Genomic DNA, 56,960 nt, shown 5'->3' with positions numbered 1-56,960 from the left:
CATGGATACGGGCGAAACCGATCCCCAGGTCATCTTTGGGACGTGCATCGAACGGCCCTTTGTACACAAACATCAGCGACTGGTAGTTGTCGACGATGTTGGTGTCCTTGTCGTGGAAAGTGGCGTTGGCGGCAATGTTCAGACCGCGGGTGGCGTCACCGTTATGGCTGGTGAGTTGTTGTTGTGCAACGAACCAGTAGCCGTGCTTGCTGCTGTGGCTGCGATAGGCGTTGCCGCTGGTGGCCGCATCATTGCCGTTGTCGTCTTCAATGACGTCATCGGCGCTGGCGGTGCTTTTGTAGTAACCGACACGGTATTCGCCCGGCAGGTTGCCAGGGTTAGGCAACCACACCAGTTCGACCGGCAGGACGGTGCCTTCGGTACCGCTACCACTGAGTTTGAAGCCGTTGCCGTGCTCCAGTTGCGAGGGGTTCTGGTTGTACGCGCCGATCTGCGCATACCACTCAGGCGAGATGTTGTACTTCACGCGGATCGCCGCCTGGCTGACCGGCCAGTTGTACCAGATGTTGGTGGCCCAGTTGCCCACCTGGGAGCCACAGAACGCCAGGTTCTGGAATTCGCACGGGAAGCTGTTGAAGTCTTCACCTTCACCGAAGTAACCGGCCTTGATGTCGAGTTTATTGTCGAGGAACTGATGCTTGATCCACAGTTGGGTCAGCCGGACCATATGCCCACGACCGTAGACTTCCTGGGAGGAACTCAAGGTGCCGGCACGCGGGTCGCCGATACGGTCATTGGAGATGTTTTCACCGTTACGGTTGGTGAGCTGGATCTTGGCCTGGGTGTTGTCCCAGCCGAACAGTTTCTCCAGGTCCAGCGCCGCGCCCAAGCCAAACTGGTCGCTGTAGCGTGCGGTCTTGTCATCGTTGAACCCGCCGTGGAGGTTGCCGCCCACTTCACCGACGTAGTCCATCTTGATGTCGATGCCTTGCTCGATCAGCTTGGTTCGTTCGCCACCCCAGTCGCCGGTCATCCATTCGGAATCGGCGCTAAACGCATCAGCCGCGTGCACGCTACCGGCCAGCATCATCGCCGCAACGGCTGACAACTGGCAGATAAGCTGAGCGTTGTTGTTCTTCTTCATCCCTACATCCTCGTCTTATTGTTATTAACTGTTGGGTAACGCAGTTACATCCCCTGTGGGAGCGGCTTTTGTGGTGAGGGGATTTAGCGAAACGTCGCACCGCCCCGTTGGACTGCGCAGCAGTCCCATTTTTTAGGGCCGCTTCGCGCCCCAGCGGGGATAAATCCCCTCGCCACAAAAGCCAGCGCCTACAGTTTTTGATCTTCAGCGGCCTTTGAATTGGGTCACGTTTGCAGGTCGGATTTCGGTTTGTGGTTGGCCGGCAGCCCCCAGGCGTTCGCCGGTCTTGGCATCGAACAGCAGCACTTTCGCCGGATCGAATTGCAACGTCAGGGTCTCGCCCACAGCCGGTGCGACATCGGGCGCCAGGCGACAGCAGACCTTGGTGTCGTTGAGATTGACGAACACCAGTGTGTCGGGACCGGTCGGTTCGGTGACCTGGACTTCGGCGCGAATGGTCGGCAAACCGTTCGCTTCACCGTTGGCCAGAACGATCTGCTCCGGGCGCATGCCGAGGATCACTTCGCGGTCTTCCAGACCTGCGTCCTGCATGCCCAGCGGCAACTCGCAACGGGCCTGGCCGCTGTCGAGCAATGCCAGCAGACGACCGTCCTTGCGCTGCAAGCGCAGGGGGATGAAGTTCATCGGCGGCGAGCCGATGAAGCTCGCCACGAACAGGTTGGCCGGGTTGTTGTAGATGTCTTTCGGCGTGCCGAACTGTTGGATGATCCCGTCCTTCATCACCGCCACCTTGTCGCCCAGGGTCATGGCTTCGATCTGGTCGTGGGTCACGTACACCGTGGTGGTTTTCAGGCGTTGGTGCATCAGTTTCATTTCGGTGCGCATCTCGACCCGCAGCTTGGCGTCGAGGTTGGACAGCGGTTCGTCGAACAGATAAATCTTCGGCCGCCGCGCCAACGCACGGCCCATCGCCACGCGCTGTTGCTGGCCACCGGACAGTTGGCCCGGTTTGCGGCTGAGCAGGTGTTCGATCTGCAGCAGCTTGGAAACCCGAGCGACTTCTTCGTCGATTTCCGCGGTCGGCATTTTGCGGATCTTCAGGCCGAAAGCGATGTTGTCGCGCACGCTCATCGTCGGGTACAGCGCGTAGGACTGGAACACCATGGCGATGTCGCGATCTTTCGGGCTCATGCCGCTGATGTCGGCATCGTCCACCAGGATCGCGCCGCCGCTGATGGTTTCCAGCCCGGCAATGCAGTTCATCAAGGTGGATTTGCCGCAGCCGGACGGGCCGACCAGGATCAGGAATTCCCCGTCATCGATCTTCAGTTCGATGTTTTTCAGGGTGTCCGGCAAACCGGCGCCGTAGGTCTTGTTGACGTTGCGTAATTCGAGAGTTGCCATCTTCTACCCCTTGACCGCGCCGGACGTCAGCCCACGCAGGAAATACTTGCCAGCGAATATGTAGACCAGCAGTGTCGGCAGCCCGGCGATCATCGCGGCGGCCATATCAACGTTGTATTCCTTGGCCCCGGTGCTGGTGTTGACCAGGTTGTTCAGGGCCACGGTAATTGGCTGGGCATCGCCACTGGCGAAGACCACGCCGAACAGGAAGTCATTCCAGATCTGGGTGAACTGCCAGATCAGGCAGACCATCACGATCGGGATCGACATCGGCAGCAGGATCTTCCAGAAGATCGTGAAGAAGCCCGCGCCGTCGAGCCGCGCGGCCTTGACCAGCGCATCCGGAATGCTCACGTAGTAGTTGCGGAAGAACAGCGTGGTGAACGCCAGGCCGTAGACCACGTGCACCAGCACCAGCCCCGTCGTGGTGTTGGCCAGGCCGAACTTGCCGAGGGTGAACGACGCCGGCAGCAGCACGGTCTGGAACGGCAGGAAGCAGCCGAACAGCAGCAGACCGAAGAACAACTGCGAACCACGGAAGCGCCACATCGACAGCACGTAGCCGTTCATCGCGCCGATAAAGGTCGAAATCAGAACCGCCGGCACGGTGATTTTCACCGAGTTCCAGAAGTAGCCGCCGACCACATCCCAGGCCTTGATCCAGCCGATGCCGTCGATCACGGTTGGCCAACTCAGCAGGTTGCCGGTGCGGATGTCTTCCGGGGATTTGAAGCTGGTCAGCAGCATCACGATCAGCGGAATCAGGTACACCGCAGCGGCCAACAGCAGCGTGGCGTAGATCGCGATGCGACTGAAGCTCAGGGTTGGTTTGCCGAGTTGATTAGTCATGGCGTTTGCCTCGCAGCTCGGAGTACAGGTACGGCACGAGGATGGTCAGCACGGCACCGAGCATCAGCATGGCGCTGGCCGAACCGATGCCCATCTGGCCACGGCTGAAGGTGAAGGAGTACATGAACATCGCCGGCAGGTCGGACGAGTAGCCGGGACCACCCGCAGTCATCGCCGCCACCAGGTCGAAGCTTTTGATCGCAATGTGCGCAAGGATCATGAAGGCGCTGAAGAACACCGGGCGCAGGCTCGGCAGCACGATCTTCAGGTAGATGGTCGGCAGGCTCGCACCGTCGACTTGCGCGGCACGGATGATCGATTGATCGACACCGCGCAGGCCGGCGAGGAACATCGCCATCACGAAGCCGGAGGCTTGCCACACAGCGGCGATCACCAGGCAGTAGACCACGCGATCCTGATCCACCAGCCAGTCCAGACGGAAGCCTTCCCAGCCCCAGTCACGCAGCATCTTGTCCAGGCCGAGCCCTGGGTTGAGCAGCCATTTCCACGCGGTACCGGTGACGATCATCGACAGCGCCATCGGGTACAGGTAGATGGTGCGGATGAAGCCTTCCTTGCGAATGCGCTGGTCCAGCAGCACGGCGAGAAACACGCCCAGCACCAGGCTGATGCCGATGAACATGCCGCCGAACAGCGCCAGGTTCTTGCTCGCGACCCACCAGCGGTCGTTGTCCATCAGGCGCATGTATTGCTGCAGGCCGACCCACTTGTAACTCGGCATGAAGCTGGAGTTGGTGAAGGACAGTATGAATGTCCAGATGATGTAACCGTAGAAGCCAACCAACACGATCAGCATGCTCGGCGCGAGTACCAACTTGGGTAACCAGCGTTGCAGCGCATCGAACGGTGAGGCTTTGCTGAAAACCGCCACAGAGCTCATCGGGATAATCCTGGTGGAGAAGTGAAATCCGGACAGAGTTCACCCTGTGGGAGCGAGCTTGCTCGCGATAGCTGACTGACATTCAACATCGATGTCGCCTGTTACACCGCTATCGCGAGCAAGCTCGCTCCCACAATGGGATGGAGCTCTCTCTGGGGTGTGCCGCAGGATCACCTGCGGCGATTACCAACTACTGGGCAGCTTTGACAGCCGACGCCAGTTGGGCGCTGGCCTTGGCCGGGTCGGCGTCCTTGTCGTTCATGAAGTTGGTGACCACGTCGAAGATCGCGCCTTGTACGGCCAGGGAGGTGGCCATGTTGTGCGCCATACTCGGCTGCAGGCCGCCGGTCTTCTCGTCCGCCAGGAAGTCCTTGGCCGCCGCTTGGGCGCAGGAATCGAAGCCCTGGCCGGCCATGTCGTTCAACATATCGGTACGCACCGGGATCGAACCCTTGTTGATGCTGAAGACCTTCTGGAAGTCGGTGCCCAGCGCGACCTTGGCCAGATCTTGCTGCGCGGCGATGTCGCCCTTGCGATCAGCCTTGAGCTTGAACACGGCCAGCGAATCGATGTTGTAGGTGAAGGCCTTGTCGGTGCCAGGGAACGCCACGCACTGATAGTCCTTGCCCGCAACTTTCTTCGCCGCGGTCCACTCACTTTTCGCCCAGTCGCCCATCATCTGCATGCCGGCCTTGCCGTTGATCACGTCGGCAGCGGCGATGTTCCAGTCACGACCGGCACGGTTCGGGTCCATGTAGGTGGTGATTTTTTTCAGCTCGGTAAAGACCTTGGTCATCTCGGCGCCCGAGAGGGTCTTCTGATCCAGGTCTACCAGGGCTTTCTTGTAACCGTCGGCGCCCATGACCGAGAGCACCACGTCTTCGAATACGGTGCTGTCCTGCCAAGGCTGGCCTCCGTGGGCGAGCGCAATGAAGCCGGCGGCTTTCAGCTTGTCACCGGCGGCATAGAATTCTTCGAGGGTGGTCGGGGCTTTGTCGATCCCGGCTTTCTTGAACACTTGCGGGTTGATCCACAGCCAGTTGACGCGGTGAATGTTCACCGGCACGGCCACGTAGTCGCCTTCATACTTAACGGTGTCGGAGACTTTCGCAGGCAGCAGGCCATCCCAGTTTTCCGACTTGGCGACTTCTGTCAGCGTGTCGGTGGCGAGCAGGCCAGTGCTGCCCCACTCCTGGATGTCCGGCCCTTTGATTTGCGCAACGCCCGGCGGGTTACCCGCTACGGCGCGGCTCTTGAGAACGGTCATGGCCGTGGAACCGCCACCACCGGCGACTGCGCCGTCCTTCCAGGTGAAGCCGTCTTTTTCGACTTGAGCCTTGAGGACATCAACCGCTGCTTTTTCACCACCCGACGTCCACCAATGCACGACTTCCACGGAACCTTTGGATTCGGCGGCAAGCACACTGAGAGGGAGCGCAGACAGGGAGGCGAGAGAAATGACAGTAGCGAGGCGAGAAATCGCATTCATCTGGAAGTACCTTTCTTGTTGTTATGCATGCAAGTCTGGTGCTTGCGCTGCAGAGGATTTTAAACAGGAGACGCCCCTTCGCAGGTAACGAAGGGACGCGCGAATGTCACCGCATGGTTACATAGAACCGCTCTGGGACAACTGTGCCAGCGCACTGGCCATGCTCGGCGCCAGCGGCAGGCGCGGGATCAGGACGGCTTGCCAGGCATGATAGAGATCGGGTTTACCGGCCCAGATATCGCCGCTTGGGCGGTTCAATGGGTCGAGCTCGTGGTGCCAGCTGCCGCCTTCGCGGTCGATGAAATGACGGTCGCAGAATTCCCAGAACAGTCGGTACCAGTGTTCGTATTGCTCATCGCCCGTGCGCTTGAGCAAGGCACTGGCAGCGGCGCTGGCTTCGCAATGGGTCCAGTGCAAGCGATGGCGAACCACCGCCTTGTTGTCCCAGTCGAGGGTGTAGACCATCCCCGGCGCACCGTCGATGTCCCAGCCGTGGCGGCAGTTCTGCTCGAATAGTTTTTGCGCGTCAGTGACCAACCAGCCCGGCGTAAGCATCCCCGCCCGCACCCGCGCTGCTTCGAGATGCAATAGCAATCGGGCCCATTCGAAACCGTGACCCGGCGTGGTGCCGTAGGGACGGAAACCGTCGGCCGGGTTGTCGTGGTTGTACTCGCGCAGTGGCTGCCAGTCGCGGTCGAAATGCTCGATCACCAGATAGTCATTGGCGGCGGCGTGACCATGGATCACCCGCTCGACGATGCGCTGGGCGCGGCACAACCAGCGCTTGTCGTCGGTGACATCGGCCAGGGCGAGGAAGGCTTCGGTGGTGTGCATGTTGCTGTTGGCGCCGCGATAGGCTTCCTCGCAGCTGAAGTCGCGGCTGAAGGATTCGCGCATGGCGCCTTCTTCTTCCCTCCAGAAACAGCTGTCGATGATGTCGATCGCGTCATCGAGCAAGGCCTGCGCGCCGGGCCGGCGTGCGACCACCGCGGAACTGGCGGCCAGGGCCACGAAGGCATGCAGATAAGCATTTTTGTCGGTGTTGCCGTCGCGGTGTCCGGCAACCGCGAACCAGCCACCGTGCACGGCATCGCGCAACGGCCCGCGCAGGGCCTGGATGCCGTGATCCACCAGCTCGGCAAAACCCGGCAGGCCCTGGATGTGCGCCATGGCGAAGCTGTGGGTCATGCGCGCGGTGTTCATGGTTTGTGCTTGCGCATTGGCCGGCAAGCGTCCCTTTTCATCAAGGTTGCCGAAGCCTTCAGGAAGCTTCGAAGCCCTGGCAAACGACAGCAGGCGCAGGCCTTCGGCGGCGAGCCATTGCTGATGGGCCGGTGCGTTCAGCCAACTGCTGAAGGCGGGTTGAGTGGTGTCCATGGGGTGCCTTTTTTGTTGTTATGACTGCACGGCAGTCTAAACAACGGGCGATGGCGGGCTTGTAACGAAGGGGGCGAGTTATGTCACCAATCTGTGACAATTCTGAGGAAAATGGTGAGTGGTCTGACGCCTTCGCGAGCAGGCTCGCTCCCACAGTGGTTCTGTGTCGCACACAAATCCAATGTGGGAGCGAGCCTGCTCGCGAAGAACGATAACGCGGTATCCCTAATCAACATTGCGCGGCAATTGAAGAGTCACCCTTAAACCACCTTCACGCAGGTTTTGCAGGCTGACTTCACCCCCATGACTATGGGCAATATTGCGCGCAATCCCCAACCCCAACCCATACCCCTGCTGCTGCCCGGCCAAACGAAAGTGCGGCTCGAACACCTGTTCCAGCCGCTGCTCGGGAACCCCCGGCCCTTCATCATCGACATGCAGGACGAACGCACTGTCGTCATCGTCGATGTGCAGGTGGGCGTTCTGGCCGTACTTCAGGGCGTTGTCGATCAGGTTGCCGATGCAACGCTTGAGCGCCAGCGGTTTGCCCGGATAGGCCGCCAGGGCACGTCCTTGCTGGGTCACGCGACCATTTCCGGTGGGTGACAGGTACGGTTCCACCAGACACTCGAGCACATGATTGAGATCCACCTGCTCGATGTTTTCGTGGATGTCGGTGTCTTTCACACATTGCAGTGCACCCTTGACCAGCAACTCCAGCTCATCCAGATCGCGACCGAACTTGGCCTGCAGCTTTTCGTCTTCCAACAACTCGACGCGCAGACGCAAGCGGGTGATGGGGGTGCGCAAGTCGTGGGAAATCGCGCTGAACAACTGGCTGCGTTCGGTCAGGTAACGGCTGATGCGTTCGCGCATGGTATTGAAGGCGCGGCCGACTTCGACCACTTCACTGCCGCCGCCTTCGGCCACCGGCTCGACGTGGGCACCCAGCGACAGGTCCCGCGCCGCCCGCGCCAGGCGCTTGAGCGGCCGGCTTTGCCAGTGCACCAGCAGACCGATGAACAACAGCAAAAAGCCGCTGGTGAGAACGATGAACCACACCTGCTGCGCCGGCAGGCCTTGTTCTTCGAGACTGGTGTAGGGTTCGGGCAACAGCGAGGCGATGTACAGCCATTCTCCCGGCGCCATCTGGATCTGCGTGACCAGCACCGGCGGGTTCACCGGCTCCAGGGTCAGCGCGTAGTGGGCCCAGGAACGCGGCAGTTCGTCGAGCTTGAGACCGCCATTGAAGATCCGCAGGTCTTCGGGGCTGACAAAGGTCACCGAGATGTCGGTGTCCTGCCCGAGGGACTGGCGCAGCACCTGATCCACCGCCTCGATCACCGCCTCTTTGCGTGGTGTGATCGGCAGCACTTCCATTCCCAGGGGTTTGTCATTGAGCGTCACCACGAATCGCGTGCCGCCCATGCTGCGCAGCTGGTCGAGCACCAACGGGCGATACGCCACCGGCAACGAGCGCAGGTAACTGACACTGGCGTTCATCGAGTGAGCGAGGCTGCGCGCGCTGGTGACCAGGCCTTCAAGCTGGGTCGCGCGTAATTGAGAGACCCAGATCACGCTCGACAATGCCTGGGCGAACAACACCGCGAGCAACGTCAGCAACAGCATGCGCCCGAGCAGCGAGCGTGGCACCGGCACGCGGCCGGCAAGCGTGCGCAAAAAATCAGTGACCATTGGAGGCAACCACATTGGCTGCCAACTGATAGCCGCTGCCCCGTACGGTGCGAATCAGTCGCGGGGGTTTTTCCGTATCGCGCAGGCGCTGGCGCAAACGACTGACCGCCATGTCGACGATGCGGTCAAGCGGCATCAGATCCCGGCCACGGGTGGCGTTGCCGATCGTATCGCGGTCGAGGATTTCCTGCGGGTGATCGAGAAACAGCTTCAACAGGGCGAAATCGGCACCGGACAGAATCACCTCTTCGCCATCAATGTGAAACAGGCGATGACTGACCATATCCAGGCGCCAGTCATCGAAGGCCAGCACTTCGCTACCGGAGCGCTCCTGACCGAACTGCGCCCGGCGCAGCAAGGCCTTGATGCGCGCCTGCAATTCGCGGGGGCTGAAGGGTTTGCCAAGGTAGTCGTCGGCCCCCAGTTCCAGGCCGATGACCCTGTCGGCCTCGTCGGAGCTGGCGGTGAGCATGATGATCGGCACCTGCGACTGACGCGGGTGCTGGCGAATCCAGCGACACAGGCTGAAACCGTCTTCGTCCGGCAGCATCACGTCGAGGATCACCAGGTCGCTGGGGGCCTCGTTGAGGGCCTGGCGAAAGCCTGCGCCATCGGGCGTGGTACGCACCTGGAAACCGGCGCGGGTCAGGTAGGTGTCCAGCAACTCGCGTATCTCTTGATCGTCATCGACCAACAAAATCGACTTGTTGACTGAGCTCACGGGCGGCGTCCTTGTTGTTTGAATTGGGCGGATTATGCCTGATCGAGCGTAAATCTTTGGTGTCTGTGCGGGCCTCTTCGCGAGCAGGCTCGCTCCCACAAGGTTGTCGATAATCCTGTGGGAGCGAGCCTGCTCGCGAATGGGGCGACTCGGTGTCAGGTCTGCTCCAGCGCTACCCCCGCACCAACCAACCCGGAATACGGCGCCGTCACCAGCCACACCGGGATCCCCTTGAAGTAATCGCTCATGCAACCCTTGTCGGCAAAGCACCGGGCGAAACCGCTTTCGAGGAAGAAATCGGCGAAGCGCGGAACCACCCCGCCGACGATGTACACACCACCGCGCGCACCGGTGGTCAGCACGTTGTTGCCCGCCACGCGACCAAGCCAGCAACAGAATTGTTCAAGCACTTCCAGGGCAATCGGGTCGCCCGCCAAACCGGCAGCCGTAATCGCCTCCGGGGTTTCAAGCACCGGCGAGTGCCCGTCAACCGCACAAATCGCCCGATAGACACGCGGCAAGCCGCTGCCGCTCAACGCCGTTTCGGCGCTGACATGCCCGATCTCATTGAAGATGTGCTGCCACAGTTGAGTCTCGCGCGGACTGCTCAGCGGCAGATCGACGTGACCGCCCTCCCCCGGCAGCGCGGCAAAACGCCCCTCACCGAGATCAAGCAAAGTGCCGACACCCAAACCCGTGCCCGGGCCAATCACCACCGCCGGGCGCAACGGCTCCGGCGTGCCTTCGCAAACCACGCGAAACTCGCCGGGTTGCAAACGGGTCATGCCCAAGGCCATGGCCGAAAAATCGTTGACCAGCAACAGCTGATCCACCTGCAAGGCCTGGCAGAAACCCCGGCGGCTCAGGCGCCAGTGATTGTTGGTGAACTTGAATTCGTCGCCGCTCACGGGGCCTGCCACCGACAGGCACACCGAGCCGATCGAACCCGGCGCCAGGCCAAGCGCGCTCAGGTAGAGGGCAATCGCCTCCTCCGGGCTGGCGTGGTCGGCCGTCGCCAGCACCTGGACCGATTCCAGCTGCTGGTTTTTCCACAACGCGAACCGTGCGTTGGTGCCACCGATGTCACCGACCAAAGCCAGTTTCAATTAAGCGTCTCCAGGGCAGAAGTGAAGGCGCTGGCCCCCTGCTCTGCCGAGCTGAAGGCCATGCGCATGAAACCAAACAGTTCGCGACCGGTGCCGATGTTGTTGCCCAACAGGCCTTTGGCCGGCGTGCGCGCTGCGAATTCTTCGGCGTCCACCTTAAGCTCCAGGGTGCCTTTGACGCCATCGACGCGGATGATATCGCCCTCTTGCACCCGCGCCAAAGGTCCGCCCACGTAAGCTTCAGGGCTGACGTGGATGGCCGCCGGGATTTTCCCCGACGCACCGGACATGCGCCCGTCAGTGACCAGGGCAACCTTGAAGCCGCGATCCTGCAGCACGCCGAGGAACGGCGTCATCTTGTGCAGTTCCGGCATGCCGTTGGAACGCGGCCCCTGGAAGCGCATCACCGCGACAAAATCCTTCTCCAGCAAACCGGCCTTGAACGCATCGGCCAGGTCCTGCTGATCCTGGAACACCATGGCCGGCGCTTCGACGATCTGGTTTTCCAATGCCACGGCCGAAACTTTCATCACGCCGCGACCGAGGTTGCCTTCCATCACACGCAAACCGCCCTCTGGCGAGAACGCCCGGGCGACCGGACGCAGGATGCTTTCATCGAGACTTTCGGTGATGCCTTCGCGCCAGACCAGTTCGCCGTTATCGAGGAACGGCTCCATGGTGTAGCGGCGCAGCCCGTGGCCCAGCACGGTGTTGACGTTTTCGTGGAGCAAGCCGGCATCCAGCAGTTCGCGGATCAGGAACGACATGCCGCCCGCGGCCTGGAAGTGGTTGATGTCAGCTTTGCCGTTCGGGTAGACGTGGCTCAGGGTCGGCACCACCTCGGAGAGGTCGGCCATGTCCTGCCAGGTCAGCTGGATGCCCGCCGCCATGGCGATCGCCGGCATGTGCAAGGTGTGGTTGGTCGAGCCGCCGGTGGCGTGCAGGGCGACGATGGAGTTGACCAGCGAACGCTCGTCGACGATTTCGCCGATCGGCATGAAGTCGCCGTTCTGCTTGGTCAGGCGGGTCACCTGATGCGCCGCTTCCCGGGTCAGGGCGTCGCGCAATGGTGTGTTCGGGTTGACGAAGGAAGCGCCCGGCAAATGCAGGCCCATGACTTCCATCAGCAACTGGTTGGTGTTGGCGGTGCCGTAGAAGGTGCAGGTGCCGGGGCTGTGGTAGGAGTTCATTTCCGACTCCAGCAGCTCTTCGCGGCTGGCCTTGCCTTCGGCGTAACGCTGGCGCACGTCGGCTTTCTGCTTGTTGGAAATGCCCGACACCATTGGCCCGCCCGGGACGAAGATCATCGGCAGATGGCCGAACCGCAGCGCGCCCATCATCAGCCCCGGGACGATCTTGTCGCAGATGCCGAGCATCAGCGCGCCATCGAACATGTTGTGGGAAAGCGCCACAGCGGTGGACAGCGCGATCACTTCACGGCTCGGCAGGCTCAGTTCCATGCCCGGCTCGCCCTGGGTCACGCCATCGCACATGGCCGGGGTGCCGCCGGCGAACTGGCCGACGGAGCCGATTTCGCGCAGGGCCTTTTTGATCAGCTCAGGAAAGACTTCATACGGCTGGTGCGCCGAGAGCATGTCGTTATATGACGAAACAATTGCAATGTTGGCGGAGTTCATCATCCGCAGGCTGTTCTTGTCGTCGCTGCCACAACCGGCCACGCCGTGGGCGAAGTTGGCGCATTGCAGCTTGCCGCGCATCGGACCGTCGCTGGCGGCATCGCGAATCAGTGCAAGGTAAGCCTCACGCGTGGCGCGACTGCGGGCGATAAGCCGTTCGGTGACCTCAAGGACGCGGGGATGCATGTGTAGAACTCCAGGCTAACGGATGTGGCGACCTGATTGTCTATGCTGATCAAATGCCGGTGTCGATGGGATGACAGACGGTTTTCTTGATCGGTTGGACCAGTTGATTCAGGTCACTCGTTGTAGATTGAACAAAATATTGCCACTAAAAAGGCTTGTTTTCTATTTTTTTGCGAATAATCTTGTAATTCCAACAACAAATCGACGGCGGCGCTGATAAATGACTCTACGAATCGCAATCAATGGTTTTGGCCGTATTGGTCGTAACGTCCTCCGAGCACTCTATACCCAAGGCTATCGCCAGGATTTGCAGATCGTCGCCATCAACGACCTCGGTGACAGCGCAATCAATGCGCACTTGCTCAAGTACGACACGGTTCACGGCACGTTCGAAGCCGATGTCCAGCATGATCAGGAAAGCCTGACCGTCAACGGCGATCGCATTTCGGTCAGCGCCATTCGCAATCCGGCCGACCTGCCCTGGGCCGCGGAAAAGATTGATGTGGTGTTCGAATGCACCGGTCTGTTCACCGACCGCGCCAAAGCCGCTGCGCATATTACGGCCGGCGCACGCAAAGTGATTATCTCGGCCCCGGCCACAGGCGCCGACGCCACCGTGGTGTACGGGGTCAACCACGACATTCTGCGCCAGTCGCACCAGATTATTTCAAACGCCTCGTGCACCACCAACTGCCTGGCCCCGGTGGCCCAGGTGTTGCATCGCGAACTGGGCATCGAAAGCGGCCTGATGACCACCATCCATGCCTACACCAATGACCAGCACCTGACCGACGTCTACCACAGCGACCCGTACCGCGCCCGTTCGGCCACCCAGAACATGATCCCGAGCAAGACCGGTGCTGCTGAAGCGGTCGGCCTGGTGCTGCCGGAACTGGCGGGCAAACTGACCGGCATGGCGGTGCGCGTGCCGGTGATCAACGTATCCCTGGTCGACCTGACCGTGCAGCTTAAGCGCGAAGCATCGAGGGAAGAAGTCAACGAACTGCTCAAGCAAGCCGCCCAGCACTCGAAGATCCTCGGCTACAACACCTTGCCGCTGGTCTCCAGCGACTTCAACCACAACCCGCTCTCATCGATCTTCGACGCCAACCACACCAAGTCCAGCGGCAAGCTGCTCAAGGTGCTGGCCTGGTACGACAACGAATGGGGCTTTTCCAACCGCATGCTCGATAACTGCCTGGCGCTTTGCAACGCCGAATAAAGCGCTGTGATATGCGTTAACCCGCCCCTGTAGGAGCTGCCGCAGGCTGCTCCTACAGGTATTTGCGACACCCCACGGGCGTCTGGAGCAGCATGCAATGATCGGTATCAGCTTTACGCAAAAGACCATGGCAGCGCGCAAGCGCATCGCCCTGGTCGCCCATGACCACTGCAAGGTCTTTCTGCTGGACTGGGCCGAGCGGCACAAAGACCAATTGGCCCAACATGAACTGGTCGCCACCGGCACCACGGGATTGTTGTTGCAACAACGCCTGGACCTGCCCGTCGAGAGCATGATCAGCGGCCCACTAGGCGGTGACCAACAGCTCGGCGCGCGAATCGCCGAGCAACGGGTCGACATGCTGGTGTTCTTCTGGGACCCGTTCGAACCACAGCCACACGACCCCGACATCAAGGCATTGCTACGGGTCGCAGCGGTCTGGAACATCCCGGTGGCGTGCAACGAATGCAGCGCCGACTACCTGCTCAGCAGCCCGCTGATGGATCAGGCGCACGGACATCGGATTCCGGATTACGCAACGTATTTGCAGGGTCGGGCATAAACCTTCACAAATCAATACTTGACCCCTCGAGCGGATGATAAGCATTATCATTCGCTCGAAATGGATCAGGTCCTCCCGTGAGTCAATCACGCTTCAACGACGTATTCATCACCCAGCGAATCTCTCTGCTGCGCACGCTGGAGCGGATGGTCAACAATCACAGCACCGCCGAAGACCTCTTGCAGGAGACCTACCTGCGCGTGACCCGTGCGCTCGGCGAGCGGGCCATCGATCACCTGGAACCCTTTGTCTTCCAGACCGCCCGCAACCTGGCACTGGACCATTTGCGCGCGCGGCGCATCCACTCGCGCACCATGGTCGATGACGTGCCACTGGAGGTTGTGGAAAGCGTCGCCGCCCCCGCCAGCAGTGCCGAGGACGCCGCCCATGCCGAACAATTGCTCGAGCGTTTGAACGTGCGCCTCAGTCAACTCAGCTCCCGCCAGCAACAGATTTTCATCCTCAGCCGCCTGCACGGCCACAGCTATCTGGAGATCGCCGAGAAGCTCGGCGTCTCGCTCAGTACCGTGCAGAAGGAGCTGAAGCTGATCATGACCATCTGCATCGGAGTGGCAGAGAGGCAGCTGCAAGCTTCAAGCTGCAAGCCGCAAGCCGCAAGCTAAGAACGGCAAGCCGAACGCCTAACCGAACTTGCAGCTTGTAGCTTGAAGCTTGAAACTGCTTCTAAACCTCCGAGGAAACACCGTGACGGACACCCACCGCTCCCCTTCGCCCTCACCGGCGCAGGCCACTGCACACGCGATGGACCAGGCCCTGGACTGGCTGATCGTGCTGGACAGCCCGAGCGAAGAACAGACCCGCCAGTTCCACCAATGGCTCGCGGTCGACCCGGCCCATGCAGAGGCGTTCGCCAAGGCCCAGGCGATCTGGAACGGTGCGCAAGTCACGCAATGCGCGCAAAGCCTGGCGGCGCGGCCAGCCAAAGTCACAGTGCTGTCGCGCCTGCGCCCGCACTGGAAACCCTTGGCCACTGCCGCCGTGCTGATCCTCGGTTTGTTCAATTTCAGCAATCTGCCGATGCGCCTGCAGGCCGACCACCTGACCGTGGTCGGTGAACGCCAGCGCCTGCAATTGGAGGACGGCTCGAAGGTCCTGCTCAATACCAACTCGGCGTTTTCCAGCATCATCAACGATCAGAAGCGCGTGGCCCGCTTGTATCAGGGCGAGGCGTTTTTCGAGGTGCAGCCTCATCGCGGTCTGCCGCTGGAAATCGATGCCGGGCTGGTCACCGCCAGCGTTCGCGATACCGCATTCGCCGTGCGCTACCTGGATGGCGTGACCCAGGTTCGGGTGCAGCGCGGGGATGTCGAATTGCGCGCCACCCGCGATGATGCGCAGGTGCGTCTGACAGCCGGGGAAAGCATCCGCATCGGCCCCAACGGTTTCGACCACTCGGCCAAGCTCGATGCCGCCACCGATCTGGCCTGGGTACAGGGTCGGCTGGTGTTCGAAAACTGCCCCCTGAACCAGGTGTTGGCGGAGCTGCGTCGCTACTATCCAGGCTGGATCATCAACAACAACGAGCAGTTGGCGAATGTTGCCGTGACCGGAAATTATCGCCTCGACCAGCCGCTGGACGTGGTCCGTTCGCTGGCGCACATCACTTCGGCACGGCTGCAGGAATACCCTGCGCTGGTCATCTTGAACTAAATGAGAATTATTTTTACTCGATAGCCAAAGCTTGTACGTCTCGTTATAGCCAATGCAATTGATTCGCATCTCTGAATGCCAATCAGCACCTATAAAGATTCGTGCGACACGGAGCGCTATCGATGTCCTCTCGCCTTACCCGCCCAGCCACTTCACCTTCCCGCGTACTGTCGCTGCTGACCGCCGCCATCCTGATGGCCGGTACTGCGCCGGCCATGGCCGCCACGGCCTCCGAGCAGCCGGCGCGCAAAATGGGCGATTACGCGTTCGCCATCGCGCCACAGTCGCTGGTGTCGGCACTCAATGCCTTTACCGCCGTGACAGGCTGGCAGGTCGGTTTTTCAGCCGAACTGGCGCAAGGCATGGACTCACCTGGCGTGCGCGGATCGCTGCCGCCGGAAAAAGCCCTCGAGCGCCTGTTGGTGGGGACCAGCCTGAGCTATCGCATCCTGAGCACCAACAACATCATTCTGGAGCCGCGCATTAATGCCGGCACGCTCAACCTGCAACAGGTGACCATCAGCGCCACGCGCCAGGAACAGGACGTGAGCAGCGTGCCCAGCACCGTCACCGTCCACACCCGCGAAGAGCTCGACCGCAACAACGTCAACAGCATCAAGGATCTGGTGCGCTACGAACCGGGCGTTTCGGTAGGCGGCACCGGTACCCGCGCGGGCCTTTCCGGCTACAACATCCGCGGCATCGACGGTGACCGCGTGCTGACCCAGGTCGACGGTGTTCAAGTGCCCGACGGCTTTTTCAATGGTCCGTACGCCCAGACCAACCGCAACTATGTCGACCCGGAAATCGTCAAGCGCGTGGAAATCCTGCGCGGTCCGGCTTCGGTGCTGTACGGCAGCAGCGCCATTGGTGGCGCGGTCAGCTACTACACGCTGGACCCGGACGACATCATCAAGCCAGGCCAGGACGTCGGTGCACGCCTCAAGACCGGCTACAGCTCGGCCGACGATAGCTGGCTCACCTCCGGCACCGTGGCCGGGCGCACCGGCGACTTCGACGGGCTGTTGCACCTCAGCCAGCGCAATGGCCAGGAAACGGAGTCCTACGGCGAGACCGGGGGAACCGGCCTGAGCCGCACCGAAGCCAACCCCGAGGACGTGCGCACCACCAACGTGCTGGCCAAACTGGGCTGGAACTACGCCGACGATGCGCGCTTCGGCTTGACTTACGAGCACTACAAGGACGATCGCGACACCAATCAGCTGAGCGCCGTGGGTGGCCCGTTCAACGCAGGACAGGGCTTGGGCTTCTACCAATCGCGCACCGGCAACGACACCATCACCCGCGAGCGCTTCGGCCTGGATCACCGCTTCGCTGTGGACAGCCTCCTGGCTGACAACATCAAGTGGACGTTGAACTATCAGATCGCCAAGACCGACCAGCGCACCGTAGAAATCTATGCACCGGCGCGCACGGTGCTGCGTCACCGCGATACCACCTACAAGGACCGCCAATGGGTATTCGATGCCCAGGCGGACAAGGCGTTTGCCATTGCCGACACGGATCATGTCGTTACTTACGGCACCACCATCAAGCAGGACAAAGTCACCGGCCTGCGTACCGGTAGCGGCACCTGCCTGACCGTGGCCGGTGCTTGCCGTGTCATCGGCGCTGTCAGCCCTGCCGACACCTTGACCCCGGCCAGCGACTTCCCGGATCCGACCATCAACACCTACAGCCTGTTCGCCCAGGACCAGATCGCCTGGAACGACTGGACCTTCGTGCCGGGCCTGCGCTACGACTACACCCAACTCAAGCCGCACCTGACCGATGAGTTCCTGGCCACGGCCGACCAGAGCGGTAACGGCGAGGTCAACGAGGACACCAAGACCTGGCATCGCCTGTCGCCGAAATTCGGCACCACTTACCGCTTCAATGACCACTACACCTGGTATGGCCAGTACGCCGAAGGCTTCCGCACGCCGAGTGCCAAGGCCCTTTATGGCCGCTTCGAAAACCTGACTGGCGGCTATCAGGTCGCGCCCAATCCCGACCTCGAACCGGAAAAGAGCAAGAGTTATGAAACCGGCCTACGCGGGCAGTTGGAGGCCGGCACTTTCGATGTCGCGGTGTTCTACAACAAATATCGCGACTTCATCGACGAGAACGCCATTACCCCCGGTTACGACGAAACCACGTTCAGGAGCAACAACATCAAGCACGCCACCATCAAGGGCCTGGAGATCAAGGGGCGCTTGAACCTGGATACCTTCGGCGCGCCAAGTGGCCTCTACACCCAGGGCTTGGTGGCCTACCTGTATGGTCGCAACGATGACAGCGGCGAGCCGCTCAACAGCATCAACCCGCTGACCGGCGTATTCGGCCTGGGCTATGACCAGGACAAGTACGGCGCGTTGCTGAGCTGGACCCTGGTCAAACGCAAGACCCGCGTCGACAGCACCAGCTTCAATACCCCGGACGGCACCAGCACCCAGTTCAAGACCCCGGGTTACGGCGTGCTCGATCTGGCGGGCTTCTACAAGGTGACCGACGACCTGACCGTCAACGCCGGCCTGTACAACCTGACCGACAAGAAGTACTGGCAGTGGGATGACGTACGCGGCTACGACAGCGTCGGCGAAGCCTCGGTCACACAGCCAGCCAACCTCGATCGCCTGACTCAGCCTGGACGCAACTTCGCGATCAACCTGGTCTGGGACATCTGAACCCGTGTGCCTCACCGCGCGGCGCTGTAACAGCCGCCCGGTGAGGATTTTTTACTGTCATGCACCTGCTCATTCGTCTCGTTACCAAGCGCCTCTTCTTTCCCAAGGATTTGCCATGACCACCCAGGACACCGCTCAACGCCCCACCCTGCGTTCACAACGCTTGAACCAGGTCACCAACGAGCCGCACAGCAAGCTCGATGCACTGGTCAAAGCCCATGCCCCCTTTGAAACCCAGGCCAGTTTCGCCCGTTTCGTGGTGGCGCAATACCTGTTCCAGTCGGAACTGGTGGCGCTGTACAACGATGCCGAACTGACAGCCATTGTCCCGGACCTGCCGGCTCGTTGCCGTGCCGATGCGGCCAAGGCTGACCTGGCGGACCTCGACACCGAAGTGCCGACGCCGGTTGCCGGTGCGCTGCAAAACCCAAGCAAGGCCCAGGCCCTTGGCTGGATCTTCGTCTCCGAAGGCTCGAAGCTGGGCGCAGCGTTTCTGATCAAGCGTGCCGTGGGCCTTGGCCTGAGCGAAACCTTCGGTGCCCGCCACCTTGGCGAACCAGCCGGTGGCCGCGCTGAAGGCTGGAAGCGCTTCGTCAAGACCCTGGACGGACTCGAGCTCAGTGCGCAGGAAGAAGCCGAGCTGGACAAAGGCGCCATCGATGCCTTCAACCGCTTCACGGTATTGCTGGAACAGGCTTACGCCAGCACCCCGGAAATCGCCTGACACCCCACCTTTCCCCTGTGGGAGCGGGCTTTGTGGCGAGGGGATTTATCCCCGCTGGGTCGCGAAGCGGCCCCAAAAAATGGGACTGCTGCGCAGTCCAGCGGGGCGGTGCGACGTTTCGCTAAATCCCCTCGCCACAAAGCTCACTCCCACAGGGGATCGAGTCAGCCTGCAAGATCTTCATCAAGCCTCACATGCATCCTCAGAGCCCATGCCTGCCTCCTCCAAACTCGCCCGCCTCCTCTTCGCCCTGCTGGCCTACGTCAGCCTCGGAATCGGCCTGGTCGCCATCGTCATACCCGGCCTGCCGACCACAGAATTCATCCTGCTGGCCGCCTGGGCTGCCACCAGAAGCTCGCCGCGCTTGAGTGCCTGGCTGGAAAACCATCGGCTATTCGGCCCTCTTCTCTACAACTGGCGTAACGGCAAGATCATCGCGCGCCGGGCAAAAATCAGCGCCACGGTCAGCATGCTGTCATGTGCCGGTCTCATGTTGGTGATGCTCGACCCTGGCTGGCCGATCTACCTGGCGATTGCCGGCATGGGCCTGGGCAATCTGTGGATCTGGTCGCGACCGGAATCACTGGCGCAACACCGGGAAACCTCGCCGTGATTTTCCCCGTTTTTAATCCCCTTTTCGGCACATTTTTCCGCGCAAACGTTCAACCACGACCGTTCGTCGGCATCCCCCTCATGCAATCTCGGCACCACGCCGATGTGCATTGAATGGCGCTGAATGGATTTGGCGTGTCGAGCCGCAAAGGCTCACAGCCAACCCTTCATCCATTCGCGAGCTCGCCCTATGTTCGACTCACTGTCCATCCGCCTGAAAATCGTCCTGCTGTCCGGTCTGTGCCTGCTTGGCGTGGTCGCATCGATAGTGGGCATGAACCTCTACCAGTCCAATCAGAACGATGAACTGGTCAGCGCTTCCAGCAGCAGAATGCTCACCGATAGTGTGCAGAACCTGCTCCAGGCCAAAGCCGCAGAGCAAGCGGTGCGGGTGCAGAAGACGTTCGGTGAAACCCTGACGGTGGCGACCGCCCTGGCTGACCAGATCAAGGACATGCGCAACATGGCCGCCAAGCGTTCGCTTGAGCCCGGCGCCCTGCGTGAAGAGTTGAACCAGAGCCTGAAAAGCGCCTTCGAACGCAACGGCAAAGTGCTGGGCATCTGGCTGGCTTTCGAACCCAACGGCCTGGACGGCAAAGACAGCGAGTTCATCAGTGACGCCGCCCGCCAGTCCAACGAGATCGGCCGCTTCGCGACCTATTGGAGCCGTGCCGGGGGGGAAGCGCTGAACACGATCATGGTCGAAGAGGACATGACCAAAACCACCCTGAACCTCAGCGGCACGCCCTACAACGTCTGGTACACCTGCCCTCGGGACAGTAAGCGCACCTGCCTGCTCGACCCTTATGCCGATACTGTTGGCGGCAAGGAAGTGTTGATGACCACCATTTCCGTGCCGCTGCTGGCGGATGGCAAGGCCATCGGCGTGGTCGGTATCGACATCGCCCTCGATGCGCTGCAAGCGGCGGCGGTCGACTCCCAGCGTGAGTTGTTCAACAGCGCCGGCCACATGCTGATCGTTTCCGGCACCGGTGTGATGGCGGCGTTCAGCGTCGACCCGACGAAAGTGGGCAAGAGCATCGGTGACACCCTGGGTGCGGACGGCAAGGACATCCTGCAATTGCTCGCCAGCGGTGCGCCGAAGATTCTCGAACAGGGTGACCTGATTCGGGCGGTGTACCCGGTCAGTCCGATTGCCGACGCCAAGGCATGGGCCGTGGTGATCGACCTGCCCAAGCAAGTGCTGCTGGCCGATTCGGTAAAGCTGCAAGCGGTACTCGACGACGCCCAGCAGAGCGGCACGATTAAAGCGGTGGGCGTGGCGATCATTGCCGGCCTGATCGGCCTGGTGCTGATGTGGCTGACCGCGTCGGGCGTGGCCCGGCCGATCGACAGCGTGGCCCGGATGCTCAAGGCAATCGCCAGCGGCGACGGCGACCTGACACAGCGCCTGCACTACAGCAAGCGCGATGAACTGGGTGAACTGGTCAGCTGGTTCAACCGTTTCCTCGACAAGCTGCAGCCGACCATCGCGCAGATCAAGCAGAGCATTACCGATGCGCGCGGCACCGCCGACCAGTCTTCGGAAATCGCCCGCCAGACCAGCGAAGGCATGCAGGTGCAATTTCGCGAAATCGACCAGGTCGCCACCGCGTCCAATGAAATGAGTGCCACCGCCCACGACGTCGCCAACAGCGCGTCGAACGCCGCCAGCGCGGCCAAGGGTGCCGATCAGTCGGCCCGCGATGGCATGCAGATCATCGAGCGCAGCACGCGCGACATCAATCAACTGGCCGACGAAGTCAGCAAGGCCGTGACTGAAGTCGAGGCATTGGCGGTCAACAGCGAGCAGATCGGCTCGGTATTGGAAGTCATCCGCAGCATCGCCGAACAGACCAACCTGCTGGCGCTCAACGCGGCGATTGAAGCCGCCCGTGCCGGCGAGAGCGGTCGCGGTTTTGCGGTGGTCGCCGACGAAGTGCGCAACCTGGCCAAACGCACCCAGGACTCGGTGGAAGAAATTCGCCTGGTGATCGAACGCATCCAGAGCGGCACCCGTGGCGTGGTCGCCACCATGCACTCGAGCCAGACCCAGGCCCACAGCAACGCCGGGCAGATCCAGCAAGCGGTCCAGGCCTTGAGCAAAATCAGCGACGCGGTCACGGTGATCAGCGACATGAACCTGCAGATCGCCAGCGCCGCCGAACAGCAAAGCGCCGTCGCCGAAGAGGTCAACCGCAACGTTTCGGCAATCCGTACCGTCACCGAAACCCTGACCGGACAAGCCACCGAATCGGCGCAGATCAGCAGCCAGCTCAATGCCCTGACCACCCAGCAGATGAAACTGATGGATCAGTTCCGGGTATGACCGTTTTTTGATTTATGCTCGGGCTCTCGTTCCGGAGGGCCCTTCGATGACTGATTTACTCACGTCCATTCAAGCCGTACTCGGCATGCCGCACACCCGTATTGCGTTCACCTCCAGCGGCGCCCTGCCCTCGGCGTTTGCCGTCACCGACCTGGCTTGCGCCAGCATCGCCGCCGCCGGCCAGGCTGTCAGCGAATTGCTGCACCAGCAAACCGGACGCTTGCCCGACCTTGAAGTCGACCGGCGCCTGGCCTCCTTCTGGTTTTCCAGTTCGATCCGCCCGGTAGGCTGGAACGTCCCGCCGCTGTGGGACCCGATCGCCGGTGACTACGCCGCCAAGGATGGCTGGATCCGCCTGCACACCAATGCGCCCCATCACCGCGCCGCCGCTGAATCCGTGCTGGGCGCTTGCGTCGACCGTAAGGCGATGGCAAGCAAAGTGGCGCAATGGGCCAAGAGCGATCTGGAACAGGCCTTGGTCGATGCCGGTGGCTGTGCCGCCGAAATGCGCAGCTGGGAACAGTGGCAGGTCCATCCGCAAGGGCTCGCGGTCAACGCCGAACCGCTGATTCAGTTCACCGCCGGCCAAAACCCGCACAGCACCCCCTGGCAAGGTTCGGTAGCGCAACCACTGGCCGGGATCAAGGTGCTGGACTTGACCCGCGTGCTCGCAGGCCCTGTCGCCAGCCGCTTTCTCGCTGGCCTTGGCGCTGACGTACTGCGTATCGACCCACCCACCTGGAACGAGCCGGGCGTGGTGCCGGAGATGACGCTGGGCAAGCGTTGTGCACGCCTGGATCTGCACGACAAAACCGATCGCCATGTATTCGAAAGCCTGCTCAAGGACGCCGACATCGTGCTCCACGGTTACCGCGCCGATGCCCTGGAGCGTCTGGGATATGGTGCCGCTGAACGGCAGCAACGCAACCCCGGCCTGATCGACGTTTGCCTCAACGCTTACGGCTGGAGCGGCCCGTGGCAGAACCGTCGCGGCTTCGACAGCCTGGTGCAGATGAGCAGCGGCATCGCGCAAGCGGGTATGCACAGCATGCATGCGGACAAACCGACGCCCTTGCCGCAGCAGGCGCTCGATCATGCCACCGGGTATTTGATGGCGGCCAGTGCGATCAGATTGTTGGCAGGACGCTTTAACAACGGACAGGGCGGTTCGGCGCAGTTGTCGTTGGCGCGTACGGCAAAGCTGTTGATCGACAATGGTCACGGGAGGGACGAGCAGTTGCGGGCCGAAGATGAACAGGATCAGGGAATGCTGGTTGAGCAAACCCCATGGGGCCCGGCACATCGCTTGCACGTGCCGCTGAAGATCACCGGGACGCCGGTGCAGTGGACGCTGGCGGCGTCTGAACTGGGTTCACATCGTGCGCAGTGGTAACAGCATGAAATTCGACCTCGCCTATTGCCTCGGCCTCGACGAAAAACTGTCGATCTATGACGTGCGCGATCTGAATTTCGACGAGACGATGGCGTTCGATTCCGCGAAGGAACATTTCCAGTGCCCCAACGATGCCTGTCGTCTGGCGTTTGATGTGACGAACGAGTTGGGCACGTTCAACGCCAAAAACGTGAACTACGTGCGCACGCCGCATTTCAAGAATCTGCCGAGCACGCGGCATGTCGAGGGTTGTCCTTTTGTGAGCCTGAAGACCCCGGCTTCGGCTGTGGCGTCGGACGTCGAGGAAACGGACGACGGTCGCGAGGAACATTTCCCGTCGGAATTGTTGCTGAGTCGGCGTGAGTATGTGCGTAAGCCGTCGCAACCGACTGTGGCTGCCGATCTGCAAAGGGCTGCGCCACCAGCACCTTCGACGGTCGACAGCGTCGAGCCGCCCAGCCGCGAGTCGACGCCGGACAAGACCAGTGTCTTCGCCCATCCGGTGGAATGCTTCGTGTCGAACTTCGAAGACAAGGCGCTGCTCAAGCGCATGCCGTTGAAGATTGGCGAGCACACGGCACCCTATGCCTCGTTTTTCAAGAAGATCGAGTACCTGCAAGACAACAAGGGGCTGATTTACTGGGGCAAGATCAAGCAGATCAAGGATTACACCCAGAGCTTTCGCATCGATTTCGAGAAGAAGGTCTGGTTCGAGAAGAAGCCGTACCCGGTCAACGTTTACCTGAGCAAGAAGCTGATCGACGGCTACCGCAAACGCAAGGCGTTCCTGGAGGAGATCAAGCACGCCATCGAGAGCGGGCGGCAATTGTATTGCTTCTTTTATGGCGTCCAGCCTGCGTTGCAGCAGGTGCCTAGCAAGAAAAACCCCGATCAGACGTTCGGGGTGTTCAGTGCCAACATCGAGAATCTGGATCACTTTATTGTGCGGGAGGCGCCGGGGTTGGAGGACTAGTCATACCCACCACACAGACAGTGACCTTCCGTCTGGCCAAGGGGTACGAAATAGAAAAAATCGAAAAATGCGTTTGATCCGGATCGAAAACAACTGTACAAAAACACAGTATTTTTCAAACCAGCACTCTCGAGCCCGGAGAACCCCCATGGCCTCTCAAGCGATGAAAATCACCCTGGAACGTATCGCCCTCTTCCAATTCACCCCGGCCCATTGCGCTCAAGCCCGAGCGATGCTGGGCTGGAGCGTGGAAGCGTTGTCCCGCGAAGCCGGGGTTTCGGTGCAGGCCATTGAGCGCTTCGAAGCGCGACAGGATGTGCTGGATGTCACTCGCCTGACATTGGCGTATCGGCTTGAATCGGAGGGGCTGGTGTTCTTCCCGGGGTTCGCGCCGGGTAGAGGGATGAATGTGAAAGGGTCTACGCCGAATCCGGTGGGGCGGGCGGATTTTGCGATGGTTGAATGAGGTCGCAACTCCAACACTGGAGCTACGACCCGACTTTCACAGATCAGAAACTACGGCTTGAATATCGGCGTTGGCCGCGCATGGGAGGCTTGTTCATAGCCATAAGCCAATGCCAGGAGATGGGCTTCGCGCCAGCGTGCACCGAAGAACAATGCAGACGTGGGCAGCCCGTCTTCATCCGCTCCAGTAGGGACCATGAGGCTGGGATAGCCTGCCAGTGGAACGATGTTCAACCCCGGTGAGCCGACATCCAGCACCACGGCATCCAGTTGGTGCCGCGCCAGGACGTCATCGATGACAGTGGCGTTTTCACGCTGGATTTTTTGCCACAGTTCCTCGTAGGTGCGCTGGTCAAACGCCACGTTGTTGGCAGCGCTCAATACACTTTGCCCATGGCCTTCGACGCCGGGTGTGTGTTGATTGAAACGCACCAGTTCTTCCAGGCTCTGGATGGCCAGGCCGGTTCGTTTCGCGAGGTATTCGGGCAGGTGTCGCTTGATGCCCATCGACAGCGCCTCGTCCACTTGGGCTGACTGCGGGTCTTTGAGTTCGATGGGTATCAAGGTTGCGCCGGCAGCCTGCATGACTTCCAGCGCCCGGGAAAACTGCGGATCGCTCTGCGTTGCCTCACCACTCAAATCGAACTTGAGGGGATAACCGAGGCGCCGTCCCACCAACGAACCAGGTTTCAACAAGGCCGTGTAGTCCACGTCATTGAGGGCGCTCGGTTTGCTGACCGGATCGGCAGCGTCATGACCCGTCATGGCATTGAGCAGTATTGCCGCGTCGCGAACGGTGCGAGCCATCGGCCCCGGGGTGTCGAGTTTGTGTGTCACCGGAACAATGCCACTGCGACTCAGCAATCCTACCGTGGGCTTGAGCCCCACCACGCCATTGAGCGATGCCGGACAGATAATTGAGCCGATGGTTTCCGTCCCCACGCTCAAGGGTGCAAAACCTGCGGCCACTGCCGCACCGGAACCTGAGCTCGAACCGCAGGGCGTCTGGCTTAACAGATGCGGATTCCTGGTTTGCCCGCCTCGGCCACTCCAGCCGTCGGGAAGCGCGGAGTCACGGAAATTTGCCCACTCGCTGAGGTTGGTTTTGCCCAAAATGACCGCGCCTGCCGCCCTTAGCCGTTGCACGATAAAGGCATCCCTGGCGGCGGGCTGCCCGATCATGGCCAATGACCCGGCGCTGGTCTGCATCTGGTCAGACGTATTGATGTTGTCTTTCAATAACACTGGAATACCGTGCAGGGGGCCGCGAACATGCCCGCCTTCGCGCTCCCGATCCAGCGACCTGGCAATCGCCAGCGCATCGGGGTTTAGCTCAATGATCGCATTGATCGTTGGTCCGTTTTTATCGAGCCTGTCGATGCGTTGTTGCAGGTGTTGCACCAGCGCCTCGGCACTCAGTTGGCCGCGCTCCATTTCCTTACTGATTTGATCGACACTCAAGTATTCCAATGTTTGCGCATTGGCGTAGCTTGCGATCGAAAGCAGAACAATCTGGGCCAGCCGCGTCATGCAGCCTGTTATCCTTACATCCATGTGAATGACATCCTTGTGGTAGCGAGTGAATGAGCTCACTCGCTTCCCAGCCTACAGACTCGGCCGGAAATGTCCGTCATCACTTGCCCCCGGATCACATAGGAAAACTCGCCTCGTTCTGTAGTTGCTTCACCCGAGGCTTTGTTGATTCTGGTAGACCTGCTCTTCGACTTCATACCACCACGCAGTGCCACGCTGCGCAGCCATCACATTGAATGCCTCGCCCATCCGTGGCGTGGTGATAGAGACATTACGCTCCCAGGCCAGAGCCAGGATGCGGTCGAAGGGTTCGTACCAGGCATGCGTCGACAAATCGAATGTGCCGTTGTGAATCGGTAGCAGCCAGCGCCCCTTGAGGTCGAGGTGGGCTTGCAGGGTTTGCTCAGGTTGCATGTGCACATGAGGCCAGTCGACGTTGTAGGCGCCGGTCTCCATGAGGGTCAGGTCGAAAGGGCCGTATTGTTCGCCGATGCGTTTGAAGCCGTCGAAGTAGCCGCTGTCGCCACTGAAGAAGATCCGCGTATCGCCGTCGATCATCACCCACGAGGCCCAGAGGGTGCTGTTGCCGTCGAACAGGCCGCGACCGGAAAAGTGCTGCGAGGGGGTGGCGACGAACTGGATGCCCTCGACCTCAGTGCCCTGCCACCAGTCCAGTTGGCGGATTTTGCTGGTGTCGATACCCCACTTGATCAGGGTGTCGCCCACGCCCAGCGGGGTGAGGAAGTACTTGGCCTTGTCGGCAAGTTTGAGCACCGCCTGATAGTCCAGGTGGTCGTAGTGATCGTGAGACAGGATCACCGCTTCAATCGGCGGCAATTGGTCGAGGCTGATCGGCGGCTGGTGAAAACGCTTGGGGCCGGCCCATTGCACGGGGGAGGCGCGTTCTGCGAACACCGGGTCGGTAATCCAGAATCTGTCCCGCAACTTGAGCAGTACCGTGGAATGGCCCAGGCGATAGACGCTGTGGTTGGGCGCCGCCATCAACGCCGCTTGCGTCAGCGGCTGCACCGGCACAGGCGCCGTCGGGCGGGTGTTGCGCGGTTTGTGAAACATCGCGTTCCAGAGGATGCGCAGGGTTTTGCCAAGGCTCAAATGCTGTATCGACCTATGGTTTTGAAACTGCCCTTGAGCCTGTCGGGAAGCTTCAGGCCTGGAGGCGCTGTTCGCCTGGGGAGTTGATTTGGCCATGAGGGAATGACTCCAGAAAAACCGCACGCTTCACGATTTTTCGTTTTGGGACGATAAATGGCCAAGGCACGCACGCATCAGCCGAACACTCTATTTTTTACCGGGCAGGATTAACAAAACATTACACTGCACAGTGTAGTTTCAAGGTTGCAGCAAAGGCGATGACAAGTAAACTGCTGAGTGTAATTTTCATTTCTTCCTACCGAAGCGTATTTATGACAGCTCCACAGCGCCTCACCGACCGTAAACGCGAAGCCATCATTCAGGCGGCGATTGTCGAATTCCGTGCCAATGGTTTCGACATCACCAGCATGGACAAGATTGCCGCCACCGCCGGTGTGTCCAAGCGCACGGTGTACAACCACTTCCCTAGCAAGGAAGAATTGTTCGCCGAAATCCTCAATCAATTATGGGTCCGGGTATCGGCGGAACAGGAAGCGCCCTACCGCACCGACCTGCCCTTGCGTGACCAGTTGCGTCAACTGCTGACGGCAAAACTGCAGATGCTTAGCGATGAAAATCTGCTCGATCTGGCGCGGGTGGCCATCGCTGCGACCATCCACTCTCCCGAGCGCGCGCAAAGCATGGTGACCCGAATGGGTGAGCGCGAAGAAAACCTGACCCTGTGGATTCGTGCCGCCCAGGCCGATGGACGTTTGAAAGCGGTCGACCCGGAATTTGCCGCACAACAGGTCTATGGAATGCTCAAATCCTTTGCCTTCTGGCCGCAGATTTCCATGGGGTTGCCAGGTCTGTCGGCCGAGATGCAAGGCACCGTGGTGGAGTCGGCGCTGGACATGTTTCTGGCCTGGTATGAGTTGCAATAAATGACAATCTCGACCGCGGCCTAGAACGATTGATCGCTGCGATTTTTACCGGGCAATGTGTTTCAGAATGAAACTCGCGCTGAGGCTGTAGTGAGCTGGCAAGCCAAAGGCCTGATCAGCCTACGGCAACTTTAGCACCCGCCCCAACTCGTCAAACAGTGTCACCACCGAGCGCAGGGCGCGGCAATCCGGGCGGGTCAGCAGCCACAGCGCGGTGTCGTATCCGTGCAACGGCTCGCCCAGCGGCTGTAATCCGTCACCGATCAGAAAGTCCGGCAACGCCGCCACGCCCAACCCCGCCCGCACCAGTTCGGTGACCGACAGCATGCTGTTGCAGCGATAACCCGGCATCACCCCCGGCAATGCCTGGCGGCGCCAAGCCACTGTCGGATGATCAGGCAGAAAGTCGTCGGGGGCGATCCAGGTCAGTGACGCCAGATCGGTCGCATCGACCGCTTGCAGATAACCGGCACTGGCACACACTCGGTAGGAAATCCCCGCCAGACGTCGCCCCACCAGATGTTCCGGTGGTGCACGGGTCAGGCGCAGGGCGATGTCGGCATCGCGGCGGCTGAGGTTGGCAAAGTCGTTGGACGTACTGAGCTCAAGGGTCAACGCCGGATAGTTCGGCATGAACTGCGCCAGCGCCGGCAACAGCAAACCTTGCAGGACCGAATCGGTGCAGGTCAGGCGCACGGTACCGCTGACGACTTCGCCGCCCTGCTCCACGCCGACCCTCGCGGCTTCCAATGCCTGTTCGGCACGCTCGGCCTGCTCCGCCAGGCCTTGCGCCAGCGTGGTGGGCAGGTAACCGGCGCGGCTTTTTTCGAACAACGGCTGGCCCAGCGCGGCTTCCAATCGACGCACGGATCGAAATACCGTCGAGACATCCACCCTCATCAGCTGCGAGGCCCGGGCCAGGGAGCCGCCACGTACCAATGCGAGAACCAGGGCCAGGTCCGGGTAGTCCAGTCGATAGTGCGTCGTTGCATTGATCACTTGGGAAAATGCCCATATTGAGTGCGTTAACGCCAATTTATAGTGGGTGCCAGGAATCAACAAGCGCCGAGGTCACCCATGGAAAACCGCGTCATTCGCATCGCCCTGATCGGCGATCACGACCCGCAAGTCACCGCCCACCAGGCCATCCCTGTGGCGCTCGGCATGGCCGCCGAACACAGTGGCCGAAACGTGCAAGGGCAGTGGCTGGCCACTGATAGCCTGCATGCCGACACGCCGCTCAGCGGGTTCGACGGTTTCTGGTGTGTGCCCGCCAGCCCTTATCGCAGCATGGACGGAGCTTTGCGAGCGATTCGTTTTGCCCGTGAACAGCGGCGGCCTTTCCTCGGCACCTGCGGCGGTTTTCAACACGCGGTGCTGGAATACGCGCGCAACGTGCTCGGTTGGTCGGATGCCGAACATGGCGAGACTGCACCCGATGCACCGCGGGCATTGCTCGCGCCGCTGGCGTGCTCACTGGTGGAGACGGTGGACACTATTCATTTGCTGGAAGGCTCGATGATCGCCAAGGCGTATGAAACCTCGGAAATTCGTGAGGGCTATCGCTGCCGCTACGGCGTGAATCCTGAATTCGAACGGGAACTGCTCAAGCACGCACTTCACGCTGTAGGCCATGATGCCGAGCACGGTTTGCGCGCGGTCGAGCTCAGGGGTCATCCGTTCTTTGTCGCCACGCTGTTCCAACCGGAGCGCGCTGCACTCAAGGGCACCCTGCCGCCGCTGGTGCGGGTCCTGGTCCAGGCCTGCGCGGTGCAGCAGTCATGATCGCCAATACACCGCCGGCGCCGTTTTACGCGGTGATCTTCACCTCACTGCGTACCGAGGGGGATCAGGGTTACAGCGACGCCGCCGAGCGGATGGTCGAGCTGGCGCGGGAACAACCGGGGTTTCTCGGTGTGGAGTCGGCCCGGGGTGAGGACGGGTTGGGGATCACTGTATCGTACTGGGCCAGTGAGGCGGCGATCCTGGCGTGGAAGCAGCATCCCGAACACCGGGCGATCCGTGAGCGCGGGCGTTCGACCTGGTATGCGCAGTGTGATACGCGGGTGTGTCGGGTTGAGCGGGCGTATGGGTTCACGCAGTAGCGATGGCGGCCTGACAGCCGACCTGTTGTTTGTTGACGTAGTACATATCCATTGCTGCGGTAACGGCCACTTATGGTTCCGCTCTTACAGCGAGTCACTTGGAAGAGCCCTGTAGGAGCGAGCCTGCTCGCGATGGAGGTCAACGATTACGCGGGGAGCCTGACACCCCGCGGTGCTCTCTGGTTTTTCGCGAGCATGCTCGCTCCTACAGGGCCCGCCGCGATGGGCCATCCTTGGCCCAGCGCGGCTAACCCGGCATCCATGCCGGGTTGCCCACTGCGCAGAACCGGAACGAAGCCTCTCGATATAGGTTGTCCGTTCCTTTCCTCTTCCATACTTCGGTGTCTGGAAGTCAGTTTTAATCAAGGGAAGGAGCATGCACCTGTGGGCTACGAATATGCCTCTCAAGCACGCGATGATTACCTCCTCACCTTCGAGCCCACAGGTGCGCTTGCGCCCTCTAACGAATACTCAGGGAAAGCCCGACACGGCTCTCTATATCGCTTTCGCTGGACGTAAGCATGCATGTTCCTGCATGTACTTTAGCGCCTGTGGAGGTTGTTGATGCAAACGCTCCTGTCTCAGAAATTCACTGCTTATGTCGGAATAGATTGGGCAGATACCAAGCATGACGTGTGTTTGCAGGTCGCGGGGGAAACCCGGCGGCACTTCTCTGTCATCGACCACACACCCCAATCGATTGATCGTTGGGCGAAATCGTTGTTTGAGCGCTACGGCGCTCCGATCGCGATTGCTCTTGAGCTCAACAAGGGCCCGTTGGTGGCGGCCCTGCAAAAGTACGAGTTCTTTTGCCTGTTTCCAATCAATCCGAGCACCTTGGCCAAACACCGTAAAACCTTTGTCCGCAGCGGTGCCAAGGATGATCCGACCGATGCTCAATGGGCGCTTGAGTTGTTGCTCACCTATCCCCAACGGTTTGCGCAGCTGATGCCGCAAAGCCCGGCCATGCGTATTTTGGCCAGCCTGACAGAACATCGACGTGCACTGGTTGATGAGCGAGTGAAGGTCAGCAACCGCTTGATCTGTACGCTCAAACAGTATTATCCATTGGCCCTGGAGCTGTTTAGCAGTCATGACACCGTGGTGTTCTGTGACTTTCTGATGCGCTGGCCCACGCTTGAGCACATCAAGCGTTCTCGCCAGAGTACTTTTCTCAAGTTCTTTAATGAGCACAACGCTCGTCACGCTCAACTCAATCAAACGCGCTGGGAAATCATCACCCAAGCGATGCCTTTGACACAGGACCCGGGGGTAATACGTCCTTCGCAGTTGTACGCAACAGCCTTGGCGTCGCAACTCAAAGGGCTCCTTTCCACCATCAAGGATTTTGATCGCGAGATCGAAGAAACGGCCAGCACCTTGGCCGATTACCCGATCTTTAAGGCACTCCCTGGCGCCGGCCAACATCTTGCGCCGCGCCTGATGGTGGCTTTTGGTGAACAGCGTGATCGATTTAGCGACGCCAATGCGATGCAGCGATATGCCGGAATCGCACCCGTTACCGAGCGTAGCGGAAAGAAGAAAGTCGTGTATTGGCGCTACCAATGCTCAACCTTCTTGCGTCAGACCTTTGTCGAATGGGCCGCTCACAGCATCACTCAATCAACGTGGGCCGAGGCTTATTATCGGCAGCAGCGGGCTAAAGGCTGCTCATACCAGGCGACCCTGAGAGCACTTGCTTTCAAGTGGATCAGAATCGTCTATCGCTGCTGGAAAAACGGCACCGTCTATGACGAAATGGCTTACTTGCAGGCTTTAACGCGGCGCGGATCAACGTTGGTAGAGGCGCCGATGGAGGTAGTCACAGGTTGACGGACAGGCTCAGGGCGTGAGGGGGCAAGAAAATCAAAAGCCAAAGCAACAGCCAAAGCGAGGCGGCCTACCGGCCGGCCTGATTGGGAGCCGTATGCATTTCCCCTGGTAGGAGCCTGCGCAGCGCCGAAATCTCCGGCACATCTTGCCGATTCATGTACACCCGCAGCGGTTCGGTGATGTTGATGCGCTCGTCGACGTTCTGGTCCAGCAACAACTGTATCAACTCGCGCTTGAGTGTCATGGTCTGTTCGGGGCCGGGTACCCAGACGAATTCGCTGGTGGGAATGATGCCGTCGTCGGCCACGTCCATGCCGAACGCGTCTTCGCTGAAGCGCACGATGTAGTGGCCGGTCTTGCGATTGAGGCCGACGAAGCCCTGGAGCTGGTCGGCGGCCTGGCAAATGAGCTGGGAAGTGATGCGCATGCAAACCTCACAAAAGGTCGAAAAAGGACCGGTGAACGATGGTTTACACGCAAGGCCAGGGGATGGATTCCCTCTGCCGGGGAATTTTCCGAGGCCAAGAATACTGCAAGCCAGCGCACAAAAGCGCGGTAAAAAATCTGCTTTGAACCGGTTTATGTCGGTCTGGCGATAGCGCTTGTCGGGTTCAATTGTCAAAAGAGATCTCTTTGAAACCTATCGCGAAAGGATCTCGACCATGCCGGCTAACCTCCCCCAAAGCGCCCTGCTCCTGAGTTTGCTGCTTGGCCTCGGCCAGGCCCAGGCCGCCAGCGAACCCGGCCCCGCCGCACTGGCCACCCGCGTGGGCATTCCACACCCGGCGGTGATCGCCCACCGTGGCGCGTCTTTCGATGCACCGGAGTCCACCGCTGCCGCCTACAGACTGGCCCGTGATCTGGGCGCCGATTATCTGGAGCTGGACCTGCAGCGCAGCAAGGATGGCGTGCTGTTCGCCCTGCACGACAACAATTTGCAACGCACCACCGACGTCGCCAGCAAGTTCCCCGAGCGCAAGGACAGCCCGGCCAATGCCTTCACCATGGCCGAGCTGAAAACCCTGGATGCCGGCAGCTGGTTCAACGCGGCCTACCCGGATCGCGCACAGCCTGCGTTTGCCGGCCTGAAAATCCTCACCCTCGATGAAATCATCGACATCGCTCAGGGCAATCCGCTGCACAAGCCTGGCCTGTACATCGAAACCAAGGAGCCCAAGCAGTTTCCCGGCATCGAACGTGACCTCAAGGAAAAACTCCAGGATCGTGGGTGGCTGAGCCCCGCGGGTTCGAAACTGGCCAAAAGCGCGCTGGGCGTTGGCCAGGGCAAAGGCAAGGTGGTCCTGCAAACGTTCGAGAAGAGCAGCCTCGAATTGCTGCAAAAGGAAATGCCGCAGGTGCCGAAGATCCTGCTGCTGTGGGTTGGCGAAGGCAACATCGAGCCAAAATCGACAGTGACCTTTTCCGAATCCGGAGATAAGGACAAGGCCGCCTACTACGCCAAACAGCAACCGAAAGACAAAGCCGAGTTCCAGCGCTGGGTCGACTACGCCAAGGCCCAGGGCGCGATTGGCACTGGCCCGTCCGCCGCGCTGACCCAGGGTGGCGATCAAAGCTACGCCGACCTGGTGCAACCGTGGATGAACCAGTACACCCACGATCAGGGCCTGCTGGTACACGTCTACACCATCGATGAGGCGGTGGATTACCAGAAGGTCATGGAGGCTGGCGTCGACGGCATTTTCACTAACCGCGCCAGCGAGCTGCTCAAGTTCTACAAACGCCCGGCGGCGGCGAGTGTGGCGCAGGTGCTGCGCAACAATGGGTACTGATCATTCGACTCAAGGGAATTTAAGGGTGAATTAAGTTGCCACAGTTAATCTGATCCCACTTAAACAGTTCACCCAAGGAATGAACCTAATGAAAACCCTGACTGCTCTGTTCACCGCTGCCGCCCTGACCCTCACCGCCGGCCTGGCCCAGGCCAAGGACGTGCCCGTCGACCAGATCCCGCAGTTGGTCAAGGAGGGCAAGATCAAGTCGCTGGAAGAGCTGAACCAGGTCGTGCTGAAGTTGCACCCCGGCGCGACGATTACCGACAGCGACCTGGACAAACACTCCGACATCTACGAGTACGAAGTCGAGTTGCGCGATGCCACCAATGTTGAATGGGACGTGGACCTGAATGCCGCCACCGGCGAAGTCCTGAAGAACAAGAAAGACGACTGATGCACACAGCAAAAAGCCGCACGAGTTCCCGTCGTGCGGCTTTTTTGCATCTAGACGGTGCAGATCAGACGCCTGCAGCCACTCATCACGCACTCAACCGCGCCGTTACCTCGTTCAACTGCCCCGACAACCCGTGCAGGTTGTTGCTTGCCGTTTCGGTACGCTGCACGTTGTCCAGATTGGTGCTGGCGATGCTGGTGATCTCGGTGAGGTTGCGCGAGATGTCTTCGGCCACTGACGTCTGCTCTTCGGCGGCGGTCGCGATCTGGCGGTTCATGTCGCGTATGGCTTCCACGGCCAGGGTAATGCGCTCCAGCATGGCGCCGGCCTGGGTCACTTGCTCGACGCTTTCGTCGCTGCGCGCCTGACCGTTTTCGATCGCCTGGGCCGCGTTTACCGCACCGGTTTGCACGGTTTGAATGATCTGGTTGATCTCGATGATCGATGCCGCCGTACGCTGGGCCAGGCTGCGCACTTCGTCAGCCACCACCGCGAAACCACGCCCGGCTTCACCGGCACGGGCCGCCTCGATGGCCGCGTTGAGCGCCAGCAGGTTGGTTTGCTCGGCGATGCCGCGAATCACTTCCAGCACTTTGCCGATGCGCCCGCTGTCGGTTTCCAGCTGCCGAATGACCGTGGCGGTGTTGGCGATTTCACCGCGCATCCGGGTGATGGTGTGAATGGTGCCCTGCATGACTTTTTCGCCCTGCTGGGCCGACTGGTCGGCGTCGTCAGCCGCGCGCGCGGCATCCACCGCGTGACGAGCGACTTCCTGTGCGGTGGCGGACATTTCGTTCATGGCCGTGGCGACCTGATCGGTGCGGTTGAACTGTTCGTGGGTGCCACCGGCCATCAAGGTGGCGATCGAGTTCAGTTCACCGCTGGCACTGTCCAGGTCCGAAGCACTGCGTTGCAAACGACTGAAGGTTTCTGCGAGGAAATCGCGCAGGGTGTTGGCCGCCATCGCCAGCTTCCCCAGTTCGTCCTGACGGCGGCTGTCGACGTGCTCGGCGAAACGGCCATGACTGAGTTGCGCCACGTACTCGATCAACTGGCGGATCGGCTCGACCAGATTGCGGTTGACCAGCCACAGGCTCAGCATGCCGATCAACAACCCTGAGGCCAGCATCACAATGATCCCCAGCCACACCGTCCGCTCTGCCGCGGCGCTGATCACCGTGGATTGCTCGGCGCCCTGCTTGCGCAACGCGCTGACCAGTTCGCTCATCTGATCGCTGGTCGCACGGTCCACACCCTTGACCGCGCTGTCGCCAACCGTTGGATCGGCGCCGGCGGCCACGAAGGCATCGCGGCCTTTCTGATACGCCGCGCCCAGCAGGCGATGTTCGTCCCGCAGGCGTTCGATGCGCGTCTTGAGCAGCGGCTCGATCCCCTTTTGCCCGGCCAGCTCGCCAAGAATGCGCTGCACATCACCTTGACGGTCTTCGAACTGCTTCCAGTATTTGTCCAGGTCAGCTGGTTGCTTGCCGCGCAGCAAGACGTTTTTCCACTCCTGCACCTGCACCTTGAACTGCAGGTTGGCTTCATCGATCAATTGCGAAGTATGCAGCGGTCCTTCGATCAGATTGGCGTAGTTCTGGACTCCGCTGGACAGAAAGTGAAAGCAGGCCAGGGCGATCAACAGCATCGCGAACAGGCTGCCGCTGAGCAGGGCGAGAACTTGCGCTCTCAAGGACTTTTGCAAAAGCATCGAAGGGTACTCATGGCAGGAATGAGGCACGCCCGGATCATGGCGTGAAATAGGTCCAGACATCCCTGTCCGCGACCCTGGCTGATGGCTGAGGGCGCGCAACTTAACCCAAGCGTAATCGGCGTGCCAGAGCAGTTCTTGAGATAAATCCGACCACCGGCAGCTCAATTTTTTGCAGCAACTGACCGTCACAAAACCGTCATCCAGCCTTGCAATGATGCGGCTCACGTGAACCTGTAAAAACACGCGACAGGCGCCCCCCATGCGAGCCCTCATGAACCACAGCATCGATCACAGCCATCGCGATCCGGATCTGTTCGGCCTGCTTTACGGTTTCAGTTTTCGCCCCGGTGAGCGCGGCCAGGAGATCGATTCGGCCAGGGCATTGCAGTACCTGCAACACCCGCAAGACGCCGAGCAATTTCTCTGGCTGCACTTGAACCTCGCCCATGCCGCGTGCGAGCGCTGGATGAAGAGCCATCTGGAACTGCCCGACGAGTTTTTCGAAGCCCTGCATGAAGGTTCACGGTCGACGCGCATCGAGCATGTCGATTCGGCGTTGCTGGCGGTGGTCAACGACGTGGTGTTCAACCTCAGCAGCATGACCTCCTCCGATGTCTCGACACTGTGGGTCTGCGCCCGCAGTCGACTGATCATCAGCGCACGCCTGCAACCGCTGCATTCGGTGGACAAGCTGCGTTCGTCGGTAAAGGCCGGTGAATGCTTCCGCTCACCGTTGGAATTACTGGTGCATCTGCTGCGCGACCAGGGCGAAGTACTGACCCAGATCGTGCGCAAGACCAGCCTGAGCGTGGATCAGATCGAAGACGAACTGCTGTCCTCGCGCCTGTCGACCAACCGCGCTGAACTGGGGGCCAATCGCCGGGTGCTGGTGCGTCTGCAACGCCTGCTGGCGCTGGAGCCTGGGTCGTTGCTGCGCCTGCTCAATCGCCCGCCTCCCTGGCTGCAGAAGGAGGACGTCAAGGAGCTGCGCAAGTCCACCGAGGAGTTTGCGTTGATCATCAACGACCTCACGGCACTGGGCGAACGGATCAAGCTGCTGCAGGAGGAAATCGCCGCCAACCTCAACGAACAGAGTAACCGCACCCTGTTCACCCTGACGGTGGTGACGGTGCTGGCCTTGCCGATCAACATCATTGCCGGTTTCTTCGGCATGAACGTCGGCGGGGTGCCGCTCTCACAGGATCCGGAAGGGTTCTGGATTCTGGTGGCACTGGTTGCGACCTTTACCGTGATTGCAGGGCGCTGGGCGTTTCGCAAGCGCCAGGATTTGTAGGCGCGAGCGATCTTTCGATCGATGGTCGCCGCGACCACCCAACTGTTCTGAAACACCGCAATCCTTGTAGGAGCGAGCACGCTCGCGATGGTCGTCAACGATAACGCGGGGAGCCTGACACCCCACGGCGTTCTCCAGTCCATCGCGAGCGTGCTCGCTCCTACAAAAGGTCATGCGTTGCTGTGTTCGCGCATTAGCACCCGCTCGCGCACCACGTCATACCCCCAGTGATAAACGTAGGTGTACGGTAGGAAAAACAGCAGCACGCCGATATCCAGCAGGAACGCTTGCCACAGGCTGACATTCAGCCACCACGCAATCAACGGTACGCCGAGGGCGACCAGTCCGCCTTCGAACAACAGCGCGTGCACCACGCGGACCCAGGCGTTGTGCGCAATGGCTAAACGCTTGAGCACGCGGTCGAACAGGCCGTTGAAGACCACGTTCCAGGCCAGGGCCAATAGGGCAATGACCACCGTGACAGCGCCCATTTCCAACATGGGTTTGTCCATGATCCAGGCCAGCAACGGCGTACAGATCAGGATGGCCAGCAGTTCGAAACCGATGGCCTGGAAAATACGTTCGGTAATGGATTTATTGGCGCTCATGGCCTGACTCCTTGAGTGACGATGATTGCCATGATCCAACTTCAGACCGATACTTCATAACCAATAACCATCGATCAAGGCGATAGTTCATGGCCTCCCAGGAAGTGTTGCAGGCGTTCGTCCAGGCCGCGACCCAAGGCTCGTTTTCCGCGGCGGCGCGCAAGCTGGGCCGCAGCCAGTCGACCATCAGTGCCGCCGTGGCCAGCCTGGAAATCGATCTGAACCTGACGCTGTTCGACCGCAGCAGCCGCAAACCCAGCCTGACCCCCGCCGGGCACGTCATGCTGCAACGGGCCGAAGAGATCCTGGCCGCCACCAGCCGCCTGGAAATGACCGCCAGCCAACTGTCCCAGGGCGTCGAGGCGAAACTGACCGTGGCGATTTCCGACACTTACCAATCCGACCGCTTCGAAGCGGCGCTCAGTGCATTCGAGCCACGTTATCCAGACCTGGAACTCGAATGCCTGATTGCCGAATGCGCTGACCTGGTGGCACTGGTGCAAAGCGGTCGGGCCCACGTCGCCTTCGCCGAAATGCAGGACAGCTACCCGCCGGACCTGGTCAGCTCGACCGTGGAGGAACGCACGGAATTCGCCCTGTTCGTGTCCCGCGAGCATCCGCTGGCCAACCAGAAAGGCATTGACCAGGACGCGCTGCAACAGCATCGCGAACTGCGCCTGGCGACCATCGTCAATCCTTACGAAAGCCGCGCCAAGGGACGGGTCTGGTCGGCACCGAGCTACCTGATGCTGCTGGAGATGGCCCAGGGCGGATTCGGTTGGGCGCCGCTGCCACGTTGGCTGGTAGGACGTTTCGGCGCGGGGTCGTTGCAGGAACTGGAGGTGCGCGGCTGGCCGAAAACGGTGTCGGTGGATGCCTTATGGTCACGCTTGCATCCGCCCGGGCCGGCGGGTAGCTGGTTGCTGGGCAAGATGCTGGAATAGTGGTGCAGCTACCGGCCTCATCGCGAGCAAGCTCGCTCCCACAGTGGATCTTCAGTGTTCACTCGATCCTGAACTGACCCCTAAATGTTGGACGGTCTTTGTCGCTAGCCAGCGGATCGTGTTCTGTATTCCACAGGGCTCAGTCCGCCGAGCTTCGATTTGATTCGGTCATGGTTGTAGTAACGGATGTACTTGTCCAGGCCCGTTTGCAGTTCTTCTATGCTTTCAAAACGGTTGAGGTAGAAAAACTCCGACTTCAGTGTTCCGAAAAAGCTCTCTATCACCGCATTGTCCAAGCAGTTCCCCTTTCTCGACATGCTTTGCTTTATGCCTCGATCCTTCAGGGCATGCTGGTATCGGGGCTGTTGGTATTGCCAACCCTGGTCGGAGTGGAGCACCAAATTAACCGGGCCTTGGAGCTGTTCAATAGCCTTATCCAGCATTTCGGTTACCAATGCAAAACTCGGTCGGGTATCGATCTGGTAGGCCAGGATCTCGCCGTTGTACAGGTCCATGACGGGCGACAAGTAGAGTTTCTTCAGCCCGACCTTGAACTCCGTAACATCGGTCACCCACTTCTGGTTAGGCCGCTGCGCGAGGAAGTTACGCTCCAACAGATTCGGCGCTATTTTGCCGACCAGGCCTTTATAAGACCGATATCTTTTTGGACGCACCAGCGACTTGAGGTTCATGTCTTCCATCAAACGCTGAACCCTTTTTTCGTTGACTGGCTCATTTTTGCGAATCGCCAGGGTAATACGTCGATAACCGAAGCGCCCCTCATGCTCGTGATAGAGGCTCTGGATAGTGGCTTTAAGGTCCGCATGCTTGTCAGGTTTCTGGAGTGCGCCGACCTGGTAGTAAAAGGTACTGCGCGCGAGATTGGCCAGTCTGAGCAGAGCATCCAAGGGAAACCTCGAGCGCAGCGCTATCACGGTGAGCGTTTTTTCTTGGGGGGATGGCTCCTGTTCGGAGCCTCCCTTATTTCCTCGAGCTTTTTTAGGTAGGCATTCTCCATGCGCAGATATTCAAGCTCGGCCTTGAGTTGCTCCCGGCTTTTCGAATCATCATCTACGGGCTGGGACTGGTTCTGGACAGGCGATTTTTTTGGCATGGAGACAGTCTTTTTTCTCTTGGGTACAGACAGGTCATCAAGACCGCCACTGTAATACTGGCGCTCCCAAATGCCCACCTGCGAAGACTGCCCGAGCCCAAACCGGGTTGCGACCTCGCGACAGGAAAGTCGTTCTTTGCGCATACATTCAACGACCGAACGCTTGAACGCCGCACTGTAGTGGTGACCATTCGCTCGCAGACCCGCACTGCCATGGACTTGAAAAGCGGCAACCCAGCGTCGCAGGAGACTGCAATCAATCGAGTAGCGATTGGCGATTCTGCGAAACCCATCGTCGCCGTTGATGTAGGCCTTAATGGCTGTGATTTTGAACTGCACGGAATACTTGCCCATGGAAACACCCCCAAAAGTCAGGATCGGTGTCCAACTTTTGGGGGGCAGTTCATCCTGTGGGAGCGAGCTTGCTCGCGATGGGGCCGGCAAAAATCACATCACTCCATCGACCGCAATCGAGCTTCAATAAACCGCCGCTCCGGCGCTTGCTGGGTCAGCTCCAGCGCCCGCTCGTAAGCCGACCGCGCCTGCTCCACCCTGCCCAACTGCCGACAGAACTCCGCCCCCGCCGAATGCGCCAGGTGGTATTCGAGCAGGTCACCACGCGCCAGAATCGCCTCGACCAGCGTCAGCCCTGCCAACGGGCCATCGCGCCGGGAGATCGCCGCCGCCCGGTTCAATTCGATGACCGGCGACGGCCACGCCCGCAGCAACACCTCATACAGCCCGACGATCTGCGCCCAGTCAGTTTCCTCGATCGATGGCGCTTCAGCGTGCACCGCCGCAATCGCCGCTTGCAGGCAATACGGACCGAATTGTCGGGTACCCAATGCCCGCTCTACCAGCGCACAGCCTTCGGCGATCATCTGCGCGTCCCACAACGTGCGCTCCTGGTCGTCCAGCAAAATCAAGTCGCCGTCCGCGCAGGTCCTGGCCAGGCGCCGGGACTCGTGTAACAACATCAGGGCCAGCAAGCCCATGACCTCCGGATCCGGCAGCAACTCCAGCACCAAACGCCCCAGGCGAATCGCTTCGCGGGTCAAGTCTTCGCGGGTCACCTGCGCGCCGACGGACGCCGAATAGCCTTCGTTGAACACCAGGTAAATCACCCGCAGCACGCTGTCGAGGCGCTCGGGCAGTTCCGCAAGGGACGGCACCTGATAGGGGATTTTCGCGTCGCGGATTTTCGCCTTGGCGCGCACGATGCGCTGGGCGATGGTGGCCGGCGCCGAGAGAAAGGCCCGGGCGATTTCTTCCGTGGTCAGGTCGCAGACTTCGCGCAGCGTCAACGGCACCTGTGCGTCAGGCGCCAGTGCCGGGTGACAACAGGTGAAGATCAGGCGCAGGCGATCGTCTTCCACGTCTTCGTCACTCCAGTCGGCCTGTTCCAACGCCTCCAGTTGCGCGACCAACAGCGGTCGGGACGCCGCAAAACGTGCGCGCCGGCGTAGCACATCGATGGCCTTGAAACGTCCGGTGGAGACCAGCCAGGTGCGCGGATTGTCCGGTACGCCGTCCTGCTGCCAGCGTTCGACCGCCACGAAAAACGCTTCGTGCAACGCCTCTTCGGCCAGGTCAAAATCGCCGAGCAGGCGAATCAGGGTCGCAAGAATGCGTCGCGACTCCTGGCGATAAACCTGCTCGACCCTGGCCTGTACCGACAGCCCCGGCATCTTAAGGATTCAACTGCCGAACGGGGCGCACTTCGACACTGCCGACCCGCGCCGCCGGGATGTTCCCGGCGACCTGGAGGGCTTCGTTGAGGTCCTTGGCATCGATCAGGTAGAAGCCGGCCAACTGCTCCTTGGTTTCGGCGAACGGGCCATCGGTGATCGACATCTTGCCGTTGCGCATGCGCACAGTAGTGGCGGTCTGCACCGACTCAAGCGCCTCGGCGGCGATCATCCGGCCGCTGCCTTGGATCGCTTCGGCATAGGCCATGCACTCCTCGTCCTTGGGGCTCTCCGGCAGCGAATGCAGCACGTGCTCTTCGCTGTAGACCAGGCATAAATACTTCATCGCGCTCTCCTGATTGAACGGATCAACTATGGCTGCAGATTGGCGGTTTCGCGCCGCGAACCGACGATCAGGGTTCCAGGTTGAACAAGGTCGTGCCGCTCGTCATGTCGAACGGGGCCGACCAGTGTTCGTGGACGATGCGCCATTGCCCGGCCTCGCGCCGGTAGCAGGCGGTCACGCGCATCCAGCAGGCCTGGGTCTCGCCCTTCTCATTGGTGCCACCGCAATGGGCTAGCCAGTGGGCGAAGGCGATGTGCTCATCGGCCACGATGTTCATGTGATCGAAGTCGAACTTGTGCTGGCCCTGGCACATTTCCATGCACTCCAGCCAATGCGCGCGATAGGCGGCCTTGCCGCGAAATTGCAGGGCCTTGACGGCGTCGTAAGAGACGATGTCGTCGGCATACAGGGCCATGATTTTCTCGACGTCCTTTGAGATGACCGCCTCACGATAGGTGGCGATCAGGGTCTGGATTTCGTTGGTATCGCTCATGGTGGTTCTCCGTGATTGTTGTTGTGAAGACACCCTTAGTCGTCCGGCGATCCGTCAGATCGACAGTCGAAATAAAAATAATCCATGCACGCAAACTCGCTAGAATCCGAGGCTCATTTCTGTTGGATAAAGGACACTCCAGTGACAGCCCGACTCGTGCCTTACGAAAGCCTGAACGCGCTGCAGCGCCAGCAGGTGGAGGCCATCGAAGTGCATCCGGAACAAATCAGGTTTTCCGGGGACATTCACGGTGCGTTGCACACCCTGTTGTCCAGGCCAGGCCCCGGCGTCAAAGGATTTGCCCTGCTGGCTGATGCGGTGCCCGTAGCCTTTCTGCTGCTGAAACGCCCACCGGTGTTGCCGGCCTGGGCCGACGAGCACAGCGCCACGCTGCATGCATTGCAAGTCGATCAGCGCGCTCAGGGAAGAGGTTATGGCAAGGCTTGCCTGCAAGCGCTGCCTGAGGCCGCGCGTTTGGCCTGGCCGGAAATCAGGGGGCTGGAATTGTCGGTGGATGCCGACAACGACGCCGCCATTGCGTTGTATGCCAAATATGGTTTCGTCGACAGCGGCGAGGCGTACAAGGGGCGGATTGGGTATGAGCGGCGGATGGGCCTGATATTTTAAGGTGGCCCCAATCCCCTGTGTGAGCGAGCTTTTGTGGTGAGGGGATTTATCCCCGTTCGGCTGCGAAGCAGTCGTAAATCCCGTGGATGTGTCCTGTCTGATGCACCTCGATTACAGAGTTTGGGGCCGCTTCGCGACCCAACGGGGCGGTGCGACGTTTCGCTAAATCCCCTCACCACAAAAGCTCGCTCCCACAGGGGATCTGCGTCGGATCAGAGATTGAGCACCATCTCATGCCACGCCATACCGCCATGGTCGGACGCCGATGGCTTGATGTAGGCAAAGCCAAAGCCTGCGTACAACGGAATATGCCGTTCCTTGCACATCAGGTTGATGCTTGCTTTGCCCATCGCGCGCATGCGCTCGATGAACTCGCCCATCAAGCGCTTCGCCAGGCCCTGCCCCTGATAATCCGGGTGCACGACCACCGACATGATCACCACGTGCGGTCCGGCCGGGTCGTGGCCGATCAGCTCCTTGAACGCTTCGTCGGACATTTCCACCTGGAACGCCGCGCCGGAATTGATGAACCCGGCGACCACACCGTCCACTTCAGCGACGATGAAACCCTCGGGCCAGGTGGCGATGCGGGTGGCGATTTTCTCCCGGGTCGCGGCTTCATCGCCTTCGTAGGCAACCGTTTCGATGGCGTAGCAGCGGTCCAGATCAGCGGGCGTGACGTGGCGGATGACGGTGTTCATGGCAGCTCGGAATCAGCGAGGGAAAGGCCGGGGATGATAAATCAGCCTCGGCGCGACATCGAGAGACGAATCAGCTGATCCGCCTCCCGATGCACTTGTCAGCCCTTGAGCGGCAGCCAGAGTTCCAGCTTGCCGGTATTGAGCCTGGGGTTGAAGTCTTCGCTGTAGCGTTCGAATTCCGGGGCGTCCAACAGCTCGCGCCCGGACTGCGGCAGCCACGTACCATGGATGTACTGGAAGGTCTGCGGCAAGGACTCCAGCGGTCCTTTGTGTTCGAACACCACATACTGCTGAGGTTGGACCTCGACCCAGCGGTAGGTTTCCGGCAAATCGTCGAGTTTGCTGATCTCGACGCCAGCGATGTAATCGAAGCCGCCCTTGCCGTCGAAATTGCAGCAGACGCCGTAGGTCACCTCGCTTTTTTGCCCCGGAATTTTGCCGATATGTGGACTGAATTTTTCCCAGAGTTCGGGAATGCCTTCAACATTTTGCTGGGTAAATTGTCCGCCAAGCCCTGCAATCAGCAGGAAGTGTCCGTTTTCGAAGCGGGGTTCCGCCACTTCGACGCGTGTTTGTTCATCCATGGCTCGACTCCTGGAGCTTAAAAGTGGGTTCGGCTGGGAGTATAGAAGCCAAACCCGATTCGCCAAATTACAGCGCGTGCAACTGCTCTGCTGCGCCTGCGCCGACAAACTCGTTGTAGCCAGAAAGGATCACGTACACCGCGAAATAGCAGAAGATCGCCGCCGATGCCATGTAGGAATAGCGCAGCAGTTTGTCGCCGAGCAACTTGCCGCCATGGCTCGCCGCGAAGCACAGGCCTGCGGACCACAACAACCCGGCGCAGAGAAATCCACCCAGGAACAATGCCGAGCTGAGGGCACCGCCGCCACCGGAACGGGCGATCAGCGTGCCGCCTACTGCGGCGAACCAGAGAATCGCGCTGGGCGACGACATGGCTAGAAAAATCCCACGGAAAAATTCCTTGCGATGGGAGTTGTGGCCGACCTCGGCGGTCTCGGCCAACAGCGCCTCATGATGGATTGCCGAATAAATCATCTTCGCCGCGAAGTACACCAGCAGTGCCGAACCACCGATCCAGAGCACCCAGCGCACGGTTTCGTACTGCAGCAACACGGTCATCCCGGCCAGCGCCAGCACGGCGTAGATCAGGTCGCCGACGCAGGTGCCCAGGCCCAGGGCGAAACCTTGAAAATAGCCGCGCTGCATCGCCAGGGTGATCATCGCAATATTGGCCACGCCGATGTCCAGGCACAGCGAAAGGCTCAACAAGAAGCCACTGGTAAATTCCATCTAACCCTTTCCTTCGGAAAAATTTGTTTACGTTGAGGCTGGACAGTCTGCCATAGCTGATCGTACATTCCGCCACAGGTCACCGCAGTGACCAGCGTCGCTCGGACGGTTCCGGGCGCTTACGTTATCCGAGGCAACAATGGCCGAACAAGGTTCGCCGCGCCGCTTTGCGCGCATAGATCGACTCCCCCCTTACGTTTTCAACATCACTGCCGAGCTGAAGATGGCCGCCCGTCGTCGTGGCGAAGACATCATCGACTTGAGCATGGGGAACCCCGACGGCGCCACGCCGCCGCACATCGTCGAAAAACTGGTGACCGTCGCCCAGCGCGAAGACACCCATGGCTACTCCACGTCCAAGGGTATTCCGCGCCTGCGCCGGGCAATTTCCAATTGGTACAAGGAGCGCTACGAGGTCGACATCGATCCGGAAAGCGAAGCCATCGTCACCATCGGTTCCAAGGAAGGCCTGGCGCACTTGATGCTGGCCACCCTCGACCAGGGCGACACCGTGCTGGTGCCCAACCCGAGCTACCCGATCCACATCTACGGTGCCGTGATTGCCGGCGCCCAAGTGCGTTCGGTGCCGCTGGTGCCGGGCGTGGATTTCTTCGCTGAACTGGAACGGGCCATTCGCGGTTCGATCCCGAAACCGAAGATGATGATCCTCGGCTTCCCGTCCAACCCCACCGCCCAGTGCGTGGAACTGGATTTCTTCGAACGGGTGATCGCCCTCGCCAAGCAGTACGATGTGCTGGTGGTGCATGACCTGGCCTACGCCGACATCGTCTACGACGGCTGGAAAGCCCCGTCGATCATGCAGGTGCCCGGCGCCAAGGACATCGCCGTCGAATTCTTCACTCTGTCCAAGAGCTACAACATGGCGGGCTGGCGTATCGGTTTCATGGTCGGCAACCCGGAACTGGTCAACGCCCTGGCACGGATCAAGAGCTACCACGACTACGGCACCTTCACCCCGCTGCAAGTGGCGGCCATTGCGGCGCTCGAAGGCGATCAGCAATGCGTGAAAGACATCGCCGAACAGTATCGGCAGCGCCGTAACGTGCTGGTCAAAGGCCTGCATGAACTGGGCTGGATGGTTGAAAACCCGAAAGCGTCGATGTACGTCTGGGCCAAGATTCCCGAGGCCTACGCGCATCTGGGCTCGCTGGAGTTCGCCAAGAAACTGTTGGCCGAGGCCAAGGTCTGCGTCTCGCCGGGTGTCGGGTTTGGTGAGTATGGGGATGATCACGTGCGCTTCGCGCTGATCGAAAACCAGGACCGGATTCGTCAGGCGGTACGCGGGATTCGCGGAATGTTCCGGGCGGATGGGTTAGCTACCAAATCCAACACCTGACACAAAAACCTGTGGGAGCGAGCTTGCTCGCGATGAGGGCATATCATTCAAAGTAGATGTTGAATGTAAGACCGCCATCGCGAGCAAGCTCGCTCCCACATTGTTTTATGTTCACCTGTGAAATTGACCACCCACAAAAAAACCGCATCGCTGCGGTTTTTTTGTGTTTGGCGAAACGCTTAAACGAACATCGACAACAACAGAATGAAGCCCAGGCCCACCACCGACAGAATGGTCTCCATCGCTGTCCAGGTCTTGAAGGTTTCGGCCACGGTCATGTTGAAGTACTGCTTGACCAGCCAGAAACCGGCGTCATTCACGTGGGACAGGATCAGCGAACCGGCACCGGTCGCCAGCACCAGCAGCTCACGGTTCACACCCGGAATCATCCCCACCACCGGCACCACGATTCCCGCGCCAGTAATGGTTGCCACGGTCGCCGAACCGGTCGCGATGCGGATCACCGCCGCCACCAGCCAGGCCAGCAGAATCGGCGATATCTGTGCATTGACCGCCATGTGGCCGATCACGTCCCCCACGCCGCTGGTCACCAGCATCTGCTTGAAGCCACCACCGGCACCGATGATCAGGATGATCGCGGCGGTCGGCGCGAGGCTCGCATCCAGCCATTTCATCATCTGGCTGGAACCGATGCCCTGCTTGTAGCCGAAGGTATACAGCGACAGTAGCAATGCCAGCAGCAACGCCGAAATCGGGTGACCGATCAGGTCCATGAAGGCGCGGAAGATGTTGCCATCGGGCAGCACTACGTCGGCAAAAGTCTTGAGCAGCATCAGGAACACCGGCAGCAGCACGGTAACCAAAGTGATGCCGAAGCTCGGTAGTTCGGCCGTATCCGATTCGCGCGCCAGTTGATCCACCAGCTCCTGATTCGGATGACCGGGGATGTGCTTGGCAATGAAGGTACCGAAGATCGGGCCGGCAATGATAGCCGTCGGCAACGCAACAATCAGGCCGTACAGAATGGTTTTACCGATGTCGGCACCGAACACGCCAATCGCCAGCAACGGACCCGGGTGCGGTGGCACCAGGCCGTGTACCGCGGAGAGGCCGGCCAGCAGCGGGATACCGATCTTGATGATCGACACGCCGGTGCGGCGGGCGACGATGAACACCAGCGGAATCAGCAGCACGAAGCCGATTTCGAAGAACAGCGGGATGCCGACCAGGAAGGCGGCGAACATCATCGCCCACTGCACCTTGTCTTTACCGAACGCACGAATCAGCGTTTGGGCAATTTGATCCGCCCCGCCCGACTCGGCCATCATTTTGCCGAGCATGGTCCCCAGCGCCAGGATAATCCCGACGAAACCGAGCACGCCGCCAAAGCCATCCTGGAACGCCTTGATGATGGTGCCGATCGGCATGCCGGAGGTCAGCCCGAGGAAAGCGGCAGCGATGATCAGGGCAAGGAAGGGGTGGAGCTTGAACTTGGTGATCAGGACGATAAGCCCGATCACCGTGACCACTGCGTCGAGCAGCAGGAACGTCTCGTGGGACATGCCAAACATTAGGGGTGTCTCCTGGTTGTTGTTGTTATTTAAGCGGGTTAATCAGAAGCCGTACGGACAGCGCTGTCTTTGCAAACACAGTCATACCGCCTGTTTCAGGCCGTTCGCCTGCCACCAGACATGAGCCTGCGCCGCCAGTTGCTCGACACTATGGGTCGAAGCATCCAGCGCCAGGGTCAACGGCTCGCCCACAGGGGATTCGAGGGTGGCGAACTGGCTGTCGATCAGGGTCGACGGCATGAAGTGGCCTGGCCGATGGGAGACACGGTCGGCGGCGACTTCCGGGGTCAGTTCCAGGAACACAAAGCCCAGGCCCGGCAAGGCACTGCGCAGACGTTCGCGGTATATGTGCTTGAGGGCCGAGCAGGTCAGCACCGGGCGCTGGCCCTGGGCATCGATGCGGCGCAGTTCATCGCACAGGCTGTCGAGCCAGCCGGCACGGTCTTCATCGTTCAGGGGAATCCCCGCGCTCATCTTTTCGATATTGGCGGCAGGGTGGAAAGAGTCGCCTTCAATGGCAGTGGCGCCACTCAGTTGGCACAGGGCTTCGCTGACGCACGTCTTGCCGCAACCGGCAACGCCCATGATGACCAGGGCGGTGATGGGATGATTCATGTAACACCTCAGCGCGCAGACAGCGCTACCTTTGCAAGCTATGACACTCGATCAAAAGCAGAAGTTGCCGACGCCTTTCTTGTCATTTTGTGGGTTGCAGCATGTGTGTTCCCAACGCCAAAAAGCGAGGATCAGGCGAACCCCCGCTCACGCATTTGCAGCTGCGTCGAGACAGCGCTACCTTAGTACCTTGAATTTTGTTTGGCAAGCCGTCGATGACTCCAACTAAAAACGATAAAAATACACGCACCACTGGCCGCCCTACCCTGAACGAAGTGGCACGCCTGGCCGGTGTCAGCCCGATTACCGCCTCCCGCGCCCTGCGCGGGGTCAGCACGGTGGCCACCGAACTGGTGGAAAAAGTCCAGAAAGCTGCGCTGGATCTCAACTACGTGGTCAACCCCGCAGCCCGTGCCTTGGCCTCGGCGCAGAGCCATTCGGTGGTGGTGTTGGTGCCGTCCTTGTCCAACCTGCTGTTCATCGACACCCTGGAAGCCATCCATCAGGTGTTGCGCCCCAAGGGCTTCGAAGTGCTGATCGGCAACTTCCATTACTCGCGCGACGAAGAAGAAAACCTGCTGCGCAACTACATGGCCTATCAGCCCCGGGGCTTGCTGCTCACGGGTTTCGACCGAACCGAAAGTTCGCGGCGAATGATCGAAGCCAGCAACATCCCGTGCGTGTACATGATGGAGCTGGACAGTGCTGCCGGGCTCAATTGCGTGGGCTTCTCGCAACTGGCGGCCGGTGAAACGGCAGCCGAGCATTTGCTGTCTCGCGGGCGCAAGCGCCTGGCCTACATCGGCGCGCAGCTGGATCAACGCACCTTGCTGCGCGGTGAAGGTTTCCGCAAAGCACTGAAAAAGGCCGGTCTGTATGACCCGGACCTGGAAGTGCTGACCCCGCGCTCCTCGTCCGTCGGCCTGGGCGGCGAACTGTTTCTGCAACTGCTGGCCAGTCACCCGGATGTCGATGCGATTTTCTTCGGCAACGACGACCTGGCCCAGGGCGCCTTGCTGGAAGCCATGCGTTGCGGGATCAAGATTCCCCAACAGGTGGCGATTCTTGGCTTCAACGATTTGCCGATGTCAGAACACATGGTGCCGCGCCTCAGCAGCATCAACACCCCGCGTGAAGCCATCGGCCGTCGCGCGGCGGAGCAGATGCTGACGCTGATGGCCGGTAATACCGTGGCCAAACCGGTGCAGGACATGGGGTTTGAGTTGAAGGTGCGCGAGAGCACCTGAAGCTAAAATCAAGATCAAAAGATCGCAGCCTGCGGCAGCTCCTACACTTGCATATACGCCACTCTCGTTGGAGTCGTTCCATGGAACACACACTGAAGATTCTGGGAAAAGCCTCGTCGATCAACGTCAGAAAGGTCCTGTGGACCTGCGAGGAGCTGGGCCTTTCCTACGAACGCGAGGATTGGGGCAGCGGATTTGCCTCGACCCACAGCCCTGAGTTTCTCCGGTACAACCCCAACGCGCAGGTACCGGTGATCATCGATGAGGCCGGTGCGCTGTGGGAATCCAACACCATCTGCCGCTACCTGAGCGCCAAGCACCAGCATCACCACACGGAGCTGCTACCCAGCGAACCGGCCGCGCGCGCCCGGGTGGAACAGTGGATGGATTGGCAAGCCACCGATCTCAATTCGTCCTGGAGTTACGCGTTCATGGCGTTGGTGCGCAAGGATCCGGAATTCCAGGATGCACACCGCATCGACGTCGGCGTGCGCGGCTGGAACCAGAAAATGGCGATCCTCGAACATCAGCTCGCGACCACCAAAGCGTATGTCGCCGGGGCAAAATTCACCGTGGCCGACATTGTCATCGGCCTCTCGGTCAACCGCTGGCTGATGACGCCCATGGAGCGCCCCGACTATTCGGCCGTCGACGAGTATTTCAAACGCCTGGCGCAACACCCCGGCTTCCTCAAACACTGCTGTAACGGCCTGCCTTGAGCGACTTCCGATAGCGAGAAAGACCAAAGGTGTCGATCAGTTCAACTGCAAGGTCGAGTTGAACTGGCTGATCGCGTCCACCACATGTCGCGATCCCTGTTGAATCTCCAGAATCACCTCCCCCGCCTCGTTCGCCAGTTCCACGCCCAGCCCGGTTCGACTCAGGCTCGACTGCATGCTCGACACCGCACTCAATGACAGGTCGTGGTTCTTGCGCACCACATCGACAATTTCCAGGGTGGCCTGGCTGGTGCGTGCGGCAAGATTGCGCACTTCATCGGCCACCACGGCAAACCCTCGCCCATGCTCACCCGCGCGGGCCGCTTCGATGGCGGCGTTGAGCGCCAGCAAAACAGGCTGTGATGCTGACCGACGATTTCATTGAGCGAATACTGCGTGGTTTTCAGGAAGTTTTCGTTTGCCGTGATTACTCGGCCTTCGGGGGTGAACTCGATCACGGCCATGGAGCGACCAAGGGCGGCGAGCCTGCTTTCGTTTTCGTGTTCCTTGATGACCCGTTCGGAAATGTCGGTGGCCACCTTGATCACGCTGCGCACCTGCCGGTCCGGACCAAACACCGGCATGTAGCTGGCTTCGAGCCAGATCTCCTTGCCGCTCTTGTCCAAGCGCAGAAAGGTTCCGCTGATCGGTTCGCCCCGGGCCAGATCACGCCACAATTTGGCGTACTCCTCACTGCGGTAAAACGCCTCTTCACAGAATATCCGGTGATGTTTGCCGCGCACTTCGTCGGCGCTGTAACCCAGGGTGCTGCAAAAATTCTCGTTGGCCTCGAGGATGATGCCATCGGGGGTAAATTCAATCATTGCCATTGAACGACTGACAGCGGCAAGCTTGGCGTTGGCCTCGGTCAGCGCGCAGCTGAAACGTTCGATTTCCAGCAGGTCAGCCTTGTGATGCAGGTTAAACATGGTCGTATCACCTATGCGCGTTTATGAAAGTTGCTGATCTTTCAAATTCACCACTACGTTCAACAGAACAGGCACACGCGTTCCTCCAAAGAGGAGGAATCCATCAGGTGATAGGTGATGTTCGATCGGAGGGGGTCCTTATCGCGACACTCTTATCAAGACATCCTTTCTCTTGATAGCCCGGGGTCGGGCCAGCCCTAACGTGCTCATAAGCGAACTCCATTTCCGGACAACTCCCAGCAAGTGTGTCGGTGCCTTGGATTGCGCACTCTGGCAACCTGGTTCGATTTTCCACGCCCTGCGCCTCAGGATAGACGTAGGCCTCCGGCTTGCAAGGCCACTAGTCGGCCAGTATTGAGGACAAAATCGGTTCAGCGAGCGTCAGACTAGTCCGACCGTCAGCCTGCTCTTTTACTGGGCAAACAACATGAACATGGGCGCGAACGCAATACTCACGATCCGGTCGTTATTCTCGATCAGTCGTCCCTGTGAATTGATCTCTGTCCAGGTGCCGACGATGCGGGCATCTTCAGGAATGCTGAACGGACAACAGCCCTTGCCCAGGCTCACCTCCCTGATATTGCTCATCACCATGTTGCCCCTCGCGTCAGGCCCATCCACACCGAAGATCTTTACTGAGCCGGTCTTGTTGTTGTGCTGCCAGGAGGAGACCTGGACGCTCATATCGTAGTCGGACAGATTGACGGGCCGGCTTTTCGCCGTACTGAGCAACGACAATTTCCTGCCTGCAAAATCCGCAGCGGTCCAGAGACAGATGTAACCGTAATCACAGCTGCGATCTGACTGACCTGCGTCGCCGGGAACCGGGAACGTCAGTACAGCGGCACCATCGTCATAGACCACTTGAGTGGGACTGATTTGCTGGCCTCCCGATTTTCGACTGAGCTGGCGGTCGATTTGTTGTTGCACACGACTTTTTGCTCAGTCGTCATGCCGGGCTCAAACAACGCATAGGGGCTGCGCTCGACCGTCGCCTGTTTCGCCGAAAAGAACAGTGCGCCGATACCGAGGCAAAGTGAGACGAAAGCAACCAGCCATTTGCTGTTCATGTAGAAACTCCGATCGCCAGGAACGCTGAGCACATTCAGCGTGAGCAGGAAATCAGCGTCTCTTCAGCACATTTGATTGTCTACTGTCAGAAATAACAGGCTCGACGGATGGCGCCATCAGGCCGGTTGTTGAAATAACCCCGCGCCGCGCTTGCGCGGCCCCCTCCTGCTCACTAACGTAGCGGCTTTATTGCGCGCCGCCGCCTCTACCCCGCAGGAGCTTTGCCATGGCCTCGCCAGCCCTTTCACATTTTCTACCCCGGTTCGGCGTTGCCGCAGCAGTGGCGGGTGTCTTGAGCCTGACCGGTTGTCAGAGTTTCGATGCCCAGGACACCCTCCCGCCCACCTCCGGCGTGCAGCCGCTCAAAGGGCTGGCGCAGAATGTTTCGGTGCGACGCAATGCCATGGGCATGCCGTTGATCGAAAGCAACACTTTCCACGACGCACTCTTCGCCCTGGGCTATGTGCACGCCAGTGATCGCATCACCCAGATGGTCACCCTGCGCTTGCTCGCCCAGGGGCGATTGGCCGAGATGCAGGGGGCGGACCTGTTGGACGCTGACCGCTATATGCGCGCGGTCAACCTGAAGAAAAACGCCAGCGAGTTGTACAAGGCCTCTTCACCGCGGCTCAAGCGCTTCTTCGAAGTCTATGCCCGCGGGGTCAACGCCTATCTGTTCCGCTACAGCGACAAGCTGCCTGCCGACCTCGTCGCCACCGGGTACAAGCCCGAGTACTGGAAGCCGGAAGATTCGGCGCTGATTTTCTGCCTGCTCAACTTCAGTCAGTCAGCCAACCTGCCCGAGGAAATTGCCTCGCTGGTGCTGGCCCAGACCGTCACCACCGACAAACTGCCCTGGCTGAGCCCTTCCGCCCCGGATGAAAAACTGCCGCTGGCCGAAAGTGAAAAGCTGCAAGGCATCAAGCTCAGCGGGCAGGTACCGGGGCTGGCTGACATCAGCAAGGCCACCGGCCAGCTATCCGACCTGAACCTGTTGGGCGCCACTTCATCGAACAACTGGGCCATTGCTCCGCAGCGCAGCCGCAGCGGTAAAAGCCTGCTGGCCAGCGACAGCCATGGCCCGATGGGCGTGCCGGCCCTGTTCAGCTACGTGCAGATCCGCGCACCGAAGTATCAGGCTAGCGGTGTGACCATCGCCGGGTTGCCGATGTTCCTGGGCGGGTTCAACGGCAAAGTGGCCTGGAGCATGACGAGCGTCATGGGCGATAACCAGGACCTGTTCCTGGAAAAAATCAAACGCCAGGGTAATGGGCTGTCCTACGAAACCGCTGGCAAGTGGCAGCCGGCGATCGTGCGCAACGAAACCTACTTCGTCAAAGGCCAGCGGCCGATTCGCGAAGCCGTGTTCGAAACCCGCCACGGCCCCCTGCTCAACAGTGCCCAGGGCTTGGCCCAGGGCAGCGGTTTCGGCCTGGCCTTGCAAACGCCGAACTTTACCGACGACAAGAGCCTTGACGCATTCTTTGACCTGTCCCGTGCGCAGAACGTCGAGAAAGCGTCGGACGCCAGCCGCGAGATTCGCGCCATTGCTCTGAACCTGGTGTTTGCCGATGCCAGCAACATTGGCTGGCAAGTCACCGGTCGCTATCCGAACCGCCGCGAAGGCGAAGGCCTGCTGCCCTCGCCTGGCTGGGAGGGACGTTACGATTGGGACGGTTACGCCGACCCAATGCTGCACCCCTACGATCAGGACCCGGGCCAGGGCTGGCTCGGCACCGCCAACCAGCGGGTCATTCCCCATGGCTATGGCATGCAGCTGTCCAATTCCTGGTCGGCACCGGAACGTGGCGAGCGCCTGGCCGAACTGGCCGGCGTGGGCAAACATGACACCCGTAGCCTGATCGCCATGCAGTACGACCAGACCACCACGTTCGCCGCCAAACTGAAGAAAATGTTCGAAGCACCGGGGATGACACAGCCGCTCAAGCAGGCCATCGAGGCCTTGCCCGTGGCGGACCGTGGCAAGGCTCGCGAGGCCTTGACCCGCTTGATGGCGTTTGACGGCAAGCTCAGCCCGACCTCCGCCGACGCGGCAATCTACCAGCTGTTCCTGCAGGAAAGCACCCGACAGATTTTCCTCGATGAATTGGCGCCGCAAGGCAGCCCGGCGTGGCAAGCCTTCATAGCCAATGGCACGTTGTCTTACGCGGCGCAGGCCGATCACTTGCTGGGGCGTGAAGACAGTCCGTTCTGGGATGATGTGCACACAGCGCAAAAAGAAGACAAACCGGCGATCCTCGCCCGCAGCCTGGCAGCAGCGATCACCGCAGGCGACAGTCAGTTGGGCGGCGATCATAAAGCCTGGCAGTGGGGCAAACTTCACCGCTATGAGTGGAAGAACGCCAGTGGCCAGACCGTGCGCGGTCCGCAGCCGGCCGGCGGCGACCACACCACCCTCAACACGGCCGCGTACGCCGTGGGCCAGGACTTCAACACGACGCGGGTGCCGGCCATGCGCTTGATCGTCGACTTCGGCCAGCCCGAACCGTTGATGGGCCAGATCGCCACTGGCCAGTCCGGCAACCCGGCCAGCCCGAACTACCTCAACAGTATCGAGCCGTGGCTGAAGGGGCAGTACCAGAGCCTGCCGATGCAGCCGCAGAACTTTGACAAGGTGTACGGGAACAAGCGCTTGACCCTGACGCCTGGAAAATAAGGAGAGCATTCCCCTGTAGGAGCAATGCTTGCTCGCGATGGTCGTGAACGATAACGCACCATTTCTGAATGATCGCGTCGTTCGTACATCGATCGCGAGCAAGCATTGCTCCTACCGGGGAACGAGCACTTCGTTAACCTATAAAATCCCGATAGAACTTCTCCCCCCGCGCCAGCCTCCTAGCTAACAAGCCCCTCCACTTGGATAGCAACGTGGACCTTGTCATCGCGCGTTCCGAAGGCTTGTACTGCCCCGCGGGCGATTTCTACATTGATCCGTGGCGGCCGGTCGAGCGCTCGGTCATCACCCACGCCCATGGCGACCATGCACGTACCGGCAACCAGCATTATCTGGCCGCGGCGCCCGGTGAAGGGATTCTGCGCGCGCGACTGGGCCAGGAAATCAACCTGCAAACCCTGGCGTATGGCGAGCGGCTACTGCATCACGGCGTCACCCTGAGTTTCCACCCCGCCGGCCACGTACTCGGCTCGGCTCAGGTGCGCCTGGAATATGGTGGGGAAGTCTGGGTGGCGTCAGGGGACTACAAGATCGAACCCGATGGCACCTGCGCCGCTTTCGAGCCCGTGCGCTGTCACACCTTCATCACCGAGTCGACATTCGGCCTGCCGATCTATCGCTGGCAGCCGCAGGCGCAGGTCTTTGCCGAGATCAATCAGTGGTGGCAAGCCAATGCCGCGCAAGATAAAGCCAGCGTGCTGTTCTGCTATTCCTTCGGCAAGGCCCAGCGCATTCTCCACGGCATTGATGCCAGCCTCGGTCCCATCCTGACGCATGGCGCGGTGGAGCCGCTGAACCGTGTCTATCGTGAGGCCGGTATAGACCTGCCACCGACGCTCTACGCCGGCGACTTCCAGAAGAGCGATCCGATCCTGCGCAAAGCGCTGGTCATCGCTCCACCTTCCGCCGGTGGCAGCACCTGGATGCGCCGCTTCGGTGACTACAGCGACGGCTTCGCCAGCGGCTGGATGCGGTTACGCGGAGCGCGTCGGCGACGCGGTGTGGATCGCGGTTTCGTGTTGTCCGATCACGCTGACTGGCCGGGTTTGCTCTGGGCCATTGAACAGACTGGCGCTGAACGGGTGATGGTCACTCACGGTTCTGTCGCGGTATTGGTGCGCCACCTGCGTGAACAAGGCCTCGATGCCCAGGGCTTCAGCACCGAGTACGGTGACGAAGAGGAGGCATC

Annotated in this window: 52 protein-coding genes and 3 pseudogenes (2 of these 55 running past the window's edge); 26 read left to right on the top strand and 29 right to left on the bottom strand. The window is 60.3% G+C overall.

Annotated features, from left to right (window positions below):
- The 10 genes from ACA058_RS06175 to edd all read right to left on the bottom strand — a co-directional run.
- A protein-coding gene (locus ACA058_RS06175) for a carbohydrate porin (protein WP_497638299.1) crosses the window boundary here: on the bottom strand, positions 1 to 1,105 show its 5' portion. Its footprint begins 242 nt before the window's first position; 1,105 of the gene's 1,347 nt are visible here — the first part of the coding sequence; its start codon is at positions 1,103 to 1,105; the stop codon falls past the left edge of the window.
- Positions 1,106 to 1,309: 204 nt separating this feature from the next.
- Positions 1,310 to 2,470: an ABC transporter ATP-binding protein gene (locus ACA058_RS06170; protein WP_497638298.1), complete on the bottom strand. Its 1,161-nt coding sequence runs from the start codon at positions 2,468 to 2,470 to the stop codon at positions 1,310 to 1,312.
- Between the two features lie 3 nt (positions 2,471 to 2,473).
- The gene (locus ACA058_RS06165) at positions 2,474 to 3,319 is read right to left on the bottom strand and encodes a carbohydrate ABC transporter permease (RefSeq protein WP_084319031.1); all 846 of its coding nucleotides are present in this window, start codon (positions 3,317 to 3,319) and stop codon (positions 2,474 to 2,476) included.
- Positions 3,312 to 4,220: a carbohydrate ABC transporter permease gene (locus ACA058_RS06160; RefSeq protein ID WP_008056768.1), complete on the bottom strand. Its 909-nt coding sequence runs from the start codon at positions 4,218 to 4,220 to the stop codon at positions 3,312 to 3,314. Before ACA058_RS06160 ends, ACA058_RS06165 begins: the two co-directional genes overlap by 8 nt.
- A 190-nt stretch (positions 4,221 to 4,410) precedes the next feature.
- Positions 4,411 to 5,709: an ABC transporter substrate-binding protein gene (locus ACA058_RS06155; protein ID WP_497638297.1), complete on the bottom strand. Its 1,299-nt coding sequence runs from the start codon at positions 5,707 to 5,709 to the stop codon at positions 4,411 to 4,413.
- A 117-nt stretch (positions 5,710 to 5,826) separates the two neighbouring features.
- Positions 5,827 to 7,086, bottom strand: a complete 1,260-nt coding sequence (locus ACA058_RS06150; RefSeq protein WP_497638296.1) for a D-mannose isomerase — start codon at positions 7,084 to 7,086, stop codon at positions 5,827 to 5,829.
- 225 nt (positions 7,087 to 7,311) lie between these two features.
- Positions 7,312 to 8,739: an ATP-binding protein gene (locus ACA058_RS06145; RefSeq protein ID WP_497639871.1), complete on the bottom strand. Its 1,428-nt coding sequence runs from the start codon at positions 8,737 to 8,739 to the stop codon at positions 7,312 to 7,314.
- Positions 8,740 to 8,770: 31 nt separating this feature from the next.
- Positions 8,771 to 9,502, bottom strand: coding sequence for a response regulator (locus tag ACA058_RS06140; protein ID WP_497638295.1), 732 nt, complete (start codon positions 9,500 to 9,502; stop codon positions 8,771 to 8,773).
- Positions 9,503 to 9,657: 155 nt separating this feature from the next.
- Positions 9,658 to 10,608, bottom strand: a complete 951-nt coding sequence (locus ACA058_RS06135; protein WP_497638294.1) for a glucokinase — start codon at positions 10,606 to 10,608, stop codon at positions 9,658 to 9,660.
- Complete coding sequence (gene edd / locus ACA058_RS06130; protein ID WP_497638293.1) at positions 10,605 to 12,431, bottom strand: phosphogluconate dehydratase; 1,827 nt, start codon at positions 12,429 to 12,431, stop codon at positions 10,605 to 10,607. The genes ACA058_RS06135 and edd overlap by 4 nt, the downstream gene beginning before the upstream one ends.
- 220 nt (positions 12,432 to 12,651) lie before the next feature.
- Here edd and gap point away from each other — a divergent pair, with 220 nt between their 5' ends.
- The 12 genes and pseudogenes from gap to ACA058_RS06070 all read left to right on the top strand — a co-directional run bounded on the left by gap (position 12,652) and on the right by ACA058_RS06070 (position 25,070).
- Positions 12,652 to 13,653, top strand: coding sequence for a type I glyceraldehyde-3-phosphate dehydrogenase (gene gap / locus ACA058_RS06125; RefSeq protein ID WP_497638292.1), 1,002 nt, complete (start codon positions 12,652 to 12,654; stop codon positions 13,651 to 13,653).
- A gap of 97 nt (positions 13,654 to 13,750) precedes the next feature.
- Complete coding sequence (locus ACA058_RS06120) at positions 13,751 to 14,215, top strand: methylglyoxal synthase (RefSeq protein WP_497638291.1); 465 nt, start codon at positions 13,751 to 13,753, stop codon at positions 14,213 to 14,215.
- 77 nt (positions 14,216 to 14,292) lie between these two features.
- On the top strand, positions 14,293 to 14,838 hold the full coding sequence (locus tag ACA058_RS06115) for an RNA polymerase sigma factor (RefSeq protein WP_497638290.1): 546 nt from the start codon (positions 14,293 to 14,295) through the stop codon (positions 14,836 to 14,838).
- An 82-nt stretch (positions 14,839 to 14,920) separates the two neighbouring features.
- Positions 14,921 to 15,886 (top strand): FecR family protein, encoded by a 966-nt coding sequence (locus ACA058_RS06110; protein WP_497638289.1) that lies wholly within the window; start codon positions 14,921 to 14,923, stop codon positions 15,884 to 15,886.
- A gap of 122 nt (positions 15,887 to 16,008) precedes the next feature.
- Positions 16,009 to 18,573: a TonB-dependent receptor gene (locus ACA058_RS06105; protein ID WP_497638288.1), complete on the top strand. Its 2,565-nt coding sequence runs from the start codon at positions 16,009 to 16,011 to the stop codon at positions 18,571 to 18,573.
- 115 nt (positions 18,574 to 18,688) lie between these two features.
- Positions 18,689 to 19,297, top strand: coding sequence for a biliverdin-producing heme oxygenase (locus ACA058_RS06100; RefSeq protein WP_497638287.1), 609 nt, complete (start codon positions 18,689 to 18,691; stop codon positions 19,295 to 19,297).
- A gap of 211 nt (positions 19,298 to 19,508) precedes the next feature.
- A complete protein-coding gene (locus ACA058_RS06095) occupies positions 19,509 to 19,910 on the top strand; it encodes a YbaN family protein (protein WP_497638286.1) in 402 nt (133 codons plus the stop codon).
- 123 nt (positions 19,911 to 20,033) lie between these two features.
- Positions 20,034 to 21,380, top strand: a pseudogene (locus tag ACA058_RS06090) (methyl-accepting chemotaxis protein); the annotation flags it as partial.
- A gap of 102 nt (positions 21,381 to 21,482) precedes the next feature.
- Positions 21,483 to 22,238, top strand: a complete 756-nt coding sequence (locus tag ACA058_RS06085; RefSeq protein WP_497639870.1) for a methyl-accepting chemotaxis protein — start codon at positions 21,483 to 21,485, stop codon at positions 22,236 to 22,238.
- A gap of 46 nt (positions 22,239 to 22,284) precedes the next feature.
- Entirely contained in the window at positions 22,285 to 23,631 is a 1,347-nt protein-coding gene (locus ACA058_RS06080; RefSeq protein WP_497638285.1) for a CoA transferase, read from the top strand.
- 4 nt (positions 23,632 to 23,635) lie between these two features.
- A complete protein-coding gene (locus ACA058_RS06075) occupies positions 23,636 to 24,604 on the top strand; it encodes a hypothetical protein (protein WP_497638284.1) in 969 nt (322 codons plus the stop codon).
- Positions 24,605 to 24,752: 148 nt separating this feature from the next.
- Entirely contained in the window at positions 24,753 to 25,070 is a 318-nt protein-coding gene (locus tag ACA058_RS06070; RefSeq protein ID WP_497638283.1) for a helix-turn-helix domain-containing protein, read from the top strand.
- Positions 25,071 to 25,120: 50 nt separating this feature from the next.
- Here ACA058_RS06070 and ACA058_RS06065 read toward each other — a convergent pair whose 3' ends face one another.
- Together ACA058_RS06065 and ACA058_RS06060 are read right to left on the bottom strand one after the other, a co-directional pair.
- Positions 25,121 to 26,599, bottom strand: a complete 1,479-nt coding sequence (locus ACA058_RS06065; RefSeq protein ID WP_497638282.1) for an amidase family protein — start codon at positions 26,597 to 26,599, stop codon at positions 25,121 to 25,123.
- Between the two features lie 153 nt (positions 26,600 to 26,752).
- The gene (locus ACA058_RS06060; protein WP_497638281.1) at positions 26,753 to 27,811 is read right to left on the bottom strand and encodes an MBL fold metallo-hydrolase; all 1,059 of its coding nucleotides are present in this window, start codon (positions 27,809 to 27,811) and stop codon (positions 26,753 to 26,755) included.
- 215 nt (positions 27,812 to 28,026) lie between these two features.
- Between ACA058_RS06060 and ACA058_RS06055 the strand changes: the two genes are divergently transcribed.
- Positions 28,027 to 28,638, top strand: coding sequence for a TetR/AcrR family transcriptional regulator (locus ACA058_RS06055; protein ID WP_497638280.1), 612 nt, complete (start codon positions 28,027 to 28,029; stop codon positions 28,636 to 28,638).
- Between the two features lie 120 nt (positions 28,639 to 28,758).
- Here the strand turns inward: ACA058_RS06055 and ACA058_RS06050 are convergent, their stop codons facing one another.
- Complete coding sequence (locus ACA058_RS06050; protein ID WP_497638279.1) at positions 28,759 to 29,700, bottom strand: LysR family transcriptional regulator; 942 nt, start codon at positions 29,698 to 29,700, stop codon at positions 28,759 to 28,761.
- A 15-nt stretch (positions 29,701 to 29,715) separates the two neighbouring features.
- Between ACA058_RS06050 and ACA058_RS06045 the strand changes: the two genes are divergently transcribed.
- The 3 genes from ACA058_RS06045 (at position 29,716) to ACA058_RS06035 (ending at position 32,576) form a co-directional block, all read left to right on the top strand.
- Positions 29,716 to 30,423, top strand: coding sequence for a CTP synthase C-terminal region-related (seleno)protein (locus tag ACA058_RS06045; RefSeq protein ID WP_497638278.1), 708 nt, complete (start codon positions 29,716 to 29,718; stop codon positions 30,421 to 30,423).
- Positions 30,420 to 30,743: an antibiotic biosynthesis monooxygenase family protein gene (locus ACA058_RS06040; protein ID WP_497638277.1), complete on the top strand. Its 324-nt coding sequence runs from the start codon at positions 30,420 to 30,422 to the stop codon at positions 30,741 to 30,743. The genes ACA058_RS06045 and ACA058_RS06040 overlap by 4 nt, the downstream gene beginning before the upstream one ends.
- A 564-nt stretch (positions 30,744 to 31,307) precedes the next feature.
- Positions 31,308 to 32,576, top strand: coding sequence for an IS110 family RNA-guided transposase (locus ACA058_RS06035; protein WP_497635127.1), 1,269 nt, complete (start codon positions 31,308 to 31,310; stop codon positions 32,574 to 32,576).
- A gap of 67 nt (positions 32,577 to 32,643) precedes the next feature.
- On the opposite strand, the gene ACA058_RS06030 is transcribed toward ACA058_RS06035, so the two are convergent.
- Positions 32,644 to 33,003, bottom strand: a complete 360-nt coding sequence (locus tag ACA058_RS06030) for a DUF2025 family protein (protein ID WP_497638276.1) — start codon at positions 33,001 to 33,003, stop codon at positions 32,644 to 32,646.
- A 235-nt stretch (positions 33,004 to 33,238) separates the two neighbouring features.
- Between ACA058_RS06030 and ACA058_RS06025 the strand changes: the two genes are divergently transcribed.
- Positions 33,239 to 34,366, top strand: coding sequence for a glycerophosphodiester phosphodiesterase (locus tag ACA058_RS06025; RefSeq protein ID WP_497638275.1), 1,128 nt, complete (start codon positions 33,239 to 33,241; stop codon positions 34,364 to 34,366).
- Between the two features lie 88 nt (positions 34,367 to 34,454).
- Positions 34,455 to 34,763 (top strand): PepSY domain-containing protein, encoded by a 309-nt coding sequence (locus tag ACA058_RS06020; protein ID WP_497638274.1) that lies wholly within the window; start codon positions 34,455 to 34,457, stop codon positions 34,761 to 34,763.
- Positions 34,764 to 34,848: 85 nt separating this feature from the next.
- Here ACA058_RS06020 and ACA058_RS06015 read toward each other — a convergent pair whose 3' ends face one another.
- Entirely contained in the window at positions 34,849 to 36,474 is a 1,626-nt protein-coding gene (locus ACA058_RS06015; protein ID WP_497638273.1) for a methyl-accepting chemotaxis protein, read from the bottom strand.
- A 274-nt stretch (positions 36,475 to 36,748) separates the two neighbouring features.
- On the opposite strand from ACA058_RS06015, the gene ACA058_RS06010 reads away from it, so the two are divergent.
- Positions 36,749 to 37,771 (top strand): transporter, encoded by a 1,023-nt coding sequence (locus ACA058_RS06010; RefSeq protein WP_497639869.1) that lies wholly within the window; start codon positions 36,749 to 36,751, stop codon positions 37,769 to 37,771.
- Between the two features lie 170 nt (positions 37,772 to 37,941).
- Here the strand turns inward: ACA058_RS06010 and ACA058_RS06005 are convergent, their stop codons facing one another.
- The gene (locus ACA058_RS06005) at positions 37,942 to 38,379 is read right to left on the bottom strand and encodes a multidrug/biocide efflux PACE transporter (protein ID WP_497638272.1); all 438 of its coding nucleotides are present in this window, start codon (positions 38,377 to 38,379) and stop codon (positions 37,942 to 37,944) included.
- Positions 38,380 to 38,468: 89 nt separating this feature from the next.
- Here ACA058_RS06005 and ACA058_RS06000 point away from each other — a divergent pair, with 89 nt between their 5' ends.
- Complete coding sequence (locus ACA058_RS06000) at positions 38,469 to 39,323, top strand: LysR family transcriptional regulator (RefSeq protein ID WP_497638271.1); 855 nt, start codon at positions 38,469 to 38,471, stop codon at positions 39,321 to 39,323.
- 104 nt (positions 39,324 to 39,427) lie between these two features.
- Here ACA058_RS06000 and ACA058_RS05995 read toward each other — a convergent pair.
- From ACA058_RS05995 to ACA058_RS05980, 4 genes are all read right to left on the bottom strand, one after another.
- Positions 39,428 to 40,791 (bottom strand): IS3 family transposase gene (locus ACA058_RS05995; RefSeq protein WP_497638270.1). Its coding sequence is split into 2 segments (ribosomal slippage): positions 39,428 to 40,326 and positions 40,326 to 40,791, totalling 1,365 coding nucleotides; the frame shifts between segments, so codons are not numbered across the junction.
- A 98-nt stretch (positions 40,792 to 40,889) separates the two neighbouring features.
- The gene (locus ACA058_RS05990; protein WP_497638269.1) at positions 40,890 to 42,125 is read right to left on the bottom strand and encodes an RNA polymerase sigma factor; all 1,236 of its coding nucleotides are present in this window, start codon (positions 42,123 to 42,125) and stop codon (positions 40,890 to 40,892) included.
- A 1-nt stretch (position 42,126) separates the two neighbouring features.
- Entirely contained in the window at positions 42,127 to 42,471 is a 345-nt protein-coding gene (locus ACA058_RS05985; RefSeq protein ID WP_497638268.1) for a YciI family protein, read from the bottom strand.
- Between the two features lie 67 nt (positions 42,472 to 42,538).
- On the bottom strand, positions 42,539 to 42,964 hold the full coding sequence (locus ACA058_RS05980; RefSeq protein ID WP_497638267.1) for a YybH family protein: 426 nt from the start codon (positions 42,962 to 42,964) through the stop codon (positions 42,539 to 42,541).
- Positions 42,965 to 43,105: 141 nt separating this feature from the next.
- Between ACA058_RS05980 and ACA058_RS05975 the strand changes: the two genes are divergently transcribed.
- On the top strand, positions 43,106 to 43,591 hold the full coding sequence (locus tag ACA058_RS05975) for a GNAT family N-acetyltransferase (RefSeq protein WP_497638266.1): 486 nt from the start codon (positions 43,106 to 43,108) through the stop codon (positions 43,589 to 43,591).
- Between the two features lie 212 nt (positions 43,592 to 43,803).
- Here ACA058_RS05975 and ACA058_RS05970 read toward each other — a convergent pair whose 3' ends face one another.
- From ACA058_RS05970 to ACA058_RS05960, 3 genes are all read right to left on the bottom strand, one after another.
- Entirely contained in the window at positions 43,804 to 44,292 is a 489-nt protein-coding gene (locus ACA058_RS05970; protein ID WP_497638265.1) for a GNAT family N-acetyltransferase, read from the bottom strand.
- A 98-nt stretch (positions 44,293 to 44,390) separates the two neighbouring features.
- Positions 44,391 to 44,876 carry a GyrI-like domain-containing protein gene (locus ACA058_RS05965; protein ID WP_497638264.1) on the bottom strand — a complete coding sequence of 162 codons (486 nt, stop codon included), beginning with the start codon at positions 44,874 to 44,876 and terminating at the stop codon, positions 44,391 to 44,393.
- 67 nt (positions 44,877 to 44,943) lie between these two features.
- The gene (locus ACA058_RS05960) at positions 44,944 to 45,606 is read right to left on the bottom strand and encodes a LysE family translocator (RefSeq protein WP_497638263.1); all 663 of its coding nucleotides are present in this window, start codon (positions 45,604 to 45,606) and stop codon (positions 44,944 to 44,946) included.
- Between the two features lie 139 nt (positions 45,607 to 45,745).
- Here ACA058_RS05960 and alaC point away from each other — a divergent pair, with 139 nt between their 5' ends.
- Positions 45,746 to 46,963, top strand: a complete 1,218-nt coding sequence (gene alaC, locus ACA058_RS05955) for an alanine transaminase (protein ID WP_497638262.1) — start codon at positions 45,746 to 45,748, stop codon at positions 46,961 to 46,963.
- A 179-nt stretch (positions 46,964 to 47,142) separates the two neighbouring features.
- Here alaC and ACA058_RS05950 read toward each other — a convergent pair whose 3' ends face one another.
- Complete coding sequence (locus tag ACA058_RS05950) at positions 47,143 to 48,495, bottom strand: GntP family permease (protein WP_497638261.1); 1,353 nt, start codon at positions 48,493 to 48,495, stop codon at positions 47,143 to 47,145.
- A gap of 81 nt (positions 48,496 to 48,576) precedes the next feature.
- Positions 48,577 to 49,110 (bottom strand): gluconokinase, encoded by a 534-nt coding sequence (locus ACA058_RS05945; RefSeq protein WP_497638260.1) that lies wholly within the window; start codon positions 49,108 to 49,110, stop codon positions 48,577 to 48,579.
- A gap of 215 nt (positions 49,111 to 49,325) precedes the next feature.
- Between ACA058_RS05945 and gntR the strand changes: the two genes are divergently transcribed.
- Positions 49,326 to 50,357: an HTH-type transcriptional regulator GntR gene (gene gntR, locus ACA058_RS05940; RefSeq protein WP_497638259.1), complete on the top strand. Its 1,032-nt coding sequence runs from the start codon at positions 49,326 to 49,328 to the stop codon at positions 50,355 to 50,357.
- 80 nt (positions 50,358 to 50,437) lie between these two features.
- Positions 50,438 to 51,076 (top strand): glutathione S-transferase family protein, encoded by a 639-nt coding sequence (locus ACA058_RS05935; RefSeq protein ID WP_497638258.1) that lies wholly within the window; start codon positions 50,438 to 50,440, stop codon positions 51,074 to 51,076.
- 36 nt (positions 51,077 to 51,112) lie between these two features.
- On the opposite strand, the pseudogene ACA058_RS05930 reads toward ACA058_RS05935, so the two are convergent.
- From ACA058_RS05930 to ACA058_RS05915, 4 genes and pseudogenes are all read right to left on the bottom strand, one after another.
- A pseudogene (locus ACA058_RS05930) lies at positions 51,113 to 51,442 on the bottom strand (methyl-accepting chemotaxis protein); the annotation flags it as partial.
- A 14-nt stretch (positions 51,443 to 51,456) separates the two neighbouring features.
- Positions 51,457 to 51,900: pseudogene (locus tag ACA058_RS05925) on the bottom strand (PAS domain-containing protein); the annotation flags it as partial.
- A gap of 516 nt (positions 51,901 to 52,416) precedes the next feature.
- A complete protein-coding gene (locus ACA058_RS05920; protein ID WP_497638257.1) occupies positions 52,417 to 52,869 on the bottom strand; it encodes a peptidase inhibitor family I36 protein in 453 nt (150 codons plus the stop codon).
- A complete protein-coding gene (locus tag ACA058_RS05915; protein WP_497638256.1) occupies positions 52,839 to 53,075 on the bottom strand; it encodes a hypothetical protein in 237 nt (78 codons plus the stop codon). The genes ACA058_RS05920 and ACA058_RS05915 overlap by 31 nt, the downstream gene beginning before the upstream one ends.
- Positions 53,076 to 53,302: 227 nt before the next feature.
- Between ACA058_RS05915 and ACA058_RS05910 the strand changes: the two genes are divergently transcribed.
- A complete protein-coding gene (locus tag ACA058_RS05910) occupies positions 53,303 to 55,753 on the top strand; it encodes a penicillin acylase family protein (protein WP_497638255.1) in 2,451 nt (816 codons plus the stop codon).
- A gap of 212 nt (positions 55,754 to 55,965) precedes the next feature.
- Positions 55,966 to 56,960, top strand: partial view of a ligase-associated DNA damage response exonuclease gene (locus ACA058_RS05905; protein WP_497638254.1) — the 5' portion only. It continues 37 nt past the right edge of the window; only the first 995 of its 1,032 coding nucleotides appear in the window; its start codon is at positions 55,966 to 55,968; its stop codon lies beyond the right edge, outside the window.

The organism is Pseudomonas sp. LBUM1649, assembly GCF_059716155.1.
This window is presented reverse-complemented; position numbering and strand designations above follow the sequence as displayed.

Bases quoted from the DNA above. Each gene is read 5' to 3' on its own strand.
- ACA058_RS05960 (WP_497638263.1), bottom strand. From the start codon at position 45,606: ATGGAATTTACCAGTGGCTTCTTGTTGAGCCTTTCGCTGTGCCTGGAC.
- ACA058_RS06055 (WP_497638280.1), top strand. From the start codon at position 28,027: ATGACAGCTCCACAGCGCCTCACCGACCGTAAACGCGAAGCCATCATT.
- ACA058_RS06045 (WP_497638278.1), top strand. From the start codon at position 29,716: ATGGAAAACCGCGTCATTCGCATCGCCCTGATCGGCGATCACGACCCG.
- ACA058_RS05965 (WP_497638264.1), bottom strand. From the start codon at position 44,876: ATGGATGAACAAACACGCGTCGAAGTGGCGGAACCCCGCTTCGAAAAC.
- ACA058_RS06040 (WP_497638277.1), top strand. From the start codon at position 30,420: ATGATCGCCAATACACCGCCGGCGCCGTTTTACGCGGTGATCTTCACC.
- ACA058_RS05970 (WP_497638265.1), bottom strand. From the start codon at position 44,292: ATGAACACCGTCATCCGCCACGTCACGCCCGCTGATCTGGACCGCTGC.
- ACA058_RS06165 (WP_084319031.1), bottom strand. From the start codon at position 3,319: ATGACTAATCAACTCGGCAAACCAACCCTGAGCTTCAGTCGCATCGCG.
- ACA058_RS06150 (WP_497638296.1), bottom strand. From the start codon at position 7,086: ATGGACACCACTCAACCCGCCTTCAGCAGTTGGCTGAACGCACCGGCC.
- ACA058_RS06010 (WP_497639869.1), top strand. From the start codon at position 36,749: ATGAACCACAGCATCGATCACAGCCATCGCGATCCGGATCTGTTCGGC.
- ACA058_RS05910 (WP_497638255.1), top strand. From the start codon at position 53,303: ATGGCCTCGCCAGCCCTTTCACATTTTCTACCCCGGTTCGGCGTTGCC.
- ACA058_RS05990 (WP_497638269.1), bottom strand. From the start codon at position 42,125: ATGCCGGGGCTGTCGGTACAGGCCAGGGTCGAGCAGGTTTATCGCCAG.
- ACA058_RS06095 (WP_497638286.1), top strand. From the start codon at position 19,509: ATGCCTGCCTCCTCCAAACTCGCCCGCCTCCTCTTCGCCCTGCTGGCC.
- ACA058_RS06015 (WP_497638273.1), bottom strand. From the start codon at position 36,474: ATGCTTTTGCAAAAGTCCTTGAGAGCGCAAGTTCTCGCCCTGCTCAGC.
- gap (WP_497638292.1), top strand. From the start codon at position 12,652: ATGACTCTACGAATCGCAATCAATGGTTTTGGCCGTATTGGTCGTAAC.
- ACA058_RS06000 (WP_497638271.1), top strand. From the start codon at position 38,469: ATGGCCTCCCAGGAAGTGTTGCAGGCGTTCGTCCAGGCCGCGACCCAA.
- gntR (WP_497638259.1), top strand. From the start codon at position 49,326: ATGACTCCAACTAAAAACGATAAAAATACACGCACCACTGGCCGCCCT.
- ACA058_RS06020 (WP_497638274.1), top strand. From the start codon at position 34,455: ATGAAAACCCTGACTGCTCTGTTCACCGCTGCCGCCCTGACCCTCACC.
- ACA058_RS06005 (WP_497638272.1), bottom strand. From the start codon at position 38,379: ATGAGCGCCAATAAATCCATTACCGAACGTATTTTCCAGGCCATCGGT.
- ACA058_RS06105 (WP_497638288.1), top strand. From the start codon at position 16,009: ATGTCCTCTCGCCTTACCCGCCCAGCCACTTCACCTTCCCGCGTACTG.
- ACA058_RS06155 (WP_497638297.1), bottom strand. From the start codon at position 5,709: ATGAATGCGATTTCTCGCCTCGCTACTGTCATTTCTCTCGCCTCCCTG.
- alaC (WP_497638262.1), top strand. From the start codon at position 45,746: ATGGCCGAACAAGGTTCGCCGCGCCGCTTTGCGCGCATAGATCGACTC.
- ACA058_RS06100 (WP_497638287.1), top strand. From the start codon at position 18,689: ATGACCACCCAGGACACCGCTCAACGCCCCACCCTGCGTTCACAACGC.
- ACA058_RS06120 (WP_497638291.1), top strand. From the start codon at position 13,751: ATGATCGGTATCAGCTTTACGCAAAAGACCATGGCAGCGCGCAAGCGC.
- ACA058_RS05985 (WP_497638268.1), bottom strand. From the start codon at position 42,471: ATGAAGTATTTATGCCTGGTCTACAGCGAAGAGCACGTGCTGCATTCG.
- ACA058_RS06160 (WP_008056768.1), bottom strand. From the start codon at position 4,220: ATGAGCTCTGTGGCGGTTTTCAGCAAAGCCTCACCGTTCGATGCGCTG.
- ACA058_RS06070 (WP_497638283.1), top strand. From the start codon at position 24,753: ATGGCCTCTCAAGCGATGAAAATCACCCTGGAACGTATCGCCCTCTTC.
- ACA058_RS06170 (WP_497638298.1), bottom strand. From the start codon at position 2,470: ATGGCAACTCTCGAATTACGCAACGTCAACAAGACCTACGGCGCCGGT.
- ACA058_RS05980 (WP_497638267.1), bottom strand. From the start codon at position 42,964: ATGAGCGATACCAACGAAATCCAGACCCTGATCGCCACCTATCGTGAG.
- ACA058_RS06065 (WP_497638282.1), bottom strand. From the start codon at position 26,599: ATGACGCGGCTGGCCCAGATTGTTCTGCTTTCGATCGCAAGCTACGCC.
- ACA058_RS05950 (WP_497638261.1), bottom strand. From the start codon at position 48,495: ATGTTTGGCATGTCCCACGAGACGTTCCTGCTGCTCGACGCAGTGGTC.
- ACA058_RS05935 (WP_497638258.1), top strand. From the start codon at position 50,438: ATGGAACACACACTGAAGATTCTGGGAAAAGCCTCGTCGATCAACGTC.
- ACA058_RS06075 (WP_497638284.1), top strand. From the start codon at position 23,636: ATGAAATTCGACCTCGCCTATTGCCTCGGCCTCGACGAAAAACTGTCG.
- ACA058_RS06060 (WP_497638281.1), bottom strand. From the start codon at position 27,811: ATGGCCAAATCAACTCCCCAGGCGAACAGCGCCTCCAGGCCTGAAGCT.
- ACA058_RS05945 (WP_497638260.1), bottom strand. From the start codon at position 49,110: ATGAATCATCCCATCACCGCCCTGGTCATCATGGGCGTTGCCGGTTGC.
- ACA058_RS06025 (WP_497638275.1), top strand. From the start codon at position 33,239: ATGCCGGCTAACCTCCCCCAAAGCGCCCTGCTCCTGAGTTTGCTGCTT.
- ACA058_RS05915 (WP_497638256.1), bottom strand. From the start codon at position 53,075: ATGAACAGCAAATGGCTGGTTGCTTTCGTCTCACTTTGCCTCGGTATC.
- edd (WP_497638293.1), bottom strand. From the start codon at position 12,431: ATGCATCCCCGCGTCCTTGAGGTCACCGAACGGCTTATCGCCCGCAGT.
- ACA058_RS06085 (WP_497639870.1), top strand. From the start codon at position 21,483: ATGCAGGTGCAATTTCGCGAAATCGACCAGGTCGCCACCGCGTCCAAT.
- ACA058_RS06030 (WP_497638276.1), bottom strand. From the start codon at position 33,003: ATGCGCATCACTTCCCAGCTCATTTGCCAGGCCGCCGACCAGCTCCAG.
- ACA058_RS06080 (WP_497638285.1), top strand. From the start codon at position 22,285: ATGACTGATTTACTCACGTCCATTCAAGCCGTACTCGGCATGCCGCAC.
- ACA058_RS06035 (WP_497635127.1), top strand. From the start codon at position 31,308: ATGCAAACGCTCCTGTCTCAGAAATTCACTGCTTATGTCGGAATAGAT.